General features: G+C 70.0%; 44 protein-coding genes (1 of these 44 cut by a window edge). 25 read left to right on the top strand and 19 right to left on the bottom strand.

Features of this window, described 5'->3' with window-relative positions; genetic code table 11:
• Positions 1 to 278 precede the first annotated feature (278 nt).
• Entirely contained in the window at positions 279 to 914 is a 636-nt protein-coding gene (locus HUA78_RS35030) for a LysE family translocator (RefSeq protein ID WP_141648468.1), read from the top strand.
• 10 nt (positions 915 to 924) lie between these two features.
• On the opposite strand, the gene HUA78_RS35035 is transcribed toward HUA78_RS35030, so the two are convergent.
• Complete coding sequence (locus HUA78_RS35035) at positions 925 to 1,194, bottom strand: GlsB/YeaQ/YmgE family stress response membrane protein (RefSeq protein ID WP_141648469.1); 270 nt, start codon at positions 1,192 to 1,194, stop codon at positions 925 to 927.
• 195 nt (positions 1,195 to 1,389) lie between these two features.
• On the opposite strand from HUA78_RS35035, the gene HUA78_RS35040 reads away from it, so the two are divergent.
• A complete protein-coding gene (locus tag HUA78_RS35040) occupies positions 1,390 to 2,700 on the top strand; it encodes a chitosanase (RefSeq protein ID WP_174478164.1) in 1,311 nt (436 codons plus the stop codon).
• A gap of 29 nt (positions 2,701 to 2,729) precedes the next feature.
• On the opposite strand, the gene HUA78_RS35045 is transcribed toward HUA78_RS35040, so the two are convergent.
• Positions 2,730 to 5,147 carry a YfhO family protein gene (locus tag HUA78_RS35045; protein WP_174454686.1) on the bottom strand — a complete coding sequence of 806 codons (2,418 nt, stop codon included), beginning with the start codon at positions 5,145 to 5,147 and terminating at the stop codon, positions 2,730 to 2,732.
• A gap of 90 nt (positions 5,148 to 5,237) precedes the next feature.
• Between HUA78_RS35045 and HUA78_RS35050 the strand changes: the two genes are divergently transcribed.
• Complete coding sequence (locus HUA78_RS35050; protein ID WP_174459650.1) at positions 5,238 to 6,716, top strand: ATP-binding protein; 1,479 nt, start codon at positions 5,238 to 5,240, stop codon at positions 6,714 to 6,716.
• Here the strand turns inward: HUA78_RS35050 and HUA78_RS35055 are convergent.
• The 3 genes from HUA78_RS35055 to HUA78_RS35065 all read right to left on the bottom strand — a co-directional run bounded on the left by HUA78_RS35055 (position 6,700) and on the right by HUA78_RS35065 (position 10,300).
• Positions 6,700 to 8,490 carry a methyl-accepting chemotaxis protein gene (locus tag HUA78_RS35055; protein ID WP_174459651.1) on the bottom strand — a complete coding sequence of 597 codons (1,791 nt, stop codon included), beginning with the start codon at positions 8,488 to 8,490 and terminating at the stop codon, positions 6,700 to 6,702. The genes HUA78_RS35050 and HUA78_RS35055 overlap by 17 nt on opposite strands.
• 211 nt (positions 8,491 to 8,701) lie before the next feature.
• On the bottom strand, positions 8,702 to 9,478 hold the full coding sequence (locus tag HUA78_RS35060) for a TenA family transcriptional regulator (RefSeq protein WP_141648474.1): 777 nt from the start codon (positions 9,476 to 9,478) through the stop codon (positions 8,702 to 8,704).
• A gap of 246 nt (positions 9,479 to 9,724) precedes the next feature.
• Complete coding sequence (locus tag HUA78_RS35065) at positions 9,725 to 10,300, bottom strand: NUDIX hydrolase (RefSeq protein ID WP_174454684.1); 576 nt, start codon at positions 10,298 to 10,300, stop codon at positions 9,725 to 9,727.
• Between the two features lie 155 nt (positions 10,301 to 10,455).
• Between HUA78_RS35065 and HUA78_RS35070 the strand changes: the two genes are divergently transcribed.
• Both HUA78_RS35070 and HUA78_RS35075 read left to right on the top strand, forming a co-directional pair.
• Complete coding sequence (locus HUA78_RS35070) at positions 10,456 to 11,862, top strand: sigma-54 dependent transcriptional regulator (RefSeq protein WP_141648476.1); 1,407 nt, start codon at positions 10,456 to 10,458, stop codon at positions 11,860 to 11,862.
• A 173-nt stretch (positions 11,863 to 12,035) separates the two neighbouring features.
• The gene (locus HUA78_RS35075) at positions 12,036 to 13,103 is read left to right on the top strand and encodes a TetR family transcriptional regulator (protein WP_141642236.1); all 1,068 of its coding nucleotides are present in this window, start codon (positions 12,036 to 12,038) and stop codon (positions 13,101 to 13,103) included.
• Here HUA78_RS35075 and HUA78_RS35080 read toward each other — a convergent pair.
• Positions 13,100 to 13,639 carry a hypothetical protein gene (locus HUA78_RS35080; protein WP_141642235.1) on the bottom strand — a complete coding sequence of 180 codons (540 nt, stop codon included), beginning with the start codon at positions 13,637 to 13,639 and terminating at the stop codon, positions 13,100 to 13,102. The genes HUA78_RS35075 and HUA78_RS35080 overlap by 4 nt on opposite strands.
• 99 nt (positions 13,640 to 13,738) lie before the next feature.
• On the opposite strand from HUA78_RS35080, the gene HUA78_RS35085 reads away from it, so the two are divergent.
• A complete protein-coding gene (locus HUA78_RS35085; RefSeq protein WP_141642234.1) occupies positions 13,739 to 14,809 on the top strand; it encodes a hypothetical protein in 1,071 nt (356 codons plus the stop codon).
• A gap of 36 nt (positions 14,810 to 14,845) precedes the next feature.
• Here the strand turns inward: HUA78_RS35085 and HUA78_RS35090 are convergent, their stop codons facing one another.
• A complete protein-coding gene (locus HUA78_RS35090; protein ID WP_254613951.1) occupies positions 14,846 to 15,157 on the bottom strand; it encodes a tetratricopeptide repeat protein in 312 nt (103 codons plus the stop codon).
• 61 nt (positions 15,158 to 15,218) lie between these two features.
• Between HUA78_RS35090 and rsfS the strand changes: the two genes are divergently transcribed.
• The 4 genes from rsfS (at position 15,219) to gpmI (ending at position 19,132) form a co-directional block, all read left to right on the top strand.
• Complete coding sequence (rsfS, locus tag HUA78_RS35095; RefSeq protein ID WP_174454681.1) at positions 15,219 to 15,797, top strand: ribosome silencing factor; 579 nt, start codon at positions 15,219 to 15,221, stop codon at positions 15,795 to 15,797.
• The gene (locus HUA78_RS35100) at positions 15,794 to 16,258 is read left to right on the top strand and encodes a 23S rRNA (pseudouridine(1915)-N(3))-methyltransferase RlmH (protein ID WP_141642232.1); all 465 of its coding nucleotides are present in this window, start codon (positions 15,794 to 15,796) and stop codon (positions 16,256 to 16,258) included. Before rsfS ends, HUA78_RS35100 begins: the two co-directional genes overlap by 4 nt.
• 93 nt (positions 16,259 to 16,351) lie before the next feature.
• A complete protein-coding gene (locus HUA78_RS35105; RefSeq protein ID WP_174478165.1) occupies positions 16,352 to 17,503 on the top strand; it encodes an RNA ligase RtcB family protein in 1,152 nt (383 codons plus the stop codon).
• An 87-nt stretch (positions 17,504 to 17,590) separates the two neighbouring features.
• Entirely contained in the window at positions 17,591 to 19,132 is a 1,542-nt protein-coding gene (gpmI, locus tag HUA78_RS35110) for a 2,3-bisphosphoglycerate-independent phosphoglycerate mutase (RefSeq protein WP_174478166.1), read from the top strand.
• A 3-nt stretch (positions 19,133 to 19,135) separates the two neighbouring features.
• Here gpmI and HUA78_RS35115 read toward each other — a convergent pair whose 3' ends face one another.
• On the bottom strand, positions 19,136 to 20,062 hold the full coding sequence (locus HUA78_RS35115; RefSeq protein WP_174478167.1) for a LysR family transcriptional regulator: 927 nt from the start codon (positions 20,060 to 20,062) through the stop codon (positions 19,136 to 19,138).
• A 67-nt stretch (positions 20,063 to 20,129) separates the two neighbouring features.
• On the opposite strand from HUA78_RS35115, the gene HUA78_RS35120 reads away from it, so the two are divergent.
• The gene (locus tag HUA78_RS35120) at positions 20,130 to 21,077 is read left to right on the top strand and encodes an NAD(P)-dependent alcohol dehydrogenase (protein ID WP_174467711.1); all 948 of its coding nucleotides are present in this window, start codon (positions 20,130 to 20,132) and stop codon (positions 21,075 to 21,077) included.
• A gap of 106 nt (positions 21,078 to 21,183) precedes the next feature.
• Here HUA78_RS35120 and HUA78_RS35125 read toward each other — a convergent pair whose 3' ends face one another.
• Positions 21,184 to 21,660, bottom strand: coding sequence for an NUDIX hydrolase (locus HUA78_RS35125; RefSeq protein ID WP_174454676.1), 477 nt, complete (start codon positions 21,658 to 21,660; stop codon positions 21,184 to 21,186).
• A gap of 165 nt (positions 21,661 to 21,825) precedes the next feature.
• On the opposite strand from HUA78_RS35125, the gene HUA78_RS35130 reads away from it, so the two are divergent.
• From HUA78_RS35130 to HUA78_RS35145, 4 genes are all read left to right on the top strand, one after another.
• Positions 21,826 to 22,527, top strand: a complete 702-nt coding sequence (locus tag HUA78_RS35130) for a ComF family protein (RefSeq protein ID WP_174459658.1) — start codon at positions 21,826 to 21,828, stop codon at positions 22,525 to 22,527.
• Between the two features lie 253 nt (positions 22,528 to 22,780).
• Positions 22,781 to 24,052 (top strand): SBBP repeat-containing protein, encoded by a 1,272-nt coding sequence (locus tag HUA78_RS35135; RefSeq protein WP_141642194.1) that lies wholly within the window; start codon positions 22,781 to 22,783, stop codon positions 24,050 to 24,052.
• Between the two features lie 98 nt (positions 24,053 to 24,150).
• Positions 24,151 to 26,874, top strand: a complete 2,724-nt coding sequence (locus tag HUA78_RS35140; RefSeq protein WP_174454673.1) for a M1 family metallopeptidase — start codon at positions 24,151 to 24,153, stop codon at positions 26,872 to 26,874.
• A 115-nt stretch (positions 26,875 to 26,989) separates the two neighbouring features.
• A complete protein-coding gene (locus HUA78_RS35145; RefSeq protein WP_174454672.1) occupies positions 26,990 to 27,733 on the top strand; it encodes an arylamine N-acetyltransferase in 744 nt (247 codons plus the stop codon).
• A 13-nt stretch (positions 27,734 to 27,746) separates the two neighbouring features.
• Here the strand turns inward: HUA78_RS35145 and HUA78_RS35150 are convergent, their stop codons facing one another.
• Positions 27,747 to 28,718: a DUF6624 domain-containing protein gene (locus HUA78_RS35150; RefSeq protein WP_174478168.1), complete on the bottom strand. Its 972-nt coding sequence runs from the start codon at positions 28,716 to 28,718 to the stop codon at positions 27,747 to 27,749.
• Between the two features lie 304 nt (positions 28,719 to 29,022).
• On the opposite strand from HUA78_RS35150, the gene HUA78_RS35155 reads away from it, so the two are divergent.
• On the top strand, positions 29,023 to 32,682 hold the full coding sequence (locus tag HUA78_RS35155) for a DUF3857 domain-containing protein (protein WP_141642190.1): 3,660 nt from the start codon (positions 29,023 to 29,025) through the stop codon (positions 32,680 to 32,682).
• 53 nt (positions 32,683 to 32,735) lie between these two features.
• Here HUA78_RS35155 and HUA78_RS35160 read toward each other — a convergent pair whose 3' ends face one another.
• From HUA78_RS35160 to HUA78_RS35170, 3 genes are all read right to left on the bottom strand, one after another.
• Positions 32,736 to 33,944, bottom strand: a complete 1,209-nt coding sequence (locus tag HUA78_RS35160; protein WP_174459661.1) for a serine hydrolase — start codon at positions 33,942 to 33,944, stop codon at positions 32,736 to 32,738.
• Between the two features lie 159 nt (positions 33,945 to 34,103).
• On the bottom strand, positions 34,104 to 36,272 hold the full coding sequence (locus tag HUA78_RS35165; RefSeq protein WP_174454669.1) for a bifunctional alpha,alpha-trehalose-phosphate synthase (UDP-forming)/trehalose-phosphatase: 2,169 nt from the start codon (positions 36,270 to 36,272) through the stop codon (positions 34,104 to 34,106).
• Positions 36,273 to 36,286: 14 nt separating this feature from the next.
• The gene (locus tag HUA78_RS35170; protein ID WP_174478202.1) at positions 36,287 to 37,435 is read right to left on the bottom strand and encodes a hypothetical protein; all 1,149 of its coding nucleotides are present in this window, start codon (positions 37,433 to 37,435) and stop codon (positions 36,287 to 36,289) included.
• 137 nt (positions 37,436 to 37,572) lie between these two features.
• On the opposite strand from HUA78_RS35170, the gene HUA78_RS35175 reads away from it, so the two are divergent.
• Together HUA78_RS35175 and HUA78_RS35180 are read left to right on the top strand one after the other, a co-directional pair.
• Positions 37,573 to 38,784, top strand: a complete 1,212-nt coding sequence (locus HUA78_RS35175; RefSeq protein ID WP_174478169.1) for a PAS domain-containing sensor histidine kinase — start codon at positions 37,573 to 37,575, stop codon at positions 38,782 to 38,784.
• Positions 38,781 to 40,133 (top strand): sigma-54 dependent transcriptional regulator, encoded by a 1,353-nt coding sequence (locus HUA78_RS35180; RefSeq protein ID WP_174478170.1) that lies wholly within the window; start codon positions 38,781 to 38,783, stop codon positions 40,131 to 40,133. The genes HUA78_RS35175 and HUA78_RS35180 overlap by 4 nt, the downstream gene beginning before the upstream one ends.
• Before the next feature lie 22 nt (positions 40,134 to 40,155).
• On the opposite strand, the gene HUA78_RS35185 is transcribed toward HUA78_RS35180, so the two are convergent.
• Positions 40,156 to 40,650, bottom strand: coding sequence for an SgcJ/EcaC family oxidoreductase (locus HUA78_RS35185; RefSeq protein WP_371745737.1), 495 nt, complete (start codon positions 40,648 to 40,650; stop codon positions 40,156 to 40,158).
• 184 nt (positions 40,651 to 40,834) lie between these two features.
• Between HUA78_RS35185 and HUA78_RS35190 the strand changes: the two genes are divergently transcribed.
• The 6 genes from HUA78_RS35190 to HUA78_RS35215 all read left to right on the top strand — a co-directional run bounded on the left by HUA78_RS35190 (position 40,835) and on the right by HUA78_RS35215 (position 48,330).
• Positions 40,835 to 42,292, top strand: coding sequence for a DUF6209 family protein (locus tag HUA78_RS35190; protein ID WP_174478171.1), 1,458 nt, complete (start codon positions 40,835 to 40,837; stop codon positions 42,290 to 42,292).
• Entirely contained in the window at positions 42,289 to 42,600 is a 312-nt protein-coding gene (locus HUA78_RS35195; RefSeq protein ID WP_174454665.1) for a hypothetical protein, read from the top strand. Before HUA78_RS35190 ends, HUA78_RS35195 begins: the two co-directional genes overlap by 4 nt.
• A 245-nt stretch (positions 42,601 to 42,845) precedes the next feature.
• Complete coding sequence (locus tag HUA78_RS35200; protein ID WP_217442714.1) at positions 42,846 to 45,506, top strand: hypothetical protein; 2,661 nt, start codon at positions 42,846 to 42,848, stop codon at positions 45,504 to 45,506.
• 14 nt (positions 45,507 to 45,520) lie between these two features.
• On the top strand, positions 45,521 to 46,117 hold the full coding sequence (locus tag HUA78_RS35205; protein WP_254624068.1) for a hypothetical protein: 597 nt from the start codon (positions 45,521 to 45,523) through the stop codon (positions 46,115 to 46,117).
• Between the two features lie 179 nt (positions 46,118 to 46,296).
• A complete protein-coding gene (locus tag HUA78_RS35210; RefSeq protein WP_174454662.1) occupies positions 46,297 to 46,623 on the top strand; it encodes a hypothetical protein in 327 nt (108 codons plus the stop codon).
• A 93-nt stretch (positions 46,624 to 46,716) separates the two neighbouring features.
• On the top strand, positions 46,717 to 48,330 hold the full coding sequence (locus HUA78_RS35215) for a glycine--tRNA ligase (RefSeq protein WP_141647613.1): 1,614 nt from the start codon (positions 46,717 to 46,719) through the stop codon (positions 48,328 to 48,330).
• A gap of 31 nt (positions 48,331 to 48,361) precedes the next feature.
• Here HUA78_RS35215 and HUA78_RS35220 read toward each other — a convergent pair whose 3' ends face one another.
• The gene (locus tag HUA78_RS35220) at positions 48,362 to 49,375 is read right to left on the bottom strand and encodes an NADP-dependent oxidoreductase (RefSeq protein ID WP_174478173.1); all 1,014 of its coding nucleotides are present in this window, start codon (positions 49,373 to 49,375) and stop codon (positions 48,362 to 48,364) included.
• An 87-nt stretch (positions 49,376 to 49,462) separates the two neighbouring features.
• On the opposite strand from HUA78_RS35220, the gene HUA78_RS35225 reads away from it, so the two are divergent.
• Positions 49,463 to 50,629 carry an acyl-CoA dehydrogenase family protein gene (locus tag HUA78_RS35225; RefSeq protein WP_174454660.1) on the top strand — a complete coding sequence of 389 codons (1,167 nt, stop codon included), beginning with the start codon at positions 49,463 to 49,465 and terminating at the stop codon, positions 50,627 to 50,629.
• Positions 50,630 to 50,704: 75 nt separating this feature from the next.
• Here the strand turns inward: HUA78_RS35225 and HUA78_RS35230 are convergent, their stop codons facing one another.
• The 4 genes from HUA78_RS35230 to HUA78_RS35245 form a co-directional block, all read right to left on the bottom strand.
• On the bottom strand, positions 50,705 to 53,062 hold the full coding sequence (locus HUA78_RS35230) for an arylsulfatase (RefSeq protein ID WP_141647616.1): 2,358 nt from the start codon (positions 53,060 to 53,062) through the stop codon (positions 50,705 to 50,707).
• 188 nt (positions 53,063 to 53,250) lie between these two features.
• On the bottom strand, positions 53,251 to 54,882 hold the full coding sequence (locus tag HUA78_RS35235; RefSeq protein WP_174478174.1) for an FAD-dependent oxidoreductase: 1,632 nt from the start codon (positions 54,880 to 54,882) through the stop codon (positions 53,251 to 53,253).
• On the bottom strand, positions 54,873 to 56,369 hold the full coding sequence (locus HUA78_RS35240; protein WP_141647618.1) for a polyamine aminopropyltransferase: 1,497 nt from the start codon (positions 56,367 to 56,369) through the stop codon (positions 54,873 to 54,875). The genes HUA78_RS35235 and HUA78_RS35240 overlap by 10 nt, the downstream gene beginning before the upstream one ends.
• Positions 56,370 to 56,410: 41 nt before the next feature.
• Positions 56,411 to 56,575, bottom strand: partial view of a DUF350 domain-containing protein gene (locus HUA78_RS35245; RefSeq protein ID WP_141647619.1) — the 3' portion only. The gene runs 63 nt beyond the window's last position; 165 of the gene's 228 nt are visible here — the last part of the coding sequence; its start codon lies off the right edge, out of view — the gene reads right to left on this strand; it ends in the stop codon at positions 56,411 to 56,413.

Raw genomic sequence — 56,575 nt, forward strand, 5'->3', positions numbered from 1 at the left:
CGAAGCCCGCTCGTATTCACCCCAGGTGAAGAAAAACCAGAAGGGTCCCGGGTCGGCGTCCCACACCCGTCGTGAAGGAATTTCGCTCCCACCCGTCACGGGCCAGGCGTCACCCCGATTCGCGGCACCGCTGGTCCGAGCAGGGACGGACTTCGGCTTCACGCTGGAGCCCTGTCCGAATCAGGACCGATTCCGCCCTACATGCCCCGTACGGTGCCATTCATGGCCTCGCCCCAGTCCGGGCGCGCTGGCGCTGACGGAAAGGCTCGCGGAATCCGATGACGCAGACCTCGCACCTGTGGCTGTTCTTCGTGTTGGTGTTTGGCATCGTCATCCTCCCGGGGCTGGACATGGCGTTCGTCCTGGCCAGTTCCCTGGTGGGAGGCCGTCGCGCGGGGCTGTCCGCGGTGGGCGGCATCATCGCCGGGGCCGCGTGCCACGTCCTGGTCGGCGCGACGGGCGTCGCAGTGCTGCTCACCGTCATGCCCGCCGCGTTCAATGCCCTCTTGTGGGTGGGCGCGCTGTACGTGGCCTGGATGGGCCTGTCGCTCGTGCGCAGCCCGGCCGCGTTCTCCGCGTCGTCACAGTCGGGGCAGCGCTCGGCGGCGGCGACGTTCCGTCAGGGAGCCCTCACCAACCTGCTCAACCCGAAGGCGTACGTCTTCATGCTCGCCGTCTTCCCGCAGTTCCTGCGGCCGGAATATGGGCCCATCTGGCTCCAGGCCCTGGCGCTCGGCGCCATCATCGCGCTCACGCAAGCCGCGGTGTATGGCGCCGTCGCGCTCGCCGCGGACCGCGCACGCGGCTGGCTGGAGTCACGTCCCTCCGCCAGCGCGCGCGTCGGTCAAGCCGTGGGTGGCCTCATGATGCTCGCCGCCGTCGTCACCGCCATCGAAGGCTGGCGCAGCACCTGACACCGCCCACTCATGTTCTGCGGACGGTGCTCGAACGAATGGCTCTCAAGATGAGCAGCAGGACGACGGCTCCGATGAATGCCACGAAGATGGTCCCCGCGATTCCACCGAAGGGCTGCCCCGCCCCCAGGGCGCGGAAGATGAAACCACCCAGGAACGCGCCCACCACACCCACCACGATGTCTCCGATGATGCCATAGCCGCCTCCCACGACGGCCGACGCCAACCACCCGGCGATGAGGCCGATGACCGCCCACACTAGAATCGTCTCCAAAGACATCACGTCCCTCCTCGCGCTGAAGTGACCTGAAGACACGATAAGCACGCCGGTTCGCGCTCGGCTGGAAGCCAGGTCGTTCGCAAGACAAGCAAGAAGGCGTCCGACCGGATTTAACTGACTTTCTGTTCTTCCAGAGGTAGCTGAAGCTTCAGCCGCTCCAGGTGTCGGAGCCGGCCGAAGCCAAGGAGAGCGCGCATGGGACAGCGTCGGAATGATTCATTGTGGATGAAGTGGGGAATGCTGGTGTGGGTGGGAGCGGCGGTCGCCGGCTGCGCACCGGAGGCGGGTGAGGACGGGGCGGAGGTGGGACAGGCGGAGCAGGAGCTCGCGGCCTGCTCGTATGTGATTACGACGAACACCTACGTGGGCGCGGACTGGTGGGGCACCCTGGTGTTCCAGAACACGGGCACCAGCGCGATGACGAGTCCGACGATTGCGTTCGGCGTCCCCAGCGGCGTGACGTGTGACCACGACGAGCCGGGCTGGACGCACACGCAGAGCGGCTCCACGTGTACGTACTCGCGGACGTCGGGGCTCACCGTGGGCGTGAATGCGTCGTACACATTCTACTATTCGACGAACACGAACACGTCGTTCACCGCGACGAACGTCGTCATCAGCGACCCGAGCTGTGGGGGCACCGTGCCGCCGGTGACGGGGCTGACGGCGAACCAGAAGAAGGTGGCGGAGGCGCTCACCAGCATCTGGGAGAACGACACGCCCACCATCGACTATGCGTACTCGGAGAACATCCAGGACGGGCGTGGCTACACGAATGGACGCGCGGGCTTCTGCACGGGCACGGGCGACGCCATCCAGGTCATCCAGTGCTACAACGCCCGGCGCAGCGCGGCCAACGGCAACATCATGGCCAAGTACATGCCGGGGCTGACGACCATCAACAACCGCTTCCTGTCCACGGGTCAATCCCAGCCATCCACGTCGGAGCTGGACGTCATCGGCAATTGGACGGCGGATTGGGCCACCAGCTACAACAACACGACGACTCGCGCGGACTTCAAGGCGTGCCAGGACCAGGTCAGCGACCAGTTCTATTACACGCCAGCGATGAACGAGGCGAACAAGTGGGGCGCCACCCAGGCCCTGTCGAAGATGGCGCTGTATGACGCGTACATCAACCACGGCGAGTCCGGCGTGAAGAGCCTGACGCGCGCGACGAACATCGCGCTGGGCAACACCGGGCAGGTGGCGCCCTCGGTGGGCTACAACGGCATCACCGAGTCGGCGTGGCTCCAGAAGTTCATCGAGAAGCGCCGCGACGTGCTGGCCGCCGACTCCACGTGGGTGGACGCCATCGACCGAATCGCCGCGTACGAGAAGCTGCGTCGCAGGGGCAACTGGGACCTCTCCGCCGCCGTCCGCAACGACGTGCGCGCTCGCGACTGCTGGACCACGACGTATCCGTTCAGCGGCTACACCGTGCGCAACATCAACGCGGACGGCACCTGGAGCACGCCAGCCACGTACACGTTCTCATGTAACTAGCGGCACCCTGACGCCCTGGTGTGAGTGCGTCAGGGCGTCGTCGCCGCGCGCGGGGGCTCGGAGGATGCGGGCCCTTCGCGACGCAGCCGCCTGCGCAGTGGCGCGGCCACCCAGGTGAGCAGACAGAGCAGCAGGCCCAGTCCGCTCACCGCCAGGGAGGCCGCTTCACCGGGAGGGGCATACCGCCACACCACGCGGTGTGCTCCCGCGGGGACAGCCACGGCGCGCAGCGCGTGGTTCGCGGGAAGGACCTCCGTCGGGACCTCATCCACGGTGGCGCTCCAGCCCGTGAAGTACGCGTCCGACAGCACCAGGACGGAGGGACGCGTGGCATCGACCTCCACCTCCACTTCGTCCACTCCGTACCGTGTGAGCGTGGCCTTCCCGGAGTCACCTCCCGGAGGCGCCGTGGGCAAGGGCTCGCGACACTCGACGACGGCCTGCTGGCCGGGGACGAAGTCGGGCGAGGCAATGACGGCCAGGCTCTCCTCCGGGCCCGACACACACCGAGGCGGGGCGAGGTAGACGCGCGGCAGGGGTCGGGGATGCGCGAGCAGGGAGACCTTGAAGGGCTCGCTCGTGGACAGCACGTTGTTCCGCAGCCGGCGCTCCTCCACCTGGGTCTCATCCGCGACGAAGTAGCCCACGCCCGCGAGCGGCCCATACCGGTTCCACCACTGACGCTGATCCTTCAGGAGGTCCGCCACGCGAGCGGACAACGCGGGCAGGTACCAGTTCGCGCTCTCCACGCCCCACGCCGACGCGCTGTCCGCCGCGAGCACCATCCGCGTGCCCGCCACCTGCGCCTCATCCGGAGTCAGCCCTTCCACCGTCTCCGGCAGGGCGATGCCCGACGCGGTGTAGACACGCGCGCGGCCTGGCAGGGACGGGCCCTCGCGACGCTGGAGCTCCTCCACGAACGGCGGCGCCGTGGTGAGCAGCCGCTGGTCACACGAGACATAGATGGGCTCGCTGACGCGATACAGGTCCGCCGCGAGCAGCAACACCCAGCCCAGGCCCACCTGCCTCGGGTGTGCCGCGAAGAGGGCGAACAGGCCCATCCCCACACAGGTCACCGCCACACAGGCGGCGTCCACCGTGAGCCGCTCCCCGACCTGACGCGACAGCTCCGCCCAGGACGCGTCCGGCCCCGAATAGAAGCCTCGCAGCGCCTGCGCCAGCCACAGCCCCGCGCCCGTCAGCGCCAGCAGCAGCATCCCGGCGCCCAGGCCCACCAGTCCCCAGCCCGCGCGACGACGTCCGCCCCTGGCGCGGTCCAACAGGTCCTGGGCCCCCCACGCCGCGAGCACCGCCAGCCAGAAGGACAGATGCACCGTGAGCTTCTCCGGATAGCGGAAGGCCCGCCACGGAGGAACCAGGTCATAGACAAAGCCATACAGGGGCGTGTGTCTGCCGAACATCAGCAACAACCCCAGCACCGAGAAGCCCACCGCCACCTGCACCCAGCGCTCCCGGCGACGCGCCACCACGCACACGCCCGCCAGGAACAACACCGGCAGCCCGACATAGAGCGAGCGCGCCCAGAAGTCCGTCGTCTGCATGCCCAGCAGTCCCTGGGCGACGGGGCCGCGAAGGGGCGGCTCCAGCGCGAAGACATTGCCCACCGCCAGGTCGAGCAACCGCAGCGGATGCACCGACCAGAGCTGCGCGGACTCGGCGGTGCGGCGCTCCGCGAAGGTCTCCCCCAGCACGGACGCGGAGGCCCAGAGCTGCGCGGTGGCCACCAGCGCCGCGAGCAGCAGTCCCGTCCCCGTGACGAGCAGCACCCGACGACGCGTCACACCAACACCGAGCGGACACAGCACCACGACGAGGAGCACCGTGGCGCCGCACACCGTGAAGCCCTGCGGGTCTCCCGCGAAGAGGACCGTCGGAAGGACACATCCCAGCGCGCCCGCCATCGACCAGGAGCCGCGTGCCAGCACCGAGTCCGCGATGAGCAGGAGCCAGGGCAAGGCGGTGGCGGCCTGGAGGTACAGCAGGTTGTTGGTGAGGCTGACCAGGTACCCACTCAGGGCGAAGGCCAGGGCGCCCAGCGCGGCGGCGAAGGGGAAAGCATCACGGGCCCGCAGGAAGAGGTACGTCCCGGTGGCGGCCAGTGGGTAGCACAGCAGCGCCATCGCGGTCAGCGCGCCGGGCCCGTCGAACAGCAGCGCCAGCACGTTGGCTGGATGGAAGACCCCCGTGACGGTGGCGCCCGCAAAGGGCTGTCCCAGCGCGTTGAAGGGATACCAACCGGGCCAGACGCCCTGGCTCACCGCGTGCGCCCAGTACGCCTTGGCCGGGGCGAACACCCGCAGCATGTCCCGCTCGCAGAGCGCGCCTCCCGTCGAGAGGAGTCGGTGGAAGAACAGCAGCGTGGCGACGACCGACGCACCCAGGACGACCAGGGGCTCACGGAGACGGGGCGAAGAAAGAGAGCGCATGCGGGGGTGCCTCGGGCTTCTACCAGATGAGGGACGTCCGCTCGAAGACGGACCGCGCACGGGGGCGCTCGGCTAGAGTCCGCGCCACGCATGAGCGCGGAGCGACGAAACGCCTTCCCCTGGAGAGAGCTCCCCAGCCTGCTGTCGACGCGGCTGCTGGCGGCGTTCCTCGTCCCCACCCTGCTCTTCGTCGCGGTGGCGGGCACGGCCGTCTACCAACTGGCGCGCTCCATCCTCGAGGAGGAGCTGGGCACCAGCCTCTCCAACATCGCCGCCGCCACCGCCAGCCAGCTCAACGGAGAGCGCATGCTCACGATTGAGGCCGGCGACGACTCGGGTGGCACCCGGACGTGGCGCAACCTGGTGCGCCTGCTGGAAGGCGTGCGCGAGGCCAGCGGCGCGCGCCGCGTCTTCGCCGTGGACGTCCAGGGCCGGGTGCGCGCGGACGTGGGCGGCGGCCTGCCAGTGGGCTCGGAGGTGCCGGAGCTGGCGCGCGACAGGCTGGAGCTGGCGCGGGTCTTCGCGGGCGAGCACGCGGCCAGTCAGGTCCTCTTCACCGGCTCGGATGGGCGGCTGTACAAGACGGGTTATGCCCCCATCGTCCACGCCGGGAAGGTGGTGGGCGCGGTGGGCGTGGAGGGCAGCGCCGCGTTCTTCGGCCCGCTCCAGCACCTGTCGCGCACGTTCGTCATCATGGGCGCGCTGGCCCTCACCGCGCTCGCCATCATCGCGCTGCTCACCGCCCGGGGGCTGGCGCGTCCGCTCGGCCGGCTGATGGACTCCGCGCTGAGAATCGGCCGGGGAGACCTCACCACGCCCGTGCCTCCGGAGCCCACGCGCGAAATCGGCGTACTCGCCCGTGAGCTGGAGGTGATGCGCGGCGCGCTGGAGAGTCGGGACCGACAGTTGAAGATGATGCTCGCGGGCGTGGCCCACGAGGTGCGCAACCCCCTGGGCGGCATCGCCCTGTTCTCCGGCATCCTCCAGGAGGACCTGCGCGCGGGCGCCCACGAGGAGGCCCAGGAGCACGTCGAGCGCATCCAGCGAGAGGTCGCCTTCCTCCAGCGCATCGTCGAGGACTTCCTCGCCTTCGCGCGCGAGCAGCCCCTGGCCCGCGCCCCCGTGGAGGCCCCCGCCCTGCTCTCCGTCGTCCAGGAGCTGTCCTCCGCGGAGGCCAGCATCCGCGACGTGACGCTGGAGGTGGACGCCACGCCCGCCGTGCTGGAGGCCGACGGCAGCCTGCTCACCGCCGCGCTGCTGAACCTGGTGAAGAACGCGGTGCAGGCCTCCGCCTCCGGAGGCCGCGTGCGCATCTCCGGCGCCGAACACGACGGGCGCTACGCCATCCGCGTCCACGACGCCGGCGCGGGGGTACCGGAGGCCGAGCGCGAGCGCATCTTCGAGCCCTTCTTCACCACCCGCGAGAAGGGCACCGGCCTGGGCCTGCCCCTGGCGCGCAAGATTGCCCGCGCGCACGGGGGAGAGCTGCACCTGACGTCCGCGCCGGGCGACACGACGTTCACCCTGACGCTTCCACTGAGGCCCTCGGGCGTCAGCTCGCCACGTTGAACTGACGCGCCATCTGCCCCACCTCGCCCGAGACATGGGCCAGCGAGCGCGTGGCCTCCTGCGTGGACTCCAGCCGCTTCATCGTCGCGTCCATGATTTGCGACAGGTCGGCGATGGCGATGGAAATCTGGGAGATGCCGGCGTTCTGCTGCGTCACCGCGGCGGCGATCTGCCGCGCCGCGGCCGAGTTCTCCTGGGACATGAGCGACAGCTCGCGCAGCGAGTCTCCCGACGAGCGCATCTGGTCCAACCCCGTGCCGATGGTGCGCACGCCCTGCTCACCCATGCTCGCCGCGTCCCGGATGCCCTCGGTGATTTCCTGGAGGATGCGCCGGATGCGCTGCGTGGACTGGATGGACTGGTCCGCCAACGCGCGGACCTCCCGGGCCACCACCGCGAAGCCCTTGCCCTGCTCTCCCGAGCGCGCCGCTTCGATGGCCGCGTTGACGGCGAGCAGGTGGGACTGGGCCGCCAGGTCCTTCACCGTCTCGGTGATGTCGCCAATCTGCGTGGTGCTCTCCGCCAGCTTCGCCAGCCGCTGTTGGATTCCGTCCACCGCGCCGCGAATGTCCGCAAGCCCCGCCACGCTGCGCTCCACCGCCGCCTCGCCCTTGAGGCCCAGCTCCTCCGCGCGCTTCGCCACCTGGAGCACCGCGTCCGCCCGGTCCGCCGCCATGCGCGACGTGCGACGAATCTCCTCCGACGTCACCTGCGCCTCATGCAGCGCGGCGGCCTGCTTCGTGAAGCTCTGTTGTTGCTCGTCGTTGGCCGTGCGCAGGTGGCTGCCCGCCTCGCCCAGCCGCGCGGCCGACGCCTGGAGCGCCAGCGGAAGCTGTCGCAGCCGGGCCAGCACCGCGTTCATCCCCGCCGCCAGGTCTCCCACCTCGTCGGTGGACACCCACGCGGGCGCGACGACGCGTCCCGCCGCCACGGACTCGATGGCCTGTCCCACCGCCTCCGCCGCCCGCGCCTGACGGCGCGCCAGCATCCACGTGGTGATGCCCGGCAACAGCAGCAGCCCACCGACCCACGCCAGGCTGAAGGCCAGCTCTCCCGCCAGCACTCCGCCCAGCTCCATCAACATCCGCGCCGAGCGCTGCGCGCCCTCCGCCACCAGCTCCAGATGAAGCGTGTCGCGGATGCCCTCCAGCTTCACCATCACCACGCATCCGCTGAGCACCAGCGCGGCGACGATGGAGCCTCCAAAAGTGAAGGGCAGGAACCACGCCTGTCGGGGCCACGAGAAGCCGCCGCCCTGGAGCACCACCGTCGGGTCCTTGCGCTGCTCCTCGAGCGCCAGCGGCAGCAGCATCCGCTCCAGCGAGACGCTGATGGGAAAGCCCAGCAGCACGCCGCAGCACACGCCGATGATGGTGCCCAGCACGACGAGGCCCAAATCCTTGTGCCAGGTCAGACACACGTGGAGGCTGAACCAGAAGCCTCCCAGCGTCCATCCGACCCAGGACGTTCCCACCGCCACGCGCCACGGGAGTCGGAGGATGCGCTCCAGCCGCGCACCCGGCCTGTCACCCGCGTACGTCCGCAGCGCGCTGCCCACCAGCCACCGCATGAATACAGCGGGGTAGATCATCCCCAGGCCCACGAGGATGGGCGGCAACACCCACGCCACCGCCTTCACGCCCTCCCAGCCCGCCACTCCCATGGACATGCCATTGAGGTACGCGGCGATGGGCGCGGCTGGCACCACCCACGCCATGAACACCTTGAGCGCACGCCACCGATACTCGCGAATCACCTTGTCTTCGATGCTCATACCGGTCGCTTTCCCGCGTCATGCGGCCACGAAGAATCCATGCTGACGGGATGGCTCCAGACACCATTCTCCGCACGTCATCGAGTGGAAAGCGAGAGGGCCGCGCCCGGTTCCAGACACTGCACAACCGTCATGCCAGAGCTTGTTGAAAGACATACACATCCAGGAAAACCTCCTCCCCAAGCAAACAAGGGCGAGGAGGCGGTCGAGCTCAGTCCGCGCAGCAGGCGCGAATGGCCGCGGAGTACAGGCGCAGGGACTTGCGCGCGGCGGCGGCGACACGGGCGGGCTCGGTGCTCTCCGAGTCCACGGAGAGCTTGAGGATTTCGAGCGCTTCCACCGGGTGCAGGTCGTCGTAGCGGGCGTGGGCCTTGAGCCACATCATGGCGCTCGCGTCGATGCGCGCTCCATCCGAGGCGTAGCCCCGGAAGGGCTCCACCACCTCCTTCGTCCACACACCGGTGATGCCCTCGATGGCCCAGTTGGACGCGGCGATGCCCTCCGCCAGCGTGCCGCGCGCGCAGGTGTCGCGCAGGTGCGCGTGCAGCGCCTGGATTTCCGGCAACGGGCGCACGGAGAAGAGAGAGTCGGGCTCCATGCCGATGGCACGCACCCAGTCGATGAACCACTCCGCGTGTTTCGCCTCGACGCCCAGGTTCTGCAGGAGCCAGCGCCGGATGCTCGCGTCCCCTTCATGCCGCCCATACGTCGTCTTCGCGAGCGACAGGCCCATGTATTTGGGGAAGGACTCGACGATGAGGAAGAACTGCGACAGCACGCGCCGCCAGTACCCCAGCGGCGGGCGACGTCCCTCCGCCGTGTCGCGAAACAGCGGAGGCCAACAGGCCGCGTTCCAGTCCGCGCGCGTCGACTCCAGCATCGACTCCAGCCAGCGCGGATGCGGCGAGGGCTTCAGGGGCGGAGGCCCATAGCGACGCACGAGTGGCTCGAACGAGGGAACATTCACTTCCAGGCTGGTCGACGACATGGCTCCAGGACGCTCCTTTTCGCGGCGGGTGCCAGACCGACATGGCCCCCCCTCACCCGCCGGAGCGGCCCATAGTGGTGACAGCACCTGCACGCGGCCATGCAACTGTTCGCATGCGACGCTTTTCTCACCGCCATGTTTCAGAATTCGCTCTGGAGCACCCCGAGGGGTCTGTCGCACCGCGGCGTCTGTGTTTCCCCTTCCACACGCGAGGCCGCCCGCATGTCGCGGGCGGGCGGGCATGGCTCACGGCGTGCGGGCCACCGCGTGGCGCGCCTTCTCGAGCATGCGGCGCAAGGGCGCTTCATCGGCGCGGGCGAGCGCTTCGTCCCAGGTGAGCCACTGCGCGCCGGTGGACTCGGCGGGGTCATGCGCGAGCGACGCGGGGTCCTCCGCCACGACGAGGTAGCGCACGTCCAGGTGCTGGTGCTCGGGCTCGTCGCGCAGGGCGGGGATGGTGTGGATGTCCACGTCGAGCGGCCGGGGCGCTCGGGGGTGGAGCGTGACGCGGCAGCCGGTCTCCTCGCGGGCCTCGCGCAGCGCGGTGGTCTCCATCAGGCCTGCGTCCACGGCGTCCGCATGCCCGCCTGGTTGCAGCCAGCGCTTGAGCTTGCCGTGCAGCACCATCACCACGCGCGCGCCCTCCGGGTCCACCACCACGGCGCTGCCGGTGAAGTGCGCTTCGGGCTGCGCGCGGGAGAAGGGAGACGGCAGCGTGGCCGCGTGGTGGCGCATGCGCTCCAGATCTTCTCGCTCCTTGTCGTCCTGGGGGACATGGCGCGCGAGCAATTCACGCAGGGCGGCGGCGTTCGGGGATTCCATGCGCGCCCACGTACCCCTGGGGAGCCCTCGCGCGCCAGCGCCTTCTGGAAGCGGCCGACCGCCACGGTCCGGTGTAGGGTGCCGCCCCGGGTGTGCTCTCATGCGGACGCACCCGGGCGGCCGGCGCCCCCGTGGCATGAGGAAATCGAAACACCATGGCGCGCATTCTCGTCATCGACGACCACGACACGCTGCGCGAGGGGATGACCGTCACCCTCACGCGCTCCGGCCACGCCGTGTCCGCTGTCCGAGGCGGGGCGGACGGCCTGGCCGCATACCGCAAGGCCCCCTTCGACCTGGTCGTCACGGACCTCAAGATGGACGGCCTGGACGGCATCGCCGTCACGCAGGCGCTCAAGGCGCTGGACGCCTCCGCCGTCGTCATGGTGGTGACGGCCTTCGGCACCATTGAGACCGCCGTGCGGGCGATGCAGGAGGGCGCCTACGACTTCATCACCAAGCCCTTCACGCCCGACGTGCTGCGCGCCAAGGTGGACAAGGGCCTGGAGCTGGCCAGCACCCGGCGCAAGGTGGAGAAGCTGGAGGCGCGCACCGCCGCGCATGACGCGGACGCGGCGCTCTCCCACGGCAGCATGGTGGGCGACAGCGAGCCCATGCAGCGGCTGCTCAGCCAGGCACGCAAGGCGGCGCACAGCAACGCGACGGTGCTGGTGCGCGGCGAGAGCGGCACCGGCAAGGAGCTCATCGCCCGCATGCTGCATCAGGAGTCCCCGCGCAAGGACGGCCCCTTCGTCGTCGTGCACTGCGCGGCGCTGGCGGAGACGCTGCTGGAGAGCGAGCTGTTCGGCCACGAGCGCGGCGCCTTCACCGGCGCGGTGAAGCGCAAGCTGGGCCGCTTCGAGCTGGCCGACGGCGGCACCCTCTTCCTCGACGAAATCGGAGAGATTCCCCACTCGGTGCAGACCAAGCTCCTGCGCGTGCTGCAGGAGAAGGAAATCCAGCGCGTGGGCGGCGAGGAGACCCTCAAGGTGGACGTGCGCGTGGTGAGCGCCACGCACCGGGACCTCCAGGCCGAGGTCAAGGCGGGCCGCTTCCGCGAGGACCTCTACTACCGGCTGCACATCGTCCCGCTGATGCTGCCGCCCCTGCGCGAGCGCCCCGAGGACATCACCTCCCTGGCCCGGCACTTCGTGGCCAAGCACGCCCCCCGGGTGAACCGCCGGGTGACGGGCATGGATGAAGGCGCGCTGCGCGCCCTGGCCCGGCATGTGTGGCCCGGCAACGTGCGTGAACTGGAGAACGTCGTGGAGCAGGCGCTCGTCTTCGCCGAGGGCGACGTGCTCACCGTCACGGACCTGCCCTCGCACCTCACCGGCGCCGCGCCGCGCATGGACGCGGGGCTGCCCGTGCCCCATGGAGACCGACCCCTTCCAGACATCCTGGAGGATTTGGAGCGGCAGCTGATCGCCCGCGCCTACGAGAAGGCGGGGGGCGTGAAGACGGAGACCGCCCGGTTGCTGGGCATCAAGACGTCCGCGCTGTACTACAAGCTGGAGAAGTACGGCTTCCTCCCCAAGGGCACGCCACCCGACGAGGGGTAGTCTCGAAAATCCGTGACCCAGGGTCCCCTCCCCGTGACTTTCCACCGCCACCCCTCCCCCACCTGCCCCCACCTGGTGTGTCCAGGCGCCTGGAATCCCAGGGCTTTTCCCGGGCTCCGGTGGAGGAGAGGACAGAGCAGGCTGGCATCCGCTTTGCTCAAGGGAGGCCGCTGATGAGTCCCCGCCCCCTCGCGCTTTTGCTGTGCCTGCTCTGCGCCGTGCCCGTCTGGGCCGCGTCCGGGCTGGAGGCGGCGCGCTCGCGGGCGCAGGCGGCGAGGACGGAGGCGCGCTCGCTGCGCACCCAGCAGCAGGCGCTTCGGGACGAACTGCAGGGCGTGGCCGCGCGAATCGAGGCGCTGAAGGCGGAGCGCAAGGGTCGGCTGACGACGGGCACGGAGCTGGACGCGGCGCTGCGGCGCTCGCAGGAGCTGAGCGGCTCGCTCACCGGACTGGCGCAGGCGGTGTCCACGGCGGAGGGCGAGTCGGAGCGCGCGCACCTGGCGCTGCATCAGGCGCTGTCGGACGAGCTGGCGCGGCTGCGCGGCGCGTGGGACCAGACGGCGGACCGGGGCCAGCGCGCCACGCTGTTGGAGGCGCTGCGCACCACTCGCACGGAGCGGGACGCGGTGCGCGCGGCGCTGCCGGCCTCGCGGGTGCCCATGATGGACAAGGCCACCGCCGGCGGAGATGACCCGGAGGACCTGCTGGAGCAGGCGGACACGCTGCGTGACGCCGAGGACAAGGTGCGCGAGCGCCTCAAGTCCCTGCGCGCGCGCATCACCGAGGTGCGCGAGGAGAAGGACCTGGACCGGCGCATGAGCGACTTCCTCGGCGAGGAGTCCATGTTCGACGAGCAGGACCGTCGGCTGCGGCTGCGCATGCGCTCGGGGAACCTCCGCGTGGCGCCCAGCGACCGGGGCGGAGGCATGTTCGCCGGAGAGGCGGATGTCTCCGGGGGCCCGCCGCCAGGGGAGGGCACCGACAACCCGGGCATTCCCACCACGCCCCAGCCTGGCACAGGCACCGGCAGGGACCCCGCGCTTCCGGAGCCCGAGCCCGCGCGTGCCACGGACCGTCGCCCGCAGGTGGACGGCGTGCGCGCCCAGACACTCGCGGCTGGTGGCCCGGTGGACCTGGCGGCGATGGAGGCGGAGGCGAAGCGGCTGGAGGCCCTCGCCCACGAGCTGGACGGCCGGGCCGGCGCGCTGGAGCACCGCGCCCAGGAACTGGCGACGCCCTAGAGCAGTCCGGACTCGACTTCCAACCGCACCACCGCGCGCAGGCGGACTTCCCGCTCCGGCGTGCGGCCCTTGCCGCGGATGATGATGCTCATCGTCGGCGCGGACACGTAGGGCTGCATTTCCACGTCCCCCAAATCCAGCCTCAGCGTGGGGTTGGGCGGACGGAGATTCGAGCGCGCCAGGTCGTTCTTCCAGGCGATGCGCGACTCCCGGTCTCCCGCCCGGACGAAGAACTCCACGTTGTCCAGGAAGGTGAAGTCCACGTCGTTGGGGCTGAGAATCTGGAGCGACAGGGAGTCGACGTGGACGGACGTCACCTCGTCCTTGGAAAGCCCCTGGTTCTTGAAGTCCTGGTTCTGGTCGAAGTCCATCCCCGCCAGGCTGCTGATGGGGGGGAAGGCGTTGAGCTCCGTGCTACCGCCGGGCAGGGTCGCGGGCACGGTGGTTTCGCCCCTCACCTCGGTGATGAACGAGGACTGGGCGCAGGCGGCGAGTCCCAAGCCGACCGCCGCCGCGAGAAGTGAGACAGGGCGCATTCCACCAATGTACCGGGCGGCCGGCGTGACGTCACTGCCGCCAACCTGGCGAACGGGCCCGCCCTCCCGCGAGTGGGGCGTGCAGGCACGAGGCCGGCTATGTTGCCCGGCGTCGTGTCCCGCTCCCGCCCTACCCTCCTGGTCCTCCTCGTGTTGCTCGCCGCTCGGCCCGCGTCCGCGGTCGAGTGGGAGGGCGCGCTGAAGGGCACCGCGCGGCTGCTGGTGGACACCAACGCGCCACGCGACTTCTCCGACGGCAGCACGCCCTCGCCTGGAGCGGACCCGGCGCTGAGCGTGCTGGGCTCGGCCGAGGGGCGCGCGACGTTCGAGCGCACCCAGTTGGTGGGCCGCTACGAGCTGGGCGCGCGCAAGTACGTGGGCTTCTCGGATGAGGACACGCTCATCCAGACCGGGGCCCTGGAGGCGTCGCTGGCGCTGGGCACCGAGTTCGGCCTGGGGGCGGAGGGACACGCGAAGGACCGGCGGGGCGGCACGCGGGCGTACTCGGACCTGGGAGCAAGCGTGTTCGCCGAGTACGCGCCGGACGTGCGACTGGCGCTGCGGGTGCGGGCAGGCGCGCGTCGCTTCGTGTATCGGCCGGACAAGACAGCCAATTTCGGCGGGGCGGAGCTGGGCGTGGTGGGCCGCTACCGCTTCGACCGGCGCCACAGCCTGTCGCTCTTCGGTGACTGGGGCGCGCGCCGCTATGGTCCCCTGGCGCGGCCCAGGCCCGGCGCCTCCGGTGCTTCGTCCCTGGGCCGGCGCGAGGACGGCGCGCTCACGGCGGGCGCCAGCTACAACTACCGGGGCCCGGTGACGCTGGGGCTGACGTACGCGTACCAGGAAGTCACGTCCAACAGCTTCGGGGAGACGGTGCTGCGCCACCGCGTGACAGGCAACGCGGGGGTGCGCCTGCCCTGGAAGGTGACGCTGCTGGCGCAGGGTTCACTGGGCATCACCCGCTATCCGGATGGCATCTACCTGTCGCCCGAAATCATCCTCGTCGAGGAGGACGAGGGACAGAACTCCCTGTCCCTGAAGCTGGCGCGCCCGGTGTCGGAGCGGGTGGACCTGGAGGTGTCCTGGGGCCTGTGGAGCACCCGGCTGCCCCGCAATCAGCTCTCCTACTCGCGACAGGTGTTCGGCGTCGGCTTCACCTGGCGAGACTGAGCAGGCCCGGCGAGGACTCGAAGGCCCTCGTGTTCATCACAGGTCGGAGATGCGCTCGTCGATTTCCTCGGCGAGTCCCGGGTGGCCCTGGGCCAGGGCGTGCTCACGGGCCTGGGTGAGCACCTCGCGAGCCCGCTCCACCTGCCCGGCCCCGGAGAGCGCGTCCCCCAGGGAGACCAGGGCGGCGGCGTAGGTCGGGTCCAGACGCACGGCCGCCTCCAGGGCAGATGCCGCCTCGGCGTACTGCTTTCGCTCCAGGTACAACTTCCCCAGGGAGAAGTGGCTCATGGGGGAGTCCGGGAAGTCAGCGGCCATCTTCTTGAACTGTTCCAGGCGGGCGTCGCTCATGGACAACACCCCATAGAGGACCCATGCCGTGTTGCCAAGGGTGCGGTAGGGTGCGCCGCACATGGCAACGAAGAAGAAGACGACCCCACGAAAGAAGAGCGCGACCAAGGCCAAGGCCCCGGCGCGGAAGCAGAAGAAGACGGCGACGGGCAGGACGGCCCCCAAGGGCAAGGCTCCCGCTCCCAAGAAGGCGCCGGCTCGCAAGAAGACCCCGGGCAAGGTCCCCCTGAGGGCGAAGAAGAAGGCGAAGCTGCCAGGCGCCGCCCAACAGAAGGCGGGCCCGGCGGAGAACCCGCAGGCGCAGGCGCTGGCGCGGCGCATGGCCCAGCTGCTGCTCGACAAGAAGGCGCTGGACGTCGTCATCCTGGACGTTCGGGGCATGACGTCCTACGCGGACTACATCGTCATCGCCTCCGGCGAGAGCGACCGTCAGGTCAGCGCGATGGCGGAGAACGTCCACGTGCAGCTCAAGCAGGGCGAGCAGCCGGTGCGCGCGCTCGGCACCGAGGGCGTCGAGACGGGCCAGTGGGTGTTGCTCGACTACGGCGAGGTGGTGGCGCACCTGTTCCTCGCGGACCTGCGCGCGCACTATGACCTGGAAGGTCTCTGGGCGGACGCGAACCGGGAGAAGGTCTCCTGAAGGTCCGCCTCCTGACCATCGGCAAGGACCGCTCGGGTCTCTACGAGCCGGCGGTCCAGGAGTACGCCCGCCGCCTGGGCCACTACACCCGCTTCGAGCTGGTGGAGCTGACCGAGGCGAGCGGAAAGAAGCTCAAGCCGGGCGACGCGAAGGCCGCCGAGGCGGAGGCGATTCTCTCCAAGCGCAAGCCGCAGGACTGGGTCATCGCGCTGGACGAGCGTGGCTCGCTGCTCGACTCGGTGGAGCTCAGCCGCTACGTGGGCAAGGCTCAGACGGGCGCCAAGGACCTGCTCTTCGTCATCGGTGGTGACGAGGGGCTGGACTCGAGCGTGCGGGACGCGGCGAACCTCACGCTGTCCCTGTCAAAGATGACGCTGCCCCACCGGCTGGCGCGCGTGGTGCTCGTGGAGCAGCTCTACCGCGCGTTCACCATTCTCAAGGGCGAGCCGTACCACAAGTAGCCCACCAGGCGAGCAGGCGGCGGGAGCGGGACTCCGGTCCCTGCCGCGCTCGCCTGCGTCAGGCCCACCAGACAGGGGGCGTCAACGGGCCTCATGAGCACCGCCGGCACCCAGGCCCCCCTGACGTCTCCACCCGCGACCGTCCGCATCATCGCCTCGCCCCAATCGTGGGTGGAGGGAGAGGCGGTGCGGCAGTTGGAGGCCGTGGCGCGCCTGCCCGGCATGAGGCACGCGGTGGGACTTCCGGATTTGCACCCCGGCAAGGGCGCGCCGGTGGGTGCCGCCTTCACCTCGGAAGGCATCCTCTATCCATACCTGGTGGGCAGCGACATCGGCTGTGGCATGGGGCTGTGGGACGTGGGGATGTTGGCGCGCAAGGCCAAGGCGGAGCGTTGGGCGGCGAAGCTGGACGTCGAGGGTGCCTGGAGCGGAGACGCGGAAGGCTTCCTGGCGGAAGAAGGCGTGAAGGCCTCCGGGTTCGAGGCGGCGCTGGGGACGGTGGGCGGCGGCAACCACTTCGCGGAGGTGCAGCGGGTGGACGCGGTGCACGACGCGGAGGGCTTCGCGGCGCTGGGGCTGGCGGCGGACCGGTTGCTCCTGCTGGTGCACTCCGGCTCACGTGGACTGGGCGAGGCGATTCTCCGGGCCCACGTGGACCGGCATGCGGCGGGCGGGTTGGCGGAGGACTCGGACGATGCGCGGGCGTATCTGACGCGGCATGACCACGCGGTGGCGTGGGCTCGGGCGAACCGTGCGCTGGTGGCGCGGCGGGTGCTGGATGGGATTGGCGCTCCGGCCCGTCGGGTGTTGGATGTCTGCCACAACAGCGTGACGCCTCGGCGGGACGCGGGTGGCACACGGTGGCTGCACCGCAAGGGCGCGGCGCCCTCGGACGAGGGGCCCGTGGTGATTCCGGGCAGCCGTGGCGCGCTGAGCTATCTGGTGGTTCCGCTGGGGGATGGGACGGGCAGCGCGTACAGCCTGGCGCATGGCGCGGGCCGCAAGTGGACGCGCACGGCCGCACGCGAGCGCATGAAGGAGCGCTTCACCGCGGAGTCGCTCACGCGCACCCCCTTCAAGAGTCACGTCGTCTGCGAGAACAAGGACCTGCTCTTCGAGGAGGCGCCGCCCGCGTACAAGCCGATTGACCGCGTGGTGACGGACCTGGTGGAGGCGGGGCTGGTGCGGGTGGTGGCCACCCTGGCGCCGGTGCTGACGTACAAGACGCGCTCCCGCGAGGAGTAGCGCGGCCCCGAGCCCGGAGCCCGGAAACGGGGTGGTCCGGTGCTTTTTGCCCTCTCCGTCCGGCGCCTGCGTGGTTAGGGTTCGGGCATGACTGCCGCGCACAAGGTCCTGCTCTGCATTTTGGATGGCTGGGGCATCCGTCACGAGCGAGAGGCGAATGCCATCCTCCTGGCCGGAACCCCGCACCTCGACAAGCTGACGAGCCCCTACCCGTTCACCGAGCTACAGACCTCGGGACTGGCCGTGGGCCTGCCCGAGGGGCAGATGGGCAACTCGGAGGTCGGCCACACCAACATCGGCGCGGGCCGAATCGTCTACCAGGACCTGGTGCGCATCAACCGCGCGGCGGAGTCCGGGGAGCTGGCGCGAAACCCCGTGCTGCGCGCCGCGATGGACGGCGTGAAGGCGGACGGCAAGGCGCTGCACCTGTTGGGGCTGGTGTCTCCGGGCGGCGTGCACTCGTCGATGGAGCACCTGTACGCGCTGCTGAAGGCCGCGCGTGAGCGGGGCGTCGCGCACGTCTACGTGCATGCGTTCCTGGATGGGCGCGACACGCCGCCGCAGAGCGCGCTGGGCTACGTGGAGGAGCTGGAGCGCTTCCTTCACGAGACGCACACGGGGCGCATCGCCACGGTGAGCGGGCGCTATTACGCGATGGACCGCGACAAGCGCTGGGACCGGGTGCAGCTCGCGTACGAGGCGCTGGTGTACGGCAGGGGGCCCAAGGCTCCGGACGCGCTGAGCGCGATTCGCGCCTCGTACGCGGAGAAGGTGACGGACGAGTTCGTGAAGCCCACGGTGCTGGCCAGCGGGGACGGCACTCCCGTGGGCCGCATCCAGGATGGGGACACGGTGCTGTTCTTCAACTTCCGCGCGGACCGCGCGCGGGAGCTGACGCAGGCGCTGGCGTACCCGAGCTTCAAGGACTTCGACCGGGGTGGGCTGCGGTTGGGGCGCTACGTCTGCATGACCCAGTACGACGAGACGTTCGATTTGCCGGTGGTCTTCGCGCCGGACCAGCCGCAGGACATCTTCCCGGAGCTGCTGTCGCGTCAGGGCTTGCGCCAGTTCCGCACGGCGGAGACGGAGAAGTACGCGCACGTGACGTTCTTCTTCAACGGCGGGCGCGAAGTCGTCTACCCGGGAGAAGACCGGCACCTGGTGCCCAGCCCGCGTGACGTGAAGACGTACGACTTGAAGCCGGAGATGTCGGCGCGCGAGGTGACGGCGGAGCTGGTGCGTCGGCTGGACTCGGGCACGTATGACTTCGCGCTGGCGAACTTCGCCAACCCGGACATGGTGGGACACAGCGGCCGGCTGGACGCGGCGATGCAGGCGGTGCGCGTGGTGGACGAGTGCCTGGGAGTGCTCGGCAAGGCGTGCGAGCGCAACGGCTGGGTGATGGCCATCTCCGCGGACCACGGCAACTGCGAGCAGATGGTGGACCCCATCACCGGCGAGCCGCACACCGCGCACACGCTCAACCCGGTGCCGTTCCACCTCATCCATCCCGCGTTCCGGGGGCAGAAGCTGCGCCCCGGCATCCTCGCGGACATCGCCCCCACGCTGTGCAAGGTGATGGGCCTGCCCCAGTCCAAGGAGATGAACCGGCAGGGCGTGCTGCCGTGAGGCCTATCGCGTCGCGGGGCGCGGGAGCCCCGAGACGCGCACGGCTTCCTGCAGGAGGGCCCGAAACCAGACGTGCTTCGGGTCCCGCTCGTGCCTCGGGTGCCACGACAACTCCATCTCGATGGTGGGCAGCTCGAAGGGAAGCGGTCTCACCACGATGCCCCACTCCCGGGCTCGCGCCTGGGCAAAGCTGCGCGGCAGGACGGTGATTCGGTCCGAGGCGACGAGCAGGGGCATCGCCAGCGCGAACGAATTCACGACGCGCGCTATCCTCCGGGTGAGTCCCTGCGTTTCGAGCAGCGCGTCCACCGCGCCCCGCTGAGTCCGCCCCAGGGGCGCGACGAGGAGGTGCTCGGCCGCCGCGAAGCGCCGAATCGTCCACGGCCCCTTGAGGAGCGGATGCCCCTTGCGGAGCACGCAGACGAAGTCGTCCAGGAACAGCTTCTCCGACGAGAGTCCCCGCTCCCGGGCAGCCCCCGGCATGATGGCCAGGCCGTCGTTCTCTCGCAGGAACGCCGCGAGGTCGACCGTCATCGTGTGGACGGAGAGACGCGCTCGTGGAGCCCGCGCGGTCAGCAACCCATCGAGCGCTGATAGCAGGACCTCCGCCACGCGGTCCGAGGTCGCGAGGATGAGCTCGCCGTCGTACGCGCTCGGCTCGAACGGCACGCCCACGACGAAGAGGCGCTCCGCGGCGGCCAGGACTTCACGCGCGGGCCCGCGAAGCTGCTCCCCCAGAGCGGTCCTCGTGAGCGTCCGCCCTGTCCGGACCAGCAGCGCGTCATCGAAGTCGCGGCGCAGACCTCTCAACGCATTGCTCGCCGCCGCGGGCGTGATTCCCAGTCTCCGCGCGGCCCGGGCGACATGGCCCTCCTCCAGCAGGAAGTGGAGTGCACGCGCGTGGTTCAGGTCGAACGTCGAGACATTCATTTCATGAAGCATAGGCCTTCCGAACATCAAGTTCCGCGAATGGCTCAGTGGACTTACTCCTTTCCGCATGAAAACCGTGACCTACGAACGCTTTGGTGGTCCTGACGTCCTGACCCTCTCCGACGTGGCCCCGCCGGCTCCTCGCGCCGGGCACCTCGTCGTGCGCGTGCGTGCCGTGTCCATCAACCCGCTCGACGGAAAGATTCGGCGAGGCGATGCCCGGCTGCTCAGTGGCACGAGGTTCCCGAAGACCCCGGGCCTCGATTTCGCGGGTGTGGTGGAGCAGGTGGGTGAGGGCGTGTCCGGCTTCCGCGTCGGGGACGACGTCTTCGGCGGCATGGGCTCCTTCAAGGCGGGCTACCTCTCCGAGCACATCTCCGTCCCGGCGCGAGTCGTCGCGAAGGTGCCCAGGTCGCTGGACGCCGTGCAGGCCGCGGCCGTCGCGGTCGTCGGACTCGCGGCCCGGACCGCCGTGCGAGCCGTCGCGCGCATCAAGGAGGGTGACCACGTGCTGCTCAACGGCGCCAGCGGAGGGCTGGGGCCGTACGCCCTCCAGCTCGCCAGACGGGCGGGGGCACACGTCACGGCGGTCAGTGGCACCGACGGCGTCGCGTTGGCTCACGAACTCGGCGCTGACACGGTCATCGACTACCAGCGCGACTCCATCCTGGCGTCAGGGAAGACCTTCGACGCGGTGCTCGACCTCTCCGCGCGGCTTCCCTTCAGCGAGGCTCGCGCCCTCCTGGAGCCCCACGGCGTCTACGTCGACTTCGAGCCGGGCCCCTGGAAGCTCGCCAGCGCCGCCGTCCAGAACCCGTTCCGCGCCCAGAAGCACCGCTTCGTCATCACCCAGTCCACCACGGCCGCCCTCGAGGAACTGGGCCGGCACTTCGACGCGGGCGAGCTGACTCCTGGCCCCACGCAGGTGTTCGAGCTCTCCGACCATCGGCGCGCCTTCGAGGTCGCCGAGAAGCGTGGACTCGTCGGCAAGGTCGTCATCCGGCTCGGTGACTGAGTCAGGGACAGTCCGTCACCGCGGTGGGTCCCCGGACAGAAAGGCCCTTCGACCGCGAGCCCCTCGTGGATGGCACCGAGCGTCGAACCAGACGCTGGCCGTGGGCTCACCCACGCGCTTCGTCATCGGGCAGCAGCGTGCACAGCAACGCGTCGTCGGGTCCGAGCGGGCGCCAGCCAGAGGGCGGTGGAGAAGTCCGGAGCGAGACGCGGGCGTTCTCTACGCGCTTGCGATGCGTCTCCGGAATGTCGGTGGACCAGAAGGTCAGCAGCTTGGCGACCACGAAGCGGGACTCGTCGTCCATGACCTCGGGCCAGCCATTCGGAAGGTACTCGGCCATGTTGCGCACCAGCGCGTCCCGAACGAAGCGGGTGACCTGCTCGCGGGACTCCGCCTCGGAGCGCAGCACACTCAGAATCTGGAGACCGGCGACCTCTCCCTTCCCGAGCTCATCCGCCAGTCCCATCAGCGAGACGGCGGGCCGTGCATCCGCGAAGGCGGTCAGCGAGTCGTAACCCCGCTCGCGGACCCGCGCATACAGGCGAACCCTCCAGTTCCCCTGCCAGACCCGCCCACCGCTCATCTGCGTCTCCCTGGGATGAAGTTCATCGGGACGCCGTGGAACGTCATGCGCTCCGCAACGATGTCGAGGAACCCGGTGGCGCGTCAACATCCCCCCGGGTGCGGGAGCATCACCGCCAACTCCTGACTCGACAGCGTGGCATCCCCGCTGCAAGCCACCCCCCGCATGCTCAGAGCCCTGCTGGACGTCCTCTACCCTCCCGCGTGCATCGCCTGCGCGAGAGTCCTTCCCGGTCCCGGGGCCTTCTTCTGCGAGACGTGTGACACGGCCCTGGAGCGCTTGCCTCCCGGGTGCTGCCGCACCTGCGCCGAGCCCGGCACCTTCCCTGGCGGCTCATGCCCGCGCTGCCGGGCCCACCCTCCACCCTTCTCCCGCGCCTGGGCCCCCTTCGCGCACGAGGGCCCCCTCGCGCGAGCCATCCACCGCTTCAAGTACGAGGACCATCCGGAGCTCGCCGGGCCCCTCGCGGAGCTGCTCGCGGACGAGGCGAGGAGCTTCCTCTCCCGGTCCCCGGACCGCGTGGTGGCGCTCCCCCTGCACACGCGCCGGTATCACTCGCGCAAGTACGACCAGGCCCAGCTGCTCGCGGGCTCGTTGGCGAAGTGCGTGGGCCGACAAGCTCCGGTGGGTTGGCTCACACGCACGCGAGAGACACAGCGACAGGTGGGCCTCACCGAAGCGGAGCGCGCCGACAACGTCGCGGAGGCCTTCACCGCGTCGTCCGACGTCACGGGACACGAGGTGCTGCTGCTCGACGATGTCTTCACCACTGGCGCCACGGCCCGCGCCGCGGCCATCGCCCTGCACGCGGCTGGCGCCACCCGCGTCGAAGTGCTGACGCTCGCGCGCGCCTTCACCCTCACCTGAGCGAGCCGCCCGAAACCCACGTGTCACGTTGAGACACCCGCACGTCACCAGACCACCACGCACTGAAGCTGTCACACCGCGTCATCTGCAACGGGGTCAACAACAACTCACGCCCGGGTCAAACACAGCTTCGGGCTGTCTTTCATTACCCATCTTCCACGCGCACGCGTCCCGTGGTCTTGCATACTTGCCGTGGTGACAGATTTCCCATCCGCTCCACGGCTCAGTTCCCCCACTGAGAATGGAGTCCGAGATGAAACACCCCCTGTTGAGCACGTTCGCCGTGGCTGGTGCCGTCTGCGCGCTGGGCGCCCCCTCCTCCGCCGAGGCCCAGGTTCCTCCTCCGAGTTGGGTCCGCCAGCTCGGCGCCAACATCGATGAGCAGGCCCAGGCTGTCGCCGTCTCCGGCAACAGCGTCTACGTCGTGGGCCACACCTCCAGCCAGCTTGGCCCGGAGCCGAAGGCCGGTGGCCTGGACGTCTTCCTCGCGAAGTACGACACCGCCGGCACGCTGCAGTGGGTGCACCAGCTGGGCACCGCGCAGGATGACCGCGCCACGGCCGTGGCCACCGACGCGGCTGGCAACGTCTATGTCACCGGCCACACCTTCGGCGGCTTCGGCTTCTACGTGAACGCGGGCGGGCTCGACTACTTCGTCACCCAGTACGACGCGCAGGGCAACCAGCAGTGGCTGCGGCAGAACGGCACGCAGATGGATGACTTCGCCACCGGCATCGCCGTCGCCGACAACGACAAGGTCTTCATCTCCGGCTACACCGGCGGCAGCTTCGCCAACGGCGGCAACCCCAACAACTACGACATCATCGTTGCGCTCTACGACGACGGCGGCAACCCGTACTGGCTCCAGCAACTCGGCTCGCCCAGCAGCGACATGGCGCGCGGCATCGCCGTGACGTCCACCTATGAAGTCTACGTGGTGGGCAACACGTTCGGCAGCCTCGACGGCGTCACCACGCCCGTGGGCACCGACATCTTCCTCATGAAGCTCGACATCCTCGGCACCCAGCAGTGGGTCCGCCAGGTCGACAGCTCCGACCTCGACGACGCCAAGGGCGTCGCCGTGAGCGCGGATGGCGGCGTCTACATCGCGGGTGAGACGTTCGGCACGCTCGACGGCAACACCAACAATGGCCTCATCGATGTGCTGCTCGCGCGCTATGACGCCTCCGGCAATCGCGAGTGGAGCCGCCTGCTCGGCGGGACGCAGACCGACTACGCGTTCGGCGTCGCCGTCGCCCCCAATGGCACCGTGCAGGTGACGGGCTACACGACCGCTTCACTGGACGGCAACGCCTACGCGGGCTCCCAGGACGTGTTCCTCTCCCGCTTCGACGCCCTCGGCAGCAAGATTGGCACCCGCACGCTCGGCACGAACCGCTCGGACATCGGACGGGGTGTGGCCGTGGATGCCTCGGGAAACACGTACGTCACCGGATTCACCTTCGGCGGCCTGGCGGGCAACCCCAGCGCCGGCGGCTACGACGCGTTCCTCTGCCGCTTCTGATGGAATCCGGCTCTGCCGGCACCCACGCGGAATTCATAGACACGCATCGCCGCGCCCTTCTCGGTAGCCAAACGCGAGGGGCGCGGTAGCCTCGCGGCATGCGCAGGCACCTCCTCCTCCTCGTCCCCGCGTTGGTCTCGCTTCACTGTACCCACGCCACCGAGACCACCGTCCCCTCCAAGCCCGAGGCCACGGCGGCGGCGACGCCCGAGTGGCCCGAAGCCCAGCCCCCCGCGCTGCGGCTCCCGGACACCGTCCAGCCCACCCACTACACGCTGGACCTGAAGCTGCTGTCCTCGGAGCCGACGTACTCGGGCACCGTCACCATCGACGTGGACGTGCGCGAGCCGGTGCGCCAGGTCTGGCTGCACGGACAGGATTTGGACGTGAGCGCGGCCCGCGTGGAGAAGGACTCGCTCACGCTGGAGGCCCGGGCCGTCACCGCGAGCGACGGACGACTCGGCCTGCTGCTGCCGGAGACGCTCGCGCCTGGACGCGCGCGCATCGTCATCACCTTCTCCGGCAAGGTGGATGCCGAGCGCAGCCGGGGCATCTACTCGCAGGAGGAAGGCGGCAACAACTACCTCTACACCTTCTTCGAGCCGGTGGACGCGCGCCGCGCCTTCCCCTGCTTCGACGAGCCGACCTTCAAGGTACCCTGGCGGCTGCGCTTCACCGTGAAGGCCGGTGACGTGGCGCTCGCCAACCACGCCATCGAGGCGAAGGAGACGCTGCCCGACGGGCTCCAGCGCATCACCTTCCGCGACAGCAAGCCCATGCCCAGCTACCTCGTGGCCTTTGTCGTGGGCCCCTTCGACGTGGTGGACGCGGGCACCACCGGCCGCAACAAGGTGCCGCTGCGCTTCATCGTCCCCAAGGGTCGCGGCCCGGAGACGGCGTACGCGGCGAGCGTCACCCCGCGCATCGTCACCGTGCTCGAGGACTTCTTCGACCAGGCCTACCCGTACGAGAAGCTCGACGTCGCGGTGGTGCCTCGCTACTGGGGCACCATGGAGCACCCGGGCCTCGTCGCCCTGGGTCAGCCCCTGACGCTCATCCGCCCCGGCGAGGAAACGCTCCAGCGCCGCAAGTGGTACGTCAACATCGCGGGCCATGAACTGGGCCACTACTGGTTCGGCAACATCGTCACCTGCCGCTGGTGGGACGACATCTGGCTGAACGAGTCGCTGACGTCGTGGCTGGACCGCAAGCAGATGGACGGGTTCGACCCGAGCTGGGGCTTCGGTCAGGACGCCAGCACCCACGCGCTGTCCGGCGCCATGAGCGCGGACGAGCTCGCCGCCGCGCTGCCGGTGCGCAAGCCCGCGACGACGCATGACGAGGTCATCGGCTCCTTCGACAACTCCACCACCTACGCCAAGGGCTCGGCCATCATCGGCATGTTCGAGTCCTGGCTGGGACCGGACAAGATGCGCGACATGCTGCGCACCCACGTGCGCAAGCACGAGTGGGGCACCGCGACGTCCGACGACTTCGCCACCACGCTCTCGGAGACCGCGGGCCCCGACGTCGCCCGCTCCTTCCGAAGCTTCATCGACCAGCCGGGCGCCCCCCGCGTCTCCGCCCAGGTGCAGTGCGACGCCGGCAAGCGGCCGAAGCTGAAGCTGTCCCAGGAGCGCTACCTGCCCGCGGGCTCCAACGCCTCCAAGGACCAGACCTGGTCCGTCCCCGTGTGCGTGCGCGCGGGTGTCGGCGCGGAGGACGTGCGCGTCTGCCAGCTGCTCTCCGAGAGCACTGGAGAGCTGGAGCTGCCGCTCGAGAAGTGTCCCCAGTGGGTCCTGCTCAACGCGGGCGGCATGGGCTACTACCGCGCGGGCTACTCGTCCCAGCAGCTCACCCAGGTGCTCGCCGCGACGCAGAAGACGCTGTCGGTGCCGGAGCGGCTGGCGCTCCTCGCGGACGTGGAGGCGTCGGTGCGCCGGGGTGACCTGCCGCTCGGCGAGGCGCTGAAGATGGTGCCGGCGACCGCGTCCGACGCGAGCCGCTCCCTCGTCATGGGCGGCGCCCGCCTGCTCTACCTGGTGAACGAGGACCACCTCACCCCGGCCGAGCGCGCACGCTTCCGCACCTGGGTGGGGCAGCTCTACGGCGCTCGCGCCAAGGCCCTGGGCTGGTTGCCCAAGAAGAACGACAGCGACGAACTGAAGCAGACGCGCTCGCTGCACCTCGCCCTGGCGACGATGACGGGACACCACCCCGCCCTGGTGCGCGAGGCCCAGGGCCTGGCGACCCAGTGGCTCGCGAAGCGAGACAGCGTGGACCCGGAGGCCGTGCCGCTGGTGCTGTCGGTGGCCGCGCGCAACGCCGACCGCGCCCTCTACGACACGCTGCTCGCCCGCGCGCGCAAGGCGGAGGACCGCAACGAGCGCAGCCAGATGATCAACGTGCTCGCCAGCTTCCGGGACCCGGCCCTGGTGAAAGAGAACCTGACCCTGGCCATGACGGAGTTCGACGTGCGCGACGCGCGCCCGCTGTTCGCCGGGGCCTTCTCCGAGCCGGAGACGCGCGAGGTGGCGTGGAGCTTCTACCGCGAGCACTTCGACACGCTCGCCACCCGCGTCCGCTCGGACGAACTGGGCTGGCTCATCGCGATGACGGGCTCGCTCTGTGACGACAAGCACCGCGCGGAGCTGGAGGCCTTCCTTGGCCCCCGCGTCGACAAGCTGGAGGGCGCGCCGCGCGCCTACGCCCGGGCGCTGGAGTCCATCCGCCTGTGCGTGGAGTCGGACCGCCTGCAGCTCGAAAGCGTGCGGTCCTTCCTGCGCCGCCCGCCTCCCGTCACCAGCACTCCGGCGAAGTAGGATTCACCGCAGAGGCTCCCTCGTCAGTTGAGGGAGCCTCCCGCCGCGTCAGGCCGACAACGCCCGCCCGGAAAGCCCGTTCCACCCACCGGGTGGACCGCGCTAGACATGCGCCATGTTCGACGCCGCGCGATACATGGAACGCATCCAGGCCCCCGCCGACGCGTCGCTGGCCACGCTGCACCGGGCGCATCTTGAGTCGGTGCCGTTCGAGAACCTGGACATCCACCTGAGCCGCCCCATCCGGCTCGACACGGACGCCCTCTTCGACAAGGTCGTCACCCGCCGGCGCGGCGGCTTCTGCTACGAGCTCAACGGCCTGTTCTCCCGGCTGCTCACCGCGCGTGGCTACAGCGTCACGCCGCTGTCCGCGCGTGTCGCCTCCGACGCCAGGGACGGGACGTTCGGCCCGGAGTTCGACCACCTGACGCTCCAGGTGGAGGACGGGGGCGAGCAGTGGCTCGTCGACGTCGGCTTCGGAGAGGGCTTCCTGGAGCCCTTGCGCCTGGACGAGCGGGGAGTGCAGACACGCGCCGGACGCGACTACCGGCTGGCCGCCGACGGCGCGGGGCTCTTGCTGTGGCGCGACTCGGAGCAGGGCTGGGAGGCGCAGTACGCGCTCTCCCTCGTCCCGCGCGCGCTGGAGGACTTCACCGGCATGTGCCACCACCACCAGACTTCGCCGGAGTCCATCTTCACGCAGCGACGGCTTTGCACGAAGGCGACGCCGAAGGGCCGCGTCACCCTCAAGGAAGGCGCCCTCGTCATCACCGAGGGGAAGGAGCGCCGCGAGCTGACCGTGCTGGACGAGGACTCCCGCCGACGGGCGCTCGCGGAATACTTCGGCGTCGTGCTCTAGGGCCCGCGCGAGCTTACGGCTTGTTCATCGCGGCCTTCATCCGCTCGACGCTCTGGATGTACTCCTCCACCGAGTCGAGGCCCACGGCGGCGCGACGCGCGTTCACGTTCGCCGGGTCCTCCAACTGCTTGGGCACCATCTTCCCGTCCACCGGCTCCAACTGGGTGCCGTAACGCTGCGGCTTGTCGGTGTTCACCAGCACCCGGTCGGTGAGGTACGCGAGCTCCTTGGCCGAACCCTCGCCTCGCGCCACGGCCTGCTCCAGCATCGGCAGGACCTGCTCCTGGAACGCCACGTCCTGGTCCGCGTGCTGCACCATCAGCCACGCACTGAAGGTGGCGCGCGCGCCCACCAGGGCCTTGCCCGGCCAGCCCCGCTTCGCGATGACGTCCTTGAGGAAGGCCGTGTTGCTGGCGTCGACCTCGCGCATCTTCGTCTTGACGGCCTCGTCCTTGAAATTCGAGGCCACGAGGAGCTTGCGCACGTCCTGGTCCTCGTCCGCGCGCTTCAGCAGCTCGTCGCGCAGCGCCGGGTCCGCGGCCTCGTACTGCTTCGCGTCGGCCGCGGCGACTCGCTGCGCCAGCGGCGCGAAGCCAGGCAGGCTCCGGATGTTGTCCAGGTCCGGGTCCTTCGCGAGGTGCTTCGCGTCATTGAAGCCCTCGTCCACGGCGCGCTCCAACCAGACCAGCCCCTCCTCGTTCACCTTCGCGAGGGAGGCCACGCAAGCCGCGGTGTAGGCCAGGCTCCTGCCCCGCGCCCCGCCCTCCCAGGCCGTCCGGAACAGGGCCAGCGCGCCCGCGTTGTCGCCCTTCCGGGACAGCGCATACCCCTCGGAGGCCGCCTTCATCGCCTCCGGCGTGGCGACGGGCTTGGGTGCCGGGGGCTTCGCGGAGGCGGCCTCCGGAGCGGCCGGCTCCGAGGCGCTCCCTCCGTGGGCACAGGCCACGAGGTTCAGCGCGGTGAGCAGGATGACGAGACGACGCATGGGGGGCTCCGGGGGGTGTGAGGACGAAGTCGGGCGCTCCAGGGGCTTCCTCGGGGGCGCCGGGAGCCGCAGTGTAGGCGGGGTTTTCGAGACCCCAAGCCCCTGACTTGCCCCGCGCCACTCCAAACCCACCCGCACCTACCCCGTTCCCCTCCGCACGCCGGGTGACGTTTTCGGTTGCCTGTCCGCCATCCAGGGCCGCATGCAGGGGAAGGCCCCAAAGGGCCCGCCTGTTCATCGGCGTCGGCGGCCCCGGAATGCGCGGGGCCTTCGCCCTACACGCATGTCGCACCGAGGAGAACGGATGTCCCGCTTCACATGGCTGGCCGCAGTCTTCGTGCTCACCTGCCCCCTCTGGGTGCAGGCCCGGCCCGCGGCGGACGAGACGGCCCGCTTGTACGCGGCCGAGGCGCTGAAGCAGGCCTCCTCGCCCCGGGGCGCCGCGGGCCTCCTCCGGCTGCACTCGCTGGTGGACGAGGTGGAAGACCTCACGCCGCTGGTGAGCACCTACTCCTACGTGGCCTCGCGGCGGCAGTTCGACGCGAACACGCGCGCCACCGCGCAGCTGCTCCTCTTGGACACCGAGCGCGCCCGGGGCCGGCTGACGCGCGCGGGCGAGGTGAAGCAGTGGATGGGCTTCCTCGGCGACTACTACGTCGTCGGCGGCTTCGACAACGAGGGCAAGTCCGGGTGTGACACGGACTTCGGCCCGGAGGCCGCCAACCTGGACCTGGCCGCCAACTACGCGGGCGCCAAGGGCCGTCAGGTGTCCTGGCGCAAGCTGACCGCGACCACCGCGGACGGCTACGTGGACCTGGCCACCGCCGTGCGCCCCAACCGCGAGGCCGTGGCCTACGCCGTCACCTGGTTGGAGTCCTCACAGGAGACGCGCGTGGCGCTCGGCCTGGGCACCTCCGGCGCCTTCCGCCTGTGGGTGAACGGGCAGTTGGCCGCCAAGGAGGACCGCTACAACCTGCCGCGCCCGGACCAGTCCCGCGTGTCCGTGAAGCTGCGCAAGGGCCTCAACCGCGTGCTCCTCAAGGTGTGCCAGGAGACGGGCCCGCTGGGCTTCTACCTGCGCCAGGAGTCGCCGTCCGTGCGCGCGTCGCTGCCGGCCAGGGCGCCCGCCATCGAGCGCGGCGCGGCCCCCGCTCCGCAGACGCTGCCCACGCTGACCTCCGCGCTGCGCACCCTGGTGGAGAAGAACCCCAACGACGCCACCCTGCACGGGGACTACGCGCGGGTGCTCGGCTTCTACCGGGGCTTCGATGACCGCGAGCACACCGCCACGGTGGAGGCCACGCGCGCCGCGGAGCTCGCGCCCAAGGACGCGCGCCTGCAGATGCTCGCGGCGAGCCTGCAGCGAGATGACCTGAACGAGCGCCGGCGCTTCCTGGAGGCCGCCGTGGCCGCCGACCCCACGCTGCCCGAGGCCCGCGTGGCCCTGGCGGACCATGAGATGGAGCGCGGACACCCGGAGCGCGTCATGGCGCTGGTGGCGCCCGTGCTGGAGAAGACGCCCGAGGAGGCCTCCGCCCGGCTGGCGCTGGCCCGCGCCTACGAGGCCCTGGGTGAGCGTCCGCGCGCGCACGCGCTGGTGGAGGAGGCCTTCCGCCATCAGCCCCGGCAGCCGCGCGCGGTGCGGACCGCGGCGCAGATTTCCCGGCAGCTCGGCCGCCATCGCGAGGCCATGGACCGGATGCGCGTGGTGCTGGCGCTGCGCTTCGACGACACCGGCACGCGCCGCGCGCTGGCCGCGCTGCTGGCGGACTCCGGTCAGGTGGAGGCCGCCGAGCGCGAGTACTCGCAGTTGGTCGCCCTCAACCCGTTCGACAACGGCGCCCGCGTGAGGCTCGCGGAGCTGAAGGCCAGCAACGGCGCGGTGGAGCCGGCGGTGGCCCTGTTCGCGGAGGCCCGTGCCCTGTCCCCGGATGAGCCGGAGGTCTACGAGCGCGAGGGTCGCGCGCTGCTCGCCGCCGGCCGCCGGGAGCCCGCTCTGGCCGCCTTCGAGCGCTCACTGGTGCTGCGTCCGCAGAACCCCGGCCTGAAGGAGGCCCTGCGCGCCCTCAAGGGCGAGGGCGCCGGCGCCGGCATGCAGCACGTGGTGGACGCCAGGCCCCTGGCGAAGGAGGCCGAGGCGTACGTCCACGAGGACGCCATCTACCTGGTCGACAACACCTTCGTGCACGTCCAGAAGAGCGGCCTGTCCAGCCGGCTGATGCAGATGGTGGTGAAGGTGCAGAACGCGCGCGGCGTGGACGCCTTCCGCACCATGCCCATCACCTACTCGCCGGACCGCCAGGAGGTGCGCGTGCTGCGCGCCCGGGTGACGAAGACGGACGGCTCCGTGGTGGAGAGCTACGGGGAGAACGACCGCAACATCAACGAGCCGTGGACGGGCATGTACTACGACGCCCGCGCCAAGGTGCTCTCCTTCCCGTCCCTGGCCGCCGGCGACACGCTGGAGGTGACGTACCGCCTGGACGACACCGCGCAGGAGAACCTCCTGTCGGACTACTGGGGTGACGTGGAGAGCGTGCAGGGCGTCTATCCCAAGCTGCGCTTCCAGTACCTGGTGGAGATGCCCAAGGAGCGCCCGCTCTACTGGAACAAGAGCCGGCTGCAGGGCGTGGAGAGCGCGCAGGAGTCGGTGGACGGCGGGCGCGTGCTGTACCGCTGGAACGCGAAGCACGTGGCCAAGGTGGTGCCGGAGCCGGGCATGCCGGGCTGGGCGGAGGTCGCCCAGAACCTCCACGTCTCCACCTACCAGACGTGGGACCAGGTGGGCCGCTACTGGTGGGGCCTCGTGAGGGACCAGCTCCAGCCGAACTCGGAGCTGAAGCAGACGGTGGACCAGGTGCTCACGGGCGTGGACCGGAAGAACGAGCTGGCGGTGGTGCGCGCCATCTACAACTTCGTGGTGACGAACACGCGCTACGTCGCGCTGGAGTTCGGCATCCACGGCTTCAAGCCGTACCGCGTGGACCGGGTGCTGTCGCGGCGCTTCGGTGACTGCAAGGACAAGGCGAGCCTCATCCACGCCATGCTGCGGGTGGCGGGCGTGGACAGCCGGCTGGTGCTCCTGCGTATGCGCAACCTGGGCGCGCTGGACGCGGAGCCCGCGAGCCTCGCGGCCTTCAACCACGCGATTGCGTATGTTCCCAAGTTCGACTTGTACCTGGATGGCACGGCGGAGTTCCACGGGGCGAAGGAGCTGCCCAGCGCGGACCGCGTCGCCAACGTGCTGGTGGTGGAGCCGGACGGCAAGAGCACCTTCCTCACCACGCCGGAGGCCAGGGCGGAGGACAACGCCACGGGCCTGAAGATGGACGTGGCGCTGCGCGCGGATGGCAGCGCGGAAGTGACGGGCGCCAGCACGGTGAGCGGCCAGAGCGCGCCGGAATACCGCCGGGCGTACCGTCCGGAGGCCACGCGCAAGTCCACCTTCGAGCGGGCGTGGGCGCAGAGCTTCCCCGGCCTGACGGTGAACGAGGTGTCGTTGAGCGACACCACGAAGCTGGACGACGACGTGTCCATGGACTTCCGGATGAGCATCCCCCGCTACGCGGAGGTGATGCCCAACGCGGTGCGCTTCCTGCCCTTCGGCACGGGCCGCACCTACCAGCAGGCCTTCGCCCCGCTGGCGGAGCGCCGGTTCGACCTGGTGATGCAGAGCCCGTGGGTCAACAGCTTCAACCTGCGCTACACGCTGCCCGCGGGCTGGTCCGTGACGGAGCTGCCGCAGGCGGTGGAGGAGACGAACGCGTTCGGCCGCCTCAAGCTCACCTACCGCGTGGAGGAGGGCAAGCTCGTCGCGGAGGGTGAGGTGAAGCTCTCCGTCGCGCGCGTGAAGGCGGACGAGTACCCGGCGTTCAGGGACTTCCTCGGCCGCGTGGACCGTGCCTTCGCGCGCCGGGTCATCATCCAGGGCCCCGGCGGTCGCACCGCGTCCCTCGTGCGGTAGTCATTCGCCGCGGCCTCCGCTCGCTTCACGCGCGCGGAGGCCGTGCGCTTCGTTCAGGGACGGGGGGAACGGGCGGCGAAGGTGGTGGCGACGATGCGGTCGGCGATGGCCGGCCGCTCCTGTCCCATGTGCAGCGTGTTGACGGAGTAGACCAGGCGCCGGCGCAAGTCCCGCGTGGCCCCCATGCCGTTGTTGTAGCCGTGCCGGTCTCCGCTCTTGCCCCACAGCGTCAGGCCGTTCACCTCGAAGCGTGTCAGGCCCGCGCTGTAGCTCGCGCGCCCTCCGCCCAGGGTGGGCACGTCCGGCACGGTGAAGAGTTCCTGGAGCTGCGCGGGTGGCAGCAGCCGGCCCCGGAAGAGCGCGGAGAGGAACGTGTCCAGGTCGGCCGTGGTGGAGATCATCTCCCCGGCGGCCCAGGGGATGGACTGGTTCGCCTCGGTGACGTCGACCAGGTGCACCGTGCCGTCGGCCTTGGTGACGGCCTCGTAGCCCCTGGAATGAGGGCCGGGAATCGTCGGGTCATTGCCGGGCACGGACGTGTCCCGCAGGTCGAGCGGCGTGAGGATGCGCTCGCGCACCGCATGGGCGTAGGGCCTGCCGGTGACCTTCTCGATGAGCAGCCCCGCGACGAGGTAGCCGATGTTGCCGTACTCCTGCTGGGTGCCCGGCACGAAGCGGGGCCCGGGCGGCAGCGCCAGCGCGACGAGCTCGCGGGGCGACCAGCGGCGGAACCGGTTGTCGAAGAACCACTCCGGGTCCTTCGACGGCAGCGGGACGTTGGGCAGGCCGTGCGTGTGATTCAAGAGCTGACGCACGGTGATGAGGCCGAAATTGGGGGGCAGCAGCCCGGGCAGGTAGTGCTGCACCGGGCGGTCCAGGTCCACGCGGCGCTCCGCGGCGAGTTGCAACACCACGGTGGCGGTGAACGTCTTGGTGATGCTGCCGATGCGGAAGCGCGCATCCGTGGGCACGGGCGTGCCCGCGTGGACATCCGCGACTCCGGACGCGCCGAGCCAGCGTCCCGCGGTGCCATTGATGCGGACCTGCGCCGCTGTCGTCCTCGCGTCCGGCAAGCCGGCGATGGCTTGTCGCAGCGCATCCCGGTCCAGGGGGGCCAGGAGCGACTGCTCCCAGTCCAGGCCCTGTTCACTGGTCTCCACTTCGTTGGTGACGGCATCGTCACCCGGGCCACATCCCGCCCCGGAGAAGCTCACCACCAGCACCGCTGCACCCACCCGCAGACCACGGCGCGGGACATCCATGTTCCATCTCCCCGTGAAAATCCGGCCCGGAAGCAGAACACCAGCGGAGAGGGAGCCTGTCACCCGACTCCTCGGCATTTCGTGGAATGTCCTACGACTTGCCAACGAAACCGTCGAGCCCCGGCCTCGACGTCGCCCCCGGGTGCGGAGGATGCGCGGTCAGGTCTCCACGAGCGCGGCCAACAACTTGCGCACTTCCTCCGGGCCGCTGACGCGATACGTGGCGCGCGAGGGTTTGTTGCCCGCGTGAATCGTGAGCCCGCCCTCGGGCATGGCCGCGAACATGTCCTCGTCCGTGCGGTCATCCCCCACGGCCACCACCAGTGTGCCCGGCTCCAGCTGGCGAGTCACCGCGTCCACGACCCGGCCCTTGTTCACGCCATGAGGCCGCACCTCCACCACCTTGTCGCCGGGGAGGATGTCCACGGGCCGCCGGGCGAAGGTCTCCGCCAGCTTCAATCGCAGCTCACGGGATTGGAGCGCGCCGAACTCCGGGTCCACCTGGCGGTAGTGCCACGCCAGCGACGCGGACTTCTCCTCCACGAACGAGCCGGGGACGCGCGCGGCGAACTCGTCGAGCATGGGGCGCGCGGCGTCCTTCCACTCCGCCGTCACCCCGTCGAGCATCCGCCACGCATCCCCCGGCCTCGAGCGGGACCACAGGCCGTGCTCCGCGTGCAGCCCCATGGGCAGCGTCCCGAACCACGACTCCAGCGTCTCCTTGGGCCGGCCGCTGACCACGCTCACCGTGGTGTTCGGCCTCGCCACCAGCTTCGCCAGCAACGCCCGCAGGGCATCATCCGGCGCGGCCAGCTCCGGCCGTGGCGCGAAGCCCACCAGCGTCCCGTCATAGTCGAGCATCAGCGACAGGCGCTCCGCCGACTTCATCACCTCCAGCGCCTCATCGCCGCCCTTGACGTCACGCACGGAGACCGAGGGCAGCCCCTGGAGCCGGCCCAGGAAGTGGGACACCCACCAGTGCACGTCGTGGGCCTTCACCTGCGCGCGCAAGGCGCGCATGCGCTCGCGGCGCTCGTGCTCGCCCATCTCCAGCGCCTGCTCGATGGCGTCCGCCGTCGCCTCCACGTCGTAGGGGTTGACGGTGAGCGCCTTGTTCAGCTCGTCGGCGGCGCCGGCGAGTTCGCTGAGCACCAACACGCCGTCCTCGTCCGGCCGGGAGGCACAGAACTCCTTGGCCACCAGGTTCATGCCATCCCTCACGGGCGTCACCAGCATGACGTCCGCGGCGCGGTACAGCCCGGCGAGCTGCTTCTCGTTGAAGGAGCGGTAGAGGTAATGCACCGGCACGTTCTGCACGCTGCCGTACTGGCCATTGATGCGCCCCACCAGCTCGTTCACCTGCTCGCGGTACGTGGCATACGCCTCCACCTGGGTGCGGCTGGGCACGGCCACCTGGATGAAACGCAGGCGTCCGCGCCACGCGGGCTCGCGCTCCAGCAGGCGCTGCACCGCCAGCAGCCTGCGGGGGATGCCCTTGGTGTAGTCGAGCCGGTCGATGCCCAGCAGGATGCGCTGTCCCTCCGCGGTGCGCCGCAGCGAGGCCACTTCCTCCAGCACGCTCACCTCCTTCGCGAGCGAGTCGAAGGAGTCGGAGTCGATTCCCATGGGGAAGGCGCCCACCCGCACCTGCCGCCCCTGCCACATGATGCTGTCGACATCCGTGTCCAGGCTGAGCTGCCGCAACAGCGAGCCGGAGAAGTGCCGCACGTAGCTCACCGTGTGGAAGCCGATGAGGTCCGCGCCGAGCAGGCCCTTCAGCAGCGCCTCCCTGCGGGGCAGCGTCCGGAAGATTTCCGACGAGGGGAACGGGATGTGGTGGAAGTACCCGATGCGGGCTTCGGGGAGCCGCTCGCGCAACATCCCCGGCACCAGCATGAGCTGGTAGTCATGCACCCAGATGGTGTCGCCCGGCTGGTACTGCTTCGCGGTGAGGTCCGCGAAACGTTCGTTGACCTTGCGGTACACCTCCCAGTCACGGTCCTGACGGGGGATGCGGTCCAGCATGTAGTGGCACAGCGGCCAGAGGACCCGGTTGGAGTAGCCCTCGTAGTAGCGGCTCACCTCGCTCGCGGTGAGGTGGATGGGCACGTAGCGCTGCTCGGCGAACTGTTCCTCCACGCGCGTCCGTTGGCTTTCCGACAGCCGGGACATGTCCCCGGGCCAGCCAATCCACTGGCCGCCGGAGCGCTCATGGGGTCGGCGCAATCCCGTGGCCAGTCCGCCGGCACTGCGCACCACGGCGACGCTGTCCTTCTCCACCTTGACGGTGACAGGGAGACGATTGGAGACGAGCAGGAGTCGAGGCATAGAGCCTCTGACCCTTATTCACTCCCTCCGCGAATGACCATCGTCGAATCGCGCGAGGTGGCGATTGGTGGACCCTCTTGCACGGAGCGCGGCGCCCAACCGAGCCGGGCCAACAATGCGGGCTGGCGGCCCGGTTTCCAGATGAACGCATCCAGTACGTAGTGCGTGGCCTGCGGCAACGCGAGCAGCGGCACCACCAGCGCCAGCAGGTCCGGCGAGAGCCCCACGTCCGCGCCTCCGAAGAGGCCGGGGCGGTCATGCCAGATGAAGCGGTCCCACAACAGTTCCTCGGTGAACGCCAGCGCCACGAGGAACAGGAGGAAGCCGGGCAGCCCCGCACGCAGCACGGTGCCCGCGGCGCCATATCCGCCCTCCTCTCCACGCCCGCGCGAGTAGCGGAACAGCAGCGCGAAGTACGGCACGCCGTGCAGCACCACGTTCATCACCGTGAAGGTGAAGTCATCGCGCGCGAGGACGATGCCGCCGAACCACGTCACCCACGTGGCGCCGACGAGGAGCACCTTGCCGACCTGGAGTCCCTCGCCGCGCGACACGCGCAGTCCCTGGAAGGCGACCCACGCCACGAGCACCACCGCGTGCAGCGCCAGCGCGAGCGTGCCCATCCATGCGGGAAGGCCTGGAAGGAAGTCGCCCTCCACGAACCACCAGAACGCGCGCGGCAGGTTCGCATGCCACCACACGACGGGGCCCACGGTGGCCGCGTAGATGGCGGCGGCGTCCAGGCGGCGCTCGACGTCGGAGGCTCGCGCCTTGCGTGTGTACAGCGCGACCCAGCCGTACTGCTGACGGACGAAGTGGAACAAGGCCACGTAGGCGAACAGCGTCCAGAACGCGCCCGGTGACACGTGGTGGGCCAGCACGCCCACCACCCAGGCGACAAGGGGCGCGCCCAGATACAGGCCGGGCCGCTGGCGCAGTTCGTTCGGGTCCAGGTAGGTGCGGAACAGCGTGGACCAGACGTGGGCCACGTCCACGCAGACGACGAGCAGGAGCCACGCCCAGAGAGGCGTGTCACCCACGGCCCCCAGCCAGGGTGCCCCGAGCACCATGGCCACGGAGACGAGCGCACTGCCGGCGAAGACGGCGAGGTCCACGCGCGGACCGAACAACCAACTCTGAGAGGGCGCGAGGAAGCGGGGCATCCGGCCCATGAGGCTATCAGCACTCATGCCCAGGTTGGGCGACGGGCCGCCGGAGCGGTACAACCCGAGGCAAGCGCGGCGCGCGTCTCGCGTAGTGCGCCTGTCGCCCTCTTGCCGTGAGCCCACCCGCGTCCGCCATGTCCTCGACTCCCCCGCCCCCTCGCTTCCGTCGCCGGCTGCTGGCGGTGATGCTGCTCGCGGGGCTCGTCCCTCTCGTGCTCCTGGGCATCGTGGCCCAGGGCGCGCTGGAACGGGTGTTGTCCGTCTCCGTGGCTCCCGTGGAAGCAGTGCTGGATGACGTGTCCCTTGACCTGGAGCGCCGGGGCCTGCCTCGCGGCTCCCTGGATGAAGCGCGGCTGCATCTGGCCCAGGCGGAGCTGACACGTCGGGCCCTGGTGCGGCGCGTGCCCGCGTTCATCACCGTCCTCGTCCTCGTGTCGGGCGGCGTGCTGGCGGTGGCCGCCGTGCTGCTCGGCCGTGCGCTGACCCGCCCTGTGACGACGCTCACCGAGGGCATGTGGGCCTATGCACGAGGAGACCTCTCCGTGCGACTGCCCGCCACGGACCCGCCTCGCGACGAACTCCAGTTCCTCCTGGGCCAGTTCAACCGCATGGGCCAGGAACTGGTCGCCCAGCGCGAGCGGCTCAAGTCCGCCGAGCAGATCGCCGCGTGGCAGGACGTCGCCCGCTCACTCGCCCACGAGCTGAAGAACCCGCTCACCGCGATGAAGCTCTCGCTCGCAAGGCTGTCTCGCGCGGACACAGGCTCGCCCTCTGACGCCACGCGCGTCACCGAGTCCGTCGCCCTGCTCCAGGAGGAAGTGGATCTGCTGATGCGGATGACCCAGAGCTTCTCCACCTTCGCGCGCCTGCCCGCGCCGCGCTTCCAGGACGTGCCTCTGCGCCCGCTGCTCTCGGAAATCTGCGCACTGTACGCGGAGACCTCGCCCGTGCCGGTGGAGCTGCTGCCCGGTCCAGATGTCTCGCTGCGCGCGGACCCGGACGGCCTGCGCCGGCTTTTTGGCAACCTCGTGAAGAACGCAGCCGAGGCCTCCCCCGAAGGCGCGCCACCCGTCCGTGTCGCGCTGGAGCCCGCGACGGAGAGCGCCGTGCGCATCACCGTCACGGATGGCGGCAGCGGCGTGCCCACCGTGCTGGAGGGAGCGGCCCTCACGCGCGGTCTCTTCAGCACCAAGCCCGAAGGCAGTGGGCTGGGGCTGCCCATCTCCCAGAAAATCACCCACGAACATGGCGGCACGCTCCGACTGGAGCCCGCGCCCGGCGGCGGTACGCTCGCGCGCGTGGAGCTGCCCCTCCTTCCTCCTTCGTCCCCCGTGCCCACGACATGAAGCCCGGCCCCCGAATCCTCGTCGTCGACGACGACCCTGGCGTCCTCAAGGCCCTGCGCGGCCTCTTGAGCGACGAGGGCTTCACCTCCGTGGAGGCCCGCTCCACCGCCGAGGCCACCCGCGTCCTCGAAGCCCCCGAGGGCCTCCCCGCGATGATGCTGCTCGACCTGCGCATGCCGGGCGAGACAGGCCTGGAGTTCCTCGCGCGGCTGCCGCGTCCGCTGCCCGTGCCCGTCGTCGTGCTGTCGGGCGAGGCGTCACCATCAGAGGCCGCGCAGGCCCTGAAGCTCGGCGCCACGGACTTCGTGGAGAAGCCGCCCTCACCCGAGCGACTCGTCACGGCGCTGCGCAACGCCCTGGCGCTCGGCGCGCTCCAGGAGGAACGCGAGCGACTGCTGGATGCGCTCGCGCGCCCCGGTCATCTCGTGGGCGACAGCCCCGCCATGGGAGCCTTGCGGCAGCTCATCACACGCGTGGGCCCCAGCGACACGGCGGTGCTGATCACCGGCGAGACAGGCACGGGCAAGGAGCGCGTCGCGCGGGCGCTGCACCTGGCGTCGGGACGCAAGGGCCGGCTCGTCGCCGTCAACTGCGCCGCGATTCCCGCCACGCTGCTGGAGAGCGAGCTGTTCGGCCATGAGAAGGGCGCGTTCTCCGGCGCCGTGAGTCGCCGCGCGGGGCGCATCGAGCAGGCCCACGGCGGCACGCTGCTCCTCGACGAGATTGGAGACATGCCGCTGGAACTCCAAGCCAAGCTCTTGCGCGTGCTGGAGACGCGCGAAGTGGAGCGACTGGGTGGCTCGGTGCCCGTGCCCGTGGACGCGCGCATCCTCGCGGCGACACACCAGGAGCTTGCCCGCGCGGTGAAGGAGGGCCGCTTCCGTCAGGACCTCTTCTTCCGCCTCAACGTCATGCCCCTGCACATCCCTCCCCTGCGAGAGCGCCCCGAGGACCTGCTCCCGCTGGCGCGCGCCTTCGCGGCCGAGTTCGCCGGACCGGAAGCCCCGCTGGTGCTGGCTCCCGGCGCGGAGACCGCGCTGCGTGCGTACCCGTGGCCGGGCAACGTGCGCGAGCTGCGCAACGTCATCGAGCGGCTCAACCTGCTGCGCGGCGGCGGCCCGCTGACGCTCGGACCCGAGGCCGTCTCCGCGCCGCAGGCTCCCGCGACAGCCGCGCGCCCCAGCCTCGGAGAGAAGAGCTACCGCGAGCACGTGGAGGACTTCGAGCGGGACCTCATCCGCGCCGCGCTCCTGGAAGGCGAGAGCATCGCCGGAGCCGCGAGGCTGTTGCAGGTGGACCGGGGCAACCTCTACCGACGCATCAAGGCGCTCGGGCTCCCCGTGAGCTGAGCGCCTCGACACCCTGCCCGCGCTACGGCCGGGGCTTCACGTCGGTGTTCTGCGCCGCGACGATGCGCCACATGCCGCCCACGCGATTCATCACGTACCGCATCTGGGTCCGCAGCAGTCCCGGCTCCGTGTTCTGCACGCCGGGAGGCAGGCCCTGGTGCCCCGTCACCTCATGCGTGGTGTCCACCACGGCCACGTCGCTCGCGGGGAAGGCGACCCGACGGATGGTGACCTTGCTCTGACTGCCCTTGAAGAGCGTCTGGAAGATGGCCGCGTGGCGCTCCTGAATCTGCGGCTGGCCCTCGTACAGCGTCCCGACGATGTTGATGAAGTCCGCGTCGGGCGCGAAGTCCTGGGACCACACCACCGCGTCCTGGCGGTTCCACGCCTGGGTCTGCACGTCCACCATCTGGCGGATGGCCTGCTCGTCCCTCGCATGGTCGACATGCGCACAGCCCAGGGGCATGAGCAGCAACGCGCACGCCAGGGCCAACCGGGTGGGAACACTGCGATTCACGGTGAAGCTCCTTGCTGAAAGAGGGCCCGGCAGCCTGCCACAAGCCCGAGTGAAGCCAGGTTCCAGAGTCACCCGCACCCGCACTCCCCGCGCGATTCTCAGCGAGCAGGAAACCCCGAAAGCCCTGGGTGCGATAATCCCTCCGGACCCACCCCCAGGTCGCCCCTTCAGGAAGAGCCGCCCCATGTCGAACCGCATCGGCCGCCCCACCTTCGTCCCCGCCACCCAGCCTGGAATCAGCGCGGAGCGTGAGCGAGCGGCCCGCCCCTCGGGCGAGAAGGCGAACCAGGGCCACTCGCAGGTCGACCAGTTCGAGTCCCGCGCCACGCGCCCCCACGTCAGTGCATCCCTCCTGAGTGGACCCGCCGCGACGACGGCCGTGAGCGCGAAGTCGCTCGACCTCCAGCCCCAGTTGCACGAGGCCACGGGCTACGAGGCCCGCTTCGAGCAGGGCGGTCGGAAGGCCACCGCCTTCGTCGAAGGCCAGGGACAGGTGAACCTGCCCACCGGCCCGGGCAGAGGCCCGTCCTTCCACGCGGAGGCGGGCAAGCCGCTGACGGTGACGGCGGACCCGGCGCGCTTCTCGTCACAGACCGAGAAGGTGGAGTTGGTGTGGCGGCTGGTCCCTGGAGGCACGGAGACGGCGATTCCCATCACCGACGGCAGCCGCGATGCGAATGGCCGGCTGAACATCCAGCCCGGCACGTTCGAGCTTCCTCCCGACGCCACGGGTCTGGTGCGCCTGTCGTTCCGCACCACGGGCGCCGACGGGCGCGTGAGCAACCAGTGGGACCCGAGCAACGACGCGTCGGTCGCCTCGAAAGAGGGCGCGACGGTGTCCTTCACCGAGGACTTCAAGACGCAGGTCGACGGCACGCTGCGCGCCGGTGACAAGCTCCAGCTCGCGTATGACCAGGACCGCCTCAAGGCGCTCGCGGGCGGCAAGACGCCCTCCGACGTCGTCGCCTGCGTGTCCTTCAATGGCGGCCCGCCCCTGGAGTTCCCGCTCGACCTCCAGCCAGGGCAGGCCGGCAACGCGGGCGGCGACTTCCTGCCGTCGGTCCGCGTGCCCTTCGAGGCGACGGATGTGCAGGTCTGGTTCCGGGGCAAGGCGGACGACAACACCACGTGGGACTCGGCCAACGGGCAGAACTTCAAGTTCCCCGTCGGCGTCACGCGCGACGACGCCGAGCCGGGGTGGAAGAACGAGCTGCTCAAGAGCAAGAGCTTCCCCAACCTGAGCGCGGACAAGTTCGTGGGCATCGGCCCCGCGTCGGAGCGCTACAACTGCATCGCGTGGACGGTGGGCAAGCGCGACGAGTGGGTGTGGCCGGGCACGCGCGTGGAGGACTTCGACAAGCTCTACGCGACGCAGGGCTACAAGCCGATGGACTCGTTGGACCTGAGCAACGACCCCAGCCTGGAGAAGGTGGTCATCTACGGGCGCAAGCCGATGACGGGCAACGGCCCCCTCGAGGTGACGCACGGCGCGCTGATGGACGAGCAGGGCCGCTTCACGAGCAAGATTGGCACCCAGCCGCTCATCCGTCACAACAGCGCTGACGACCTCACCGGCCCTTCGTATGGTGAGCCCGTGCGAGTCTACGTGCGTCCCCGTCAGTCCCCCGTGAGTGCCTCATGAGCGAGCCTGTCGCCCGCTTCGACTCCCTCGCCGAAGAGTGGGGGCGGCACTGCGCGGAACACCGGGAGTCGTCCAACCCCTACGTGTTCCTGGACCATCCGTCGTTCGACGCGCTCGTCGCGCTGGGACGGCCCGCGGTGCCGCTCATCATCGAGCGCTATCGCGAAGGCAGCGTCTTCTGGGGCGCGGCGCTGCGACGCATCACCGGCGTCACCACGTTCGGTGACGGCGTGGTGGGCAACCTGGAGGCGAATCGCCAGGGGTGGCTGAAGTGGTGGAGTGAGAACCAGGCCGCCTGGCCCGGCTGAGCCCGCGTTGCCTCCCTGGGGCGCCTCACTGAGCTGAGGCCCGCCCGCCAGCAGCACGGGCCGCCCAGACACGGAGTGCCACTTCGAAGGGACCCGGTGGCTCGCGGCAATCGTCGGGCTCGATGTCAGTATCACATCTCGATTCGACATCAGGATGTGTCCATGACATCGGCACGGCTGGACGGCTCTCGTCCTTTCAAGCACTTGCCCCGACGCGGCGGCTGGAACGCAGCGTGCTCTGTCCCATGCGCATGAACCGCTTCGCGCTTCTCTTCTGCTTCGTCTCCCTCCTCGCCGGTGCGCAGCCCGTGCCGGACGCGGGCGTGCCCGACCCGACCCACGTTGTCGGCGCGCCCCCCACCCCCGTGGCTCCCGTGGCCCCTCCCGAGGAGGAGCACGGCCTGCCCCTTCCGCTCCCCCAGGGCACGAAGACCTCGCCCGCGCGCGAGGAGGACGCACGGAACGAGACTCGCAACAAGCGGTCGGAGCGCTGGCGGAGCGAGGAGGAGGAAGACTCGCGAGCCGAGGCCCGGAACGAGCGGGCGGCGAGTCGGCGCGAAGAGGACGCTCGGACCGAGGCTCGCAATGAGCAGGCGGCGGACGAGCGCGAGGAGGAGGAAGAGGACGCCCGGGCAGCGGCGCGAACGGAGTCGCGCAACGAACGGGCAGCGGACCGGCGCGAGCGCGAGCGCAGGCGCGAGAAGGAGAAGTGCGACGAGGACTACCTCGACGAAGAGGTGGAAGACCTCGCCATCCTCCATCCGCTGGAGCTCAACGTGGATGGCCGCGCGCTCACGCCGGAGCGAGTCGAGCTGCATGGTCTCAAGCGGCTGACGGAGGACCAGGTGCGCGCCTTCATCGGCTCGCCGTCCACCGAGCCTGGCGCGGCCCTTCAAACCCGCGACCTCCAGCGGATGCTGCGCCGCCTGGCGCACACCGGCCTGTTCGCCCGTGTCGAGCCGCGCCTGCGTCTCCCCGAGCAGGGGCCCGTCGTCCTGGAAGTGCATCTGGAGGAGAACCCCGTCGTCACGTCGGTGGAAGTGGAAGGACTCCAGGACCTGCGGCGCACCGAAATCCTCGAGGAGGTCTTCCGCCTCCCGCGCCGCTTCCCCGATGAGGACGAAGACGAGGATGAGGAGTTCATCGTGCGCGTGAATGGCGCGCGCGGGACGCTGACTGTCGTCAGCACTCCGTGCCCGCCGCAGCGTCCGCCTCGTGAGTGGCTGGCCCGGATGGAGCGTGAGGAGTACCGCCCCGGTCTCGTCCTCGGAGGGGTGTCGGCCGCGCTGCAACGCGCGCTGAGAGACTTGCGCGGCGACGGCTACATGCTCGCGAGCCTGTCCGGCACGCTGACGCCGAAGGGCCAGCTCACCATCATCGTGGACGAGGGCCGCCTGGAGGGCGTGGACGTGGTGGGCGTGGACGGCCCTGTCGCGGACCGGGTGCGCGAGGCGCTGGACCTGAAGGCCGGAGACGTCTTCCTCCGCAGCGACGCGCGCCGCGCCATGGAGCGACTGGAGTCGCGCCTGCCCTTCCTGCAAGCGTCGAGCGTGGACACGGACTCCGACGAAGCCGCGCGCCGACGCGACGCGCGCATCGTCGAGGAGCGCGCGGCCGACGGCGTGCGCCACTACCGGACCGAAGAGCAGAAGCGCGGGGAGCGCCGTCGCCGTGAGAAGGTCGAGTTCGACCTGAGCTGGGGAGAGCTGTTCGAGTCCTGGCGGCACGGCCACGATGGCGAGGGAATCACGCTGGAGGGACGGCGCCTCGTGGTGCACGTGCGCACGCGTCGCCCGGACCTGGACCTGGACCTGCTGCCCATCCACACGCAGGTGACGGGGTTCGCTCCGGGCCTGGCGGGCTCGCTGCGCATCTGGGATTCGAAGGACCGCCTCCACACCACGCTGGACGCCGCCGCCTTCATCCCCCTTCGCTGGGGTGGGCAGCGCCTGCCGGATGACCCCGAGGGCACGAAGCGGCAGCGCGAACTCAACCTGCTGGGCGGCGCGCGCGTGGAGGTTCCGGCGGTGGGGCTCGCGGAGCTGGGCGGACAGGCGTACGACTTCACGGACACGCTGGACCGGTGGCGGATGAGCGACATCGACTCGTCCATCTATTCGGCCCTCATCAACCGGCCGGACCGCGACTACTTCCGCCGCAAGGGCGTGGCGGCGTTCGCGACCTTCCGCTGGTCCGAGGACTGGCTCGCGGGCGTCGAGTACCGCTCCGACCGCTACGAGACGCTGCGCAGCTTCACCCCGCCGCTCTCGCTGTTCCGCCGCGACTCGCCTCCCTTCCCCAACGCACCGGTGGACGAGGGCCGCTTCCAGTCCGTCATCGCCCGGCTGGAGTACGCCAGCGGCAGCCCTCGCAACGCGAAGGTGGGCTCGCTGTTCCGCACGCCGGAGACGCCCCTCTTCCACGTGGACAAGGACTGGGGACGCAGCCCGTTCCTGCATGGGTTCGTCACGCTGGAGGTGGGCGAGGGTCCCGCCGCGACGGGTCCGGACGAGCGCTTCTGGAAGCTCCTGGGTGACGTGACGATGGTGGTGCCCACGGGCTGGGAGACGGGCCTGCGGCTGCGGCTGCGCGGCGCGGGCGGCGACAACCTCCCCGAGCAGAAGCGGGAGGCGCTGGGTGGCTGGAGCGCGCTGCGAGGCTTTGGCTTCAAGGAGTTCAAGGGCGACGTGTCGGTGCTGGGGACGGCCGAGTACCGGTGGCATTCCTTCGGCGTCTTCGCGGACCTGGGCACGGTGCGCGGTGCCGGTGAGTGGCAGGACGCGCGGCTGGGCGTCGGTGGCACGTTCCACTTCAGCGACGACGTGCGCGTGGATGTCGCGTGGCGCACGGACGAGAAGGCCACGGCCACGCCCGAGGCCCGCCTGTTCTTCGTGCGGACTTTCTGAGGCCCATGAAACGAATGGGGACACGGACAAGACGCACGCTCGGCGCGGCCCTGGTGGCCGCGGCGGCACTGTTCGCGCCCGGGGCCTGGGCACAGGAGCCGCGCGTCACCTGCACCGCCACCCTCTCCGGGCGGCGCGTGCTGGCCCGCTCGGAGGCCTTCTCCTTCCTCTCCGCGGAGCTGGACCGGCTGGTGCGACTGGGCATGGCGGGGAAGCTGGAGGTGGAGCTGACGCTGTGGAAGCGCCGCGCGCTCTGGTTCAACACCCGGGTGGACGGCGCCAGGCTCACCCAGGTGATTGCCTTCACCCGTGAGGGCTACATGCTGGATGGAAGGCCGCTCCCGGAAGGGCCCGCCACGCTGGAGCTGGACCGCGTCGCCTGGACGCTGGAGGCGCGCCCCGAGGACGGTGAGCGCCTCATCGTCCAGGTGGAGGTGAAGCTGAACGTGGTGACGGCGGCCAGCCTGGGACGAATGGCCTCCTGGCTCTCGCGGACAGAGGGAGCAGGAGAGACAGACCGCTCCACCCTGACAGGCACGCTGCTGCGCACCGTGGCGGAGGACCTCTCCCAAAAGGCCTCGGGACGCTGCGACGTCGCGCCGCCGACTTGAGCGGGGAAGGCTCGGACGAAGCACGGTCCGACTGAAGCACCGACGCGGCCCTTGCATCGACGAGGGCCGCGTCCTCGGTGGCCGGCTCCAGCCCGAGTCACGTCACAGCCCTGCTCGCGACTCGCGAGCTTCACGACTCACGGAGTGCCCGGCCGCGCGCCGAGGCCTGGAGGACCGTCATGCGTTTCTGGATGCTCCCACTGCTCGTCCTGCTCACCTCGTGTGGACTGGACCTGGCACCGCTCGCGCGCACGGTGCATGTCTTCGTGCCCGAGGACGAGGATGCACACGTCCCCGTCCTCTATCTGGAGAAGGGCCATGCCCTCTTCTTCCCCGATGGAGTGGGCGGGGGTGCGAGCCCCGTGGAGCCCCGGCCCAGCGAGCTGGTCGCCCTGGGACAGCGAAGGGACATCGTCATCATCGCGGTGGACACCGAGCCCCTGCTCCACCAGGAGGCGCTCCCCGACGGGCGCATGCGCTACATCACCCACCTGGGAGGCCCCTGAGCCCAGCCCCTGGTGACACCGCGGGGTGACGGTTTCCCGCCATGACCGGTGTAGGCTCGGACGCCTCGCTGTTCACGAAGGAGCCACACACCGATGGCCGCGCAGACGATGGAGCAGCTCGTTTCCCTGTGTAAGCGCCGGGGCTTCATCTTCCCGGGGTCCGCCATCTATGGAGGCCTTCAGGGTACGTACGACTACGGTCCGCTGGGCGTCGAGCTGAAGAACAACCTGAAGCTGGCCTGGTGGCGCGCCAATGTCTGGGAGCGTGAGGACATGGAGGGCATCGACGCCGCCATCCTCATGAACAAGCTCACGTGGCGCTACTCGGGGCACGAAGAGACCTTCGTGGACCCGATGGTCGACTGCAAGAGCTGCAAGATGCGCTGGCGCGCGGACCAGATCGCCGGCAAGTGTCCGAACTGTGCCTCCACCGAGCTGACCGAGCCCCGCCCGTTCAACCTGATGTTCAAGACACAGGTCGGACCGGTGCCAGACCCCGAGTCGTTCTCGTACCTGCGCCCCGAGACGGCGCAGGGCATCTTCGTCAACTTCAAGCACGTGCTGGATTCGACCTCCCGCAAGCTCCCGTTCGGCGTCGCGCAGATAGGCAAGGCGTTCCGCAACGAAATCACCCCGCGCAACTTCATCTTCCGGGTGCGGGAGTTCGAGCAGATGGAGGTCGAGTTCTTCGTGAAGCCCGGCGAGGACGAGGCCTGGCACCAGAAGTGGGTCGAGGACCGCATCAACTGGTGGATTTCCGTCGGTCTCTCCCGCGAGAACCTGGTGCCGTACCACCAGAAGCCGGACGAGCTCGCGCACTACGCCAAGGCCACCGTCGACCTGCTCTACCGCTTCCCTCATGGGCTGGAGGAGCTCGAAGGCATCGCCAACCGCACCGACTATGACCTGGGCTCACACAGCAAGGACCAGGGCTCGCTCGGCTTGAAGGCGCGCGTGTCCCCCAACGGCCACAGCACCGAGAAGCTCACGTACTTCGACCCCGAGACGAAGCAGCACGTGGTGCCGTTCGTCATCGAGCCGTCCGCGGGCGTCGACCGTGGCGTGCTCGCGGTGCTGAGCGAGGCGTATGCCGAGGAGCAGGTGAAGCCCGCTCCGGCGGAGCGCCTGAAGCCCGTCGAGGAGGCGCTCGGCGCCTTCCTCAAGTCCGTCGGTCGCAACGAGAAGCTCCCGGTGGAGGCGAAGAACGCCCTCCTCGCCGAGGGTGAGCGAATCGCCGGCGCGCTCGGTGAGCGGCTCGCGTCCATGACCGGACTGCTCTCCATGCCGGGCGCGGAGAGCATCGAGGTCGCGAAGAAGCTCCGCGGGCAGGTGGACCCCGTCGTCGACGAGTTCTACCGGACGGTGCTGCACTTCAAGCCGCGCCTGGCGCCCATCAAGGTGGCGGTGCTCCCGCTGAAGAAGAACCATCCGGGCATCGTGGGCGTGGCCAAGGGCATCCGTCGCCAGTTGCAGTCCTCGGGCTCGATGCGGGTCGTCTACGACGACACTGGCGCCATCGGAAAGCTGTACCGCCGCCAGGACGAGATTGGCACCCCCTTCTGCGTCACGGTCGACTTCGACACGCTTGGAGATGGCGAGTCCGCTTCCTCGAAGGACACCGTGACGGTGCGCCACCGCGACTCGATGACCCAGGAGCGCGTGGCCATCTCCGAGCTCGAGGCCTACCTGCGCGAGAAGATGGCCTGAACGATGTTCCCGGGTGAGGCCTGCAACGGCCTCACCCCACCTTCACCACCGCGCGGCCGAAGTTCTCGCCTCGGAACAGGCCGGCGAACACGGCGGGCGCGGACTCCAGGCCCTCCACCACGTGCTCGCGGTGCTTCAGCGTTCCATCCTGGAGCCACGCACGCAGCGCCGCCCGCGCCTCACCGAAGCGCGCGGCGTAGTCGAACACCACGAAGCCCTCCATGCGCAGCCGCTGGATGATGAGGAACGGCGTGTTCTTCAACCCCGCGCGAGCCTCCGGCGGAACGCCGTAGTCCGCGACGAGCCCCGACACCACCACGCGGCCCTTCAGCGCCATGCACGTGAGCGCCGCGTCCAGCGTCGAGCCGCCCACGTTGTCCAGGTACACGCCCACACCCTGGGGACACTCCCGTCGGATGGCGGCGGCCAGGTCCTTCTCCGCGCGGTAGTCGATGCAGGCGTCGAAGCCCAGCGCCTCCACCACCCAGCGACACTTCTCCGGGCCGCCAGCGATGCCCACCACGCGAGCGCCCTGACGCTTCGCGATTTGTCCCGAGATGGAGCCCACCGCGCCCGCGGCCGAGGACACCAGCACCGTCTCCCCAGCCTGGGGACGCCCCAGCTCCAGGATGCCGAAGTACGCCGTCAGCCCGGGAATGCCGAGCACGCCCAGCTCCGCCGAGGCGGACTCCGGTCCAGGGTCCACCTTGCGCAGCCCCCGCGCGCTCACCACCGCGTGCTCCCGCCAGCCCCAGCCTCCCACCACCACGTCGCCCACGGCGTAGCGCGTGTCACGGGACGCCAGCACCTCGCCCACGGTCGCGCTCCCGATGACCTCACCCAATTCGAGGGCCGGTGCGTACGAGTCCACGCCCCCCAACCGGGCCAGCGTGCCCGGGTCCACGGACGCGAACAGCGTCCTCACCCGCAGCTCTCCGTCCCGAGGCTCGCCCACGTCCACGCGCTCCACGCGGAAGTGCTCCGGCTCGGGCATTCCGGGGATGTGGCGCGCGAGGACGACTTGACGGCTCGGGAGGGTGCTCATCGGCGGCTCCGGGTTCGAGGCGCCCCACCATCTTCCTTCCACCTCCCCGCTGGCAACCAGGACTCAGGACTTCCTAGGCTGTCGGCCATGACGAGTTCCTTCCCACTCCCCGCCCATCCCCTGCTCGCCACCGCCGTGGAGCTCGCGCCGCGCCTGTCCGCGCGCTCCGCCGAAATCGAGACCGCGCGCCGGCTGCCCGAGGACCTCGTCGCGGAGCTGAATCGCGCCGGCATCTTCCGGATGATGATTCCGGAGACGTACGGTGGGCTGGAGCTCCACCCCGCGCTCTCCTTCCAGGTCATCGAGGCCCTCTCGCGCGCGGACGGCGCCACCGGCTGGTGCGCGATGATTGGCTCCGCCACCGCGCTGACGGCGGCGTGGCTCCCGGAGCCCGTGGGCCGCGCCATCTTCTCCGCGCCGGACATCATCACCGGAGGCGTGGCCGCGCCCCTGGGCCGCGCCGAGCGCGTCGAGGGTGGCCACCGGCTCACCGGCCGATGGGCCTGGGCCAGCGGAAGCCAGCACTGTCACTGGCTCGTGGGCGGCGCGCTCGTCACGGAGGGCGGCAAGCCGCGCATGGTGCGCGAGGGCGTGCCGGAGACGCGCCTGTTCTTCCTCCCCGCCAGGGACGTCACGCTTCACGACACGTGGTTCGCCTCCGGCCTGTGCGGCACCGGCAGCGGCGACATGGAGGTGAAGGACCTCTTCGTCCCGGACGACCACGGCTTCTCGTTCTTCGCGCCGCCCCACGTCGCGCGCCCGCTGTATGGCTTTCCCTTCGGCCTCTTGGGCCTGGGCATCCCCGCCGTGGCCCTGGGCATCGCCCGGCGCGCCATCGATGAGCTGACCGCGCTGGCCCGACAGAAGACGGTGGTGGTGGAGCGCAGGCTGCTGGCCGCGCGGCCCGCCGTACAGGAGGCCGTCGCCGAAGCGGAGGCCGAGGTGCGCGCGTCCCGCGCCTTTCTGCTGGAGACGATTCACGCCCTCCATGACGAAGCCACCCGAGGTCCCGTCTCCGTGCGCGGCAGGGCGGACCTGCGCCTGGCCATGACGCATGCCACGCGAAGCTCCGCGCGCGCGGTGGACCGGATGTACGAGGCCGCGGGCGGCCCCGCCGTGTTCCACACCAGCGCGCTCCAGCGCTGCTTCCGCGACGTCCACACCCTCACCCAGCACGCCATGGTGGCCCGGCCCACGCTGGAGCTCACCGGCGGAATCCTGCTGGGCTTCGACCCGCCCACCCCGGTGCTCTGAAGAAAAGAGGGCCCGGCCTCCCTGAAGCGCTGGGAAGAGGCCGGGCCCCATCAGGCGACGACGTGTCGCCTCCCCCTACTGCCGAGCCATCACCGTCTTGCGCTCCTTCTGCTCGTCGTGGAGGTGTTCACCGGACACGTCCACCACCACCTCGCGCAGCGTGCCGCCCCGGAACGTGAAGGGTGGGCGGTACATCGTGCTCACCGACGAGTTGTCATCCCGCCCGCACGTCAACCCCTCACCCAGGCTGATGAGCAGCGGCATCGTCGAGGAGATGTCGCTCTGGGCGACCAGGTCCCCGTCGATGAAGAGCTTGCCGCGTCCCGGCGCGCCCTTGCCGGCGTCGAGGTCCGGCTCCCCCGTGGGCTCGAACTCGAAGCGCAGCTCCGTGCGGCCGGCGGGTATCTCCATCGCCGACTCGATGTGGAACTCCCGCTCGCCCACGAAGTTGTAGACGTAGTGCAGCTTCCGGTCCTGGATGAAGAAGGTGTAGCCGCCCGTAATCCCGCCGTGGCTGAGCAGCACGCCCTCCGCGTCTCCATCCACGTCCACCTTCGCGGTGATGGAGTGCGGCCGGTTGAGCACATGCACCGCCACGTTCTCCGGCGCGGGTGAGGTGTGCGGCCGGTAGACGTAGCGCTTGCGGTCCTTGGTGATTTGCGGACGCTCCGCGGCGAACACCGCCCGGTCCAGCGCCGCGAGCGGAAGGACCTTGTAGCGGCCCGCCTCCACGTACCAGAGGGCAATCATCTCGATGAGCTTGCCCCGCTCTTCTTGGGCGAGGTTCTTCGTCTCCGAGCAGTCCTCCGCCACGTGGTACAGCTCCCACCCCTCCGCGTCGAGCTTGCGCAGCCGCTCCTCGGTGATGGCCGACTCGCCGAACGCCTCGCCCGCCTCCGTGAAGGACGGCCCGGGGAAGGGGCACACCGCCCGCCAGCCGTCATGGTAGATGGCGCGGCTGGTGAACATCTCGAAGTACTGCGTGTGGTGGTGGCTCTCCGCGCGCGCGTCGTCGAAGGAGTGGCGGAAGCTGACACCCTCGATGGGCGACTGCGTGACACCCCGGATGTCCTGGGGCGGCTCCACGCCCAGGCAGTCCAGCACCGTGGGCACCATGTCGATGGCGTGGCAGTACTGCGTGCGGACCTCGCCCCGCGCGCGGATGCCCTTGGGCCAGTGGACGATGAACGGGTCCGTCGTGCCGCCCCGGTACACCTCGCGCTTCCACCGGCGGAACGGCGTATCCCCGGCCCACGCCCAGCCCCACGAGTAGTGATTGAAGTACTTGGGCCCACCCAGGTCGTCCATGGCCGCGATGTTCTGCTCCAGCGACTCCGGCGTGTTGTTGAAGAACTTCAGCTCGTTGACGGAGCCATGGGGCCCGCCCTCGGCGCTCGCGCCGTTGTCGGAGATGACCATGATGAGCGTGTTGTCCAGCTCACCGCTCTCCTCCAGGGACTTCAGCAGCCGGCCGATGTGATGGTCCGTGTGCTCCAGGTAGCCCGCGAAGACCTCCATCATCCGCGCGTAGAGGCGCTTCTCCTCGGGCGGCAGGCTGTCCCACTCCGCCACGTCCGGGTCATGTCGGGACAGCTTCGTGCCGGGAGGAATGACGCCGAGCTTGAGCTGACGCTGGAACACCTTCTTGCGGAACTCGTCCCAGCCGTCGTCGAACTGGCCCTTGTACTTGTCCACCCACTCCTTGGGGACGTGATGCGGGGCGTGCATCGCGCCCGTGCAGAAGTACATGAAGAACGGCTTGTCCGGCGCCACCTGCTTGGAGTCCGCGATGAAGTCCACGGCGCGGTCCACCAGGTCCTCGGTGAGGTGGTAGCCCTCCTCGGGAGTCTTGTGCGGCAGCACCGGATGGTTGTCGTGGACGAGGTCCGGGTAGTACTGGTGCGTGTCGCCGCCAAGGAAGCCGTAGAACCGCTCGAAGCCACGACCCAACGGCCAGCGGTCATAGGGCCCCGCCGCGCTCGTCTGCTCCGTGGGCGTCAGGTGCCACTTGCCCACCGCATACGTGTTGTAACCCTGCTTCGACAGCATCTCCGAGAGGAAGCCGTTCTCGAAGGGGATGGTGCCGTTGTAGCCCGGGTAGCCGAGGGAGACCTCGGTGATGGTGGCCATGCCGTTGGAGTGGTGGTTGCGGCCGGTGAGGATGCACGAGCGCGTGGGCGAACACAGCGCGGTGGTGTGCATGTTGCTGTAGAGCAGGCCGCCCTTCGCCAGCTTGTCCAGGTTCGGCGTGCGGATGGGCGAGCCATAGCAGCCCAGGTGCCCGAAGCCCGTGTCGTCCAGGACGATGAAGAGGACGTTGGGTGCGCCCGCCTTCGCGCGCAGCGGTTGGGGCCACGCCGGAGACGACTGCTCCCACGTCCGGCCGATGGTGCCAGGGAAGGTGCTGCCGGGTTTGTATTCCTTGAGCGACATGGTGTGCCTCCGCGAAGTCGTGCCCGTGGGGCCACCGTCGCGCGTCCTCGGATGTTCCAGACGGACACGTCCCGACCCCGAGGGTCAGAAATGGGCACACCCCCGGACACTGACCGCTGCCCCCGGGACGGACCCGAGCAGGCAAGGCCCGGCCCGCCAGCCCCTGGCACCTCGCGGAAGGAGGGAGGCTAGAGCCAGCTCGCGGAAGCCTGCCCCAGCTCGGCCAGCACGCGCTCCGCGGCCTTCACTCCGAACCAGTTGGCTTCCTCGAAGAGGGCCAGCCCACCCAGGTCCGTGTGCGCGAAGTGCAGATGGCGCCCCACGCTCTCCTGCGCGGCCCGGCGCTCCGGTCCCCACATGAAGCCCGGCGTCGGCCGCACCATGGCGTGGCCCCAGCGCTGCACCTCCAGGCGCTGCGCCTGCTGGGCGATGCCCGGGTGCGCGGGACGCATGTCCGCCATGACGAGCGCCTCCCAGTCCGCGTAGCTGGCGGAGAGCGCCTTGGTGCGCTCGGCCTTCACGTCCGCGCCGGCCATGGGCAGGTACCACGTGAGCACCGTGGGGCCGTTCTCGTCCTGACGCAGGCGCTGATGCGTGGCCACCACGTAGCCCAGGCTGTTGCTCTCCTGGAACACGTTGTCCCAGGCCAGCGGGAAGCCTCTCGACACCGGCGGCGACGACAGCGTCAGGTTGGCCACCACCCACGGCGCGTAGGTGAAGGCATCCAGCCACGCCGGCCGCGCTGTCCGCCACGGCGCCACCAGGTGCGCCGCGAGGAAGCGCGGGCACGCGAGCACCACCTGTCGCGCCTGGAAGGAGCGAGGCTTGCCCGTGCGAGCATCCAGCGCGTCCACCCGGCAGCCCTGCTCGCCCGGCTCCACCGTGTGCACCAGCACGTCGCGCTCCACCGCGCGGGGAGGCAGCGCGGAGAGCAGTTGGTGCACCAGCCGGCCATTGCCCTCGGGCCAGCTCAGGAAGCCCTCGCTGCGCTCGCCCTGTCCGTCCTGGCGCGCGGCGAAGTACCAGATGCCGGCCCACGCGGAGATGTGCTCGGACGTGGCGCCGTAGTCGTCGCGGCACGCGTAGTCCACCAGCCACTTCAACCGCGTGGAGCGGAAGCCCTCGCGCGCAAGCCAGGCCGCCATGCTCAGCGTGTCCAGCGCCGTCCATTCGGCGTCATCGCTGGAGCGCGCCGTCGGCACCGCGAACGCCTTGCGTCCCTTCGCGTCCCGGGCGGCGGCGAAGGCATTCATCCGCGCATCGAAGCGCTCCAGCTCCGCCAGGTCCTCCGCCGTCGCGCCCACGCGCAGGTAGAGCCCGTCGTACCAGTGGCCCCGGTAGAAGTGGCGCTCCTCCGGCTCCTGGATGAGCAGCGTCTCCTCGAAGGTCGGCAGGCCCTGCGCGTCCACGCCGGACACCGCGCCCATCTCGCGAAGCAGCCGCACCACCGGGCCCCTGTCCTCCAGCGGCGCCGGGAGGTAGTGCGCGCCCCAGGGGAAGGCGGACACGGCGTTCTTCCCGGAGCGCGACGTGCCCCCGGCCTCCGACTCCAGCTCCACCACGCGCACGTCCTTCACGCCCGCGCCCGCCAGCCGCCACGCGGCGGACAGGCCCGCCACGCCCGCGCCCACCACCAGCACGTCCACCGTTTCGAGCGTCTCCGCGCGAGGCAGCGGCCCACCGCGCAGCCGGTGCCCCACCTCCACAGCGCGGTCGACGACAGCGCCCGGAATGGGGGCCCGGGGTTGCTCGCGCTTGCACCCGCTCGCCACCGCCGAGCCGAGGAACGCGGCGACCAGCTCTCGCCGCGTCAGTTCCACCGCCGCCACTCCTCCTCGTAGTAGTGCACCAGCACCTGGTTGTTCAGCCGGTTCACCTCCACGGGCAGGGGGCTCATGTCCGGGGGGAACAGCGTCAGCGACTCCAGCGTGGGCAGGTCCAGGAAGCGCAGGCCCTCCGGCAGCGGCCGGTGGTGGCCGGGGGCCTCGTGGGACACCAGCACGTAGCCCCACTCGCCGAACGAGGGCACCAGCGCGTGGTACGGCTGCGTCCAGAAGCCCGCGGCCTTCAGCGTCGTCTCCACGCACCAGAAGGAGCGCCGGGCGAACAGGGGGCTGGTGCTCTGCACCACCGCCACCCCGTCCTGCGCCACCCGCTTCTTCAGGAGCTTGTAGAAGCCCGTGGTGTACAGCTTGCCCAGCGCGAAGTTGTTCGGGTCCGGGAAGTCCACAATCACCACGTCGTAGCGTTGGTCTCCCTCCATCAGGAACTGCATGGCGTCCGCGTTGACGACGCGCATGCGCGCATCCGTCAGCGCGTTCCCGTTGAGCTTCGCCAGCTCGCCGTAGCCCATGGCCAGGCCGGTAATCGCCGGGTCCAGGTCCACCAGCGTGACGGAGCGGACCTCCGGGTAGCGCAGCACCTCGCGCGCGGCGAGCCCGTCTCCACCGCCCAGGATGAGCACGTGCTCGATTCTTCCCGCGCGCACCATGGCCGGATGCACGAGGGACTCGTGGTAGCGGTACTCGTCCACGCTGGCGAACTGGAGGTTGCCGTTGAGGAACAGCGAGAAGCCCCGCTTGCCGCGCGTGAGGATGATGCGCTGGTAGGGGGAGCTGGACGCATGCACCACGTCGTCCGCGTAGAGCTGGTCCTCATAGAACGTCGTGAGCCGGTCTCCGAGCACGAAGCCCACCACCAGCAGCACCGTGAGCAGCACCGCCTTGACGCGCAGGCGCAGCGGGTTGCCCAACAGCGGCGCGAGCAGCCACGTGCTCCACAAGCCCACCGCCGCGTTCAGGATGCCGAACAGGAGCGAGGTGCGCACCAGCCCCAGCTTCGGCACCAGGAGCAGCGGGAAGGCGACGCTGGCGGCGAGCGCGCCCAGGTAGTCGAGCGACAGCACCTGGCTGACCAGGTCCTTGAACTTGAGCTGGTCCTTGAGGATGCGCAGCAGGAGGGGAATCTCCAGCCCCACCAGCGTGCCGATGATGATGACGCTGCCGTACAGCGCCACCTGGAACAGGTCCGTCAGCGTGAAGGTGAGGAACAGCACCGGTGCGCACAGGCCGCCCAGGAGCGCCACCGCCAGCTCCACCTCCACGAACCGCTGCGCCACCCCCTTGTCGATGTAGCGCGACAGGTAGCTGCCGATGCCCATCGCGAAGAGGTAGCCACCGATGACGGTGGAGAACTGGGTAATCGAATCACCCAGCAGGTAGCTGGCGAGCGCCCCGACGACGAGCTCGTAGACGAGCCCGCACGTCGCGATGACGATGACGGTGATGTACAGCAGCGTCTTGTTCACGTCGTCACTTCACTTCTTCTTCGAGCGGGAGTCCCCGCCCCTCAACCACCGATGGCCGCGGCCACGATGATGGACAGGCCGAGGATGAAGGAGCCGATGACGATGCCGACGGCCGTGTTCTGGTCGACCTCCAGCTCCTTGTGCACGTCGAACGGCATGATGAGGCGGATGACGAAGAAGCCCGCCACGAACACCGCCAGGCCAAT

The sequence above is a fragment of the Myxococcus sp. CA033 genome, assembly GCF_013336625.1.
Taxonomy (GTDB): Bacteria; Myxococcota; Myxococcia; order Myxococcales; family Myxococcaceae; genus Myxococcus; species Myxococcus llanfairpwllgwyngyllgogerychwyrndrobwllllantysiliogogogochensis.

What these genes read in the sequence shown, in the direction of transcription:
- HUA78_RS35030 (WP_141648468.1), top strand. Translation starts at nt 279, where the DNA reads ATGACGCAGACCTCGCACCTGTGGCTGTTCTTCGTGTTGGTGTTTGGC.
- HUA78_RS35035 (WP_141648469.1), bottom strand. Translation starts at nt 1,194, where the DNA reads ATGTCTTTGGAGACGATTCTAGTGTGGGCGGTCATCGGCCTCATCGCC.
- HUA78_RS35040 (WP_174478164.1), top strand. Translation starts at nt 1,390, where the DNA reads ATGGGACAGCGTCGGAATGATTCATTGTGGATGAAGTGGGGAATGCTG.
- HUA78_RS35045 (WP_174454686.1), bottom strand. Translation starts at nt 5,147, where the DNA reads ATGCGCTCTCTTTCTTCGCCCCGTCTCCGTGAGCCCCTGGTCGTCCTG.
- HUA78_RS35050 (WP_174459650.1), top strand. Translation starts at nt 5,238, where the DNA reads ATGAGCGCGGAGCGACGAAACGCCTTCCCCTGGAGAGAGCTCCCCAGC.
- HUA78_RS35055 (WP_174459651.1), bottom strand. Translation starts at nt 8,490, where the DNA reads ATGAGCATCGAAGACAAGGTGATTCGCGAGTATCGGTGGCGTGCGCTC.
- HUA78_RS35060 (WP_141648474.1), bottom strand. Translation starts at nt 9,478, where the DNA reads ATGTCGTCGACCAGCCTGGAAGTGAATGTTCCCTCGTTCGAGCCACTC.
- HUA78_RS35065 (WP_174454684.1), bottom strand. Translation starts at nt 10,300, where the DNA reads ATGGAATCCCCGAACGCCGCCGCCCTGCGTGAATTGCTCGCGCGCCAT.
- HUA78_RS35070 (WP_141648476.1), top strand. Translation starts at nt 10,456, where the DNA reads ATGGCGCGCATTCTCGTCATCGACGACCACGACACGCTGCGCGAGGGG.
- HUA78_RS35075 (WP_141642236.1), top strand. Translation starts at nt 12,036, where the DNA reads ATGAGTCCCCGCCCCCTCGCGCTTTTGCTGTGCCTGCTCTGCGCCGTG.
- HUA78_RS35080 (WP_141642235.1), bottom strand. Translation starts at nt 13,639, where the DNA reads ATGCGCCCTGTCTCACTTCTCGCGGCGGCGGTCGGCTTGGGACTCGCC.
- HUA78_RS35085 (WP_141642234.1), top strand. Translation starts at nt 13,739, where the DNA reads ATGTTGCCCGGCGTCGTGTCCCGCTCCCGCCCTACCCTCCTGGTCCTC.
- HUA78_RS35090 (WP_254613951.1), bottom strand. Translation starts at nt 15,157, where the DNA reads ATGAGCGACGCCCGCCTGGAACAGTTCAAGAAGATGGCCGCTGACTTC.
- rsfS (WP_174454681.1), top strand. Translation starts at nt 15,219, where the DNA reads ATGGCAACGAAGAAGAAGACGACCCCACGAAAGAAGAGCGCGACCAAG.
- HUA78_RS35105 (WP_174478165.1), top strand. Translation starts at nt 16,352, where the DNA reads ATGAGCACCGCCGGCACCCAGGCCCCCCTGACGTCTCCACCCGCGACC.
- gpmI (WP_174478166.1), top strand. Translation starts at nt 17,591, where the DNA reads ATGACTGCCGCGCACAAGGTCCTGCTCTGCATTTTGGATGGCTGGGGC.
- HUA78_RS35115 (WP_174478167.1), bottom strand. Translation starts at nt 20,062, where the DNA reads ATGAATGTCTCGACGTTCGACCTGAACCACGCGCGTGCACTCCACTTC.
- HUA78_RS35120 (WP_174467711.1), top strand. Translation starts at nt 20,130, where the DNA reads ATGAAAACCGTGACCTACGAACGCTTTGGTGGTCCTGACGTCCTGACC.
- HUA78_RS35125 (WP_174454676.1), bottom strand. Translation starts at nt 21,660, where the DNA reads ATGAGCGGTGGGCGGGTCTGGCAGGGGAACTGGAGGGTTCGCCTGTAT.
- HUA78_RS35130 (WP_174459658.1), top strand. Translation starts at nt 21,826, where the DNA reads ATGCTCAGAGCCCTGCTGGACGTCCTCTACCCTCCCGCGTGCATCGCC.
- HUA78_RS35135 (WP_141642194.1), top strand. Translation starts at nt 22,781, where the DNA reads ATGAAACACCCCCTGTTGAGCACGTTCGCCGTGGCTGGTGCCGTCTGC.
- HUA78_RS35140 (WP_174454673.1), top strand. Translation starts at nt 24,151, where the DNA reads ATGCGCAGGCACCTCCTCCTCCTCGTCCCCGCGTTGGTCTCGCTTCAC.
- HUA78_RS35145 (WP_174454672.1), top strand. Translation starts at nt 26,990, where the DNA reads ATGTTCGACGCCGCGCGATACATGGAACGCATCCAGGCCCCCGCCGAC.
- HUA78_RS35150 (WP_174478168.1), bottom strand. Translation starts at nt 28,718, where the DNA reads ATGCGTCGTCTCGTCATCCTGCTCACCGCGCTGAACCTCGTGGCCTGT.
- HUA78_RS35155 (WP_141642190.1), top strand. Translation starts at nt 29,023, where the DNA reads ATGTCCCGCTTCACATGGCTGGCCGCAGTCTTCGTGCTCACCTGCCCC.
- HUA78_RS35160 (WP_174459661.1), bottom strand. Translation starts at nt 33,944, where the DNA reads ATGGATGTCCCGCGCCGTGGTCTGCGGGTGGGTGCAGCGGTGCTGGTG.
- HUA78_RS35165 (WP_174454669.1), bottom strand. Translation starts at nt 36,272, where the DNA reads ATGCCTCGACTCCTGCTCGTCTCCAATCGTCTCCCTGTCACCGTCAAG.
- HUA78_RS35170 (WP_174478202.1), bottom strand. Translation starts at nt 37,435, where the DNA reads ATGCCCCGCTTCCTCGCGCCCTCTCAGAGTTGGTTGTTCGGTCCGCGC.
- HUA78_RS35175 (WP_174478169.1), top strand. Translation starts at nt 37,573, where the DNA reads ATGTCCTCGACTCCCCCGCCCCCTCGCTTCCGTCGCCGGCTGCTGGCG.
- HUA78_RS35180 (WP_174478170.1), top strand. Translation starts at nt 38,781, where the DNA reads ATGAAGCCCGGCCCCCGAATCCTCGTCGTCGACGACGACCCTGGCGTC.
- HUA78_RS35190 (WP_174478171.1), top strand. Translation starts at nt 40,835, where the DNA reads ATGTCGAACCGCATCGGCCGCCCCACCTTCGTCCCCGCCACCCAGCCT.
- HUA78_RS35195 (WP_174454665.1), top strand. Translation starts at nt 42,289, where the DNA reads ATGAGCGAGCCTGTCGCCCGCTTCGACTCCCTCGCCGAAGAGTGGGGG.
- HUA78_RS35200 (WP_217442714.1), top strand. Translation starts at nt 42,846, where the DNA reads ATGCGCATGAACCGCTTCGCGCTTCTCTTCTGCTTCGTCTCCCTCCTC.
- HUA78_RS35205 (WP_254624068.1), top strand. Translation starts at nt 45,521, where the DNA reads ATGGGGACACGGACAAGACGCACGCTCGGCGCGGCCCTGGTGGCCGCG.
- HUA78_RS35210 (WP_174454662.1), top strand. Translation starts at nt 46,297, where the DNA reads ATGCGTTTCTGGATGCTCCCACTGCTCGTCCTGCTCACCTCGTGTGGA.
- HUA78_RS35215 (WP_141647613.1), top strand. Translation starts at nt 46,717, where the DNA reads ATGGCCGCGCAGACGATGGAGCAGCTCGTTTCCCTGTGTAAGCGCCGG.
- HUA78_RS35220 (WP_174478173.1), bottom strand. Translation starts at nt 49,375, where the DNA reads ATGAGCACCCTCCCGAGCCGTCAAGTCGTCCTCGCGCGCCACATCCCC.
- HUA78_RS35225 (WP_174454660.1), top strand. Translation starts at nt 49,463, where the DNA reads ATGACGAGTTCCTTCCCACTCCCCGCCCATCCCCTGCTCGCCACCGCC.
- HUA78_RS35230 (WP_141647616.1), bottom strand. Translation starts at nt 53,062, where the DNA reads ATGTCGCTCAAGGAATACAAACCCGGCAGCACCTTCCCTGGCACCATC.